The 57,671-nt window shown below is 61.6% G+C and carries 44 protein-coding genes (1 of these 44 running past the window's edge); 28 read left to right on the forward strand and 16 right to left on the reverse strand.

Annotated elements, in window-relative coordinates:
• Positions 1–226: 226 nt before the first annotated feature.
• Positions 227–1,156, reverse strand: a complete 930-nt coding sequence (locus HX811_RS16290; RefSeq protein WP_032899060.1) for a LysR substrate-binding domain-containing protein — start codon at positions 1,154–1,156, stop codon at positions 227–229.
• A 280-nt stretch (positions 1,157–1,436) separates the two neighbouring features.
• Here HX811_RS16290 and HX811_RS16295 point away from each other — a divergent pair, with 280 nt between their 5' ends.
• The gene (locus HX811_RS16295; protein ID WP_177046545.1) at positions 1,437–2,669 is read left to right on the forward strand and encodes an MFS transporter; all 1,233 of its coding nucleotides are present in this window, start codon (positions 1,437–1,439) and stop codon (positions 2,667–2,669) included.
• On the opposite strand, the gene HX811_RS16300 is transcribed toward HX811_RS16295, so the two are convergent.
• Entirely contained in the window at positions 2,607–3,521 is a 915-nt protein-coding gene (locus HX811_RS16300; protein WP_177046546.1) for a LysR family transcriptional regulator, read from the reverse strand. The genes HX811_RS16295 and HX811_RS16300 overlap by 63 nt on opposite strands.
• Before the next feature lie 114 nt (positions 3,522–3,635).
• Between HX811_RS16300 and HX811_RS16305 the strand changes: the two genes are divergently transcribed.
• The 8 genes from HX811_RS16305 to HX811_RS16340 all read left to right on the forward strand — a co-directional run bounded on the left by HX811_RS16305 (position 3,636) and on the right by HX811_RS16340 (position 13,582).
• The gene (locus tag HX811_RS16305) at positions 3,636–4,517 is read left to right on the forward strand and encodes a hypothetical protein (RefSeq protein ID WP_177046547.1); all 882 of its coding nucleotides are present in this window, start codon (positions 3,636–3,638) and stop codon (positions 4,515–4,517) included.
• Between the two features lie 50 nt (positions 4,518–4,567).
• Positions 4,568–5,794: a Xaa-Pro peptidase family protein gene (locus HX811_RS16310; RefSeq protein ID WP_003218567.1), complete on the forward strand. Its 1,227-nt coding sequence runs from the start codon at positions 4,568–4,570 to the stop codon at positions 5,792–5,794.
• A gap of 389 nt (positions 5,795–6,183) precedes the next feature.
• The gene (locus HX811_RS16315) at positions 6,184–7,809 is read left to right on the forward strand and encodes an ABC transporter substrate-binding protein (RefSeq protein ID WP_087693500.1); all 1,626 of its coding nucleotides are present in this window, start codon (positions 6,184–6,186) and stop codon (positions 7,807–7,809) included.
• Positions 7,810–7,877: 68 nt separating this feature from the next.
• On the forward strand, positions 7,878–8,831 hold the full coding sequence (locus HX811_RS16320) for an ABC transporter permease (protein ID WP_102369228.1): 954 nt from the start codon (positions 7,878–7,880) through the stop codon (positions 8,829–8,831).
• Positions 8,828–9,664 (forward strand): ABC transporter permease, encoded by an 837-nt coding sequence (locus HX811_RS16325; protein WP_003218574.1) that lies wholly within the window; start codon positions 8,828–8,830, stop codon positions 9,662–9,664. The genes HX811_RS16320 and HX811_RS16325 overlap by 4 nt, the downstream gene beginning before the upstream one ends.
• A gap of 2 nt (positions 9,665–9,666) precedes the next feature.
• Positions 9,667–11,304, forward strand: a complete 1,638-nt coding sequence (locus HX811_RS16330) for an ABC transporter ATP-binding protein (protein ID WP_177021273.1) — start codon at positions 9,667–9,669, stop codon at positions 11,302–11,304.
• An 84-nt stretch (positions 11,305–11,388) separates the two neighbouring features.
• Positions 11,389–12,558, forward strand: a complete 1,170-nt coding sequence (locus HX811_RS16335; RefSeq protein ID WP_003218578.1) for a hypothetical protein — start codon at positions 11,389–11,391, stop codon at positions 12,556–12,558.
• 148 nt (positions 12,559–12,706) lie between these two features.
• Positions 12,707–13,582: a LysR substrate-binding domain-containing protein gene (locus HX811_RS16340; protein WP_177046548.1), complete on the forward strand. Its 876-nt coding sequence runs from the start codon at positions 12,707–12,709 to the stop codon at positions 13,580–13,582.
• On the opposite strand, the gene HX811_RS16345 is transcribed toward HX811_RS16340, so the two are convergent.
• The 4 genes from HX811_RS16345 to fae form a co-directional block, all read right to left on the reverse strand.
• Positions 13,529–14,902 carry an MFS transporter gene (locus tag HX811_RS16345; RefSeq protein WP_177046549.1) on the reverse strand — a complete coding sequence of 458 codons (1,374 nt, stop codon included), beginning with the start codon at positions 14,900–14,902 and terminating at the stop codon, positions 13,529–13,531. The genes HX811_RS16340 and HX811_RS16345 overlap by 54 nt on opposite strands.
• A 174-nt stretch (positions 14,903–15,076) precedes the next feature.
• Positions 15,077–16,510, reverse strand: a complete 1,434-nt coding sequence (locus HX811_RS16350; protein WP_177021277.1) for an NAD-dependent succinate-semialdehyde dehydrogenase — start codon at positions 16,508–16,510, stop codon at positions 15,077–15,079.
• Positions 16,507–17,541: an aldo/keto reductase gene (locus HX811_RS16355; protein WP_102606526.1), complete on the reverse strand. Its 1,035-nt coding sequence runs from the start codon at positions 17,539–17,541 to the stop codon at positions 16,507–16,509. Before HX811_RS16355 ends, HX811_RS16350 begins: the two co-directional genes overlap by 4 nt.
• Positions 17,542–17,551: 10 nt before the next feature.
• A complete protein-coding gene (gene fae / locus HX811_RS16360) occupies positions 17,552–18,064 on the reverse strand; it encodes a formaldehyde-activating enzyme (protein WP_003212394.1) in 513 nt (170 codons plus the stop codon).
• Positions 18,065–18,397: 333 nt separating this feature from the next.
• Here fae and HX811_RS16365 point away from each other — a divergent pair, with 333 nt between their 5' ends.
• Together HX811_RS16365 and HX811_RS16370 are read left to right on the forward strand one after the other, a co-directional pair.
• A complete protein-coding gene (locus HX811_RS16365; RefSeq protein ID WP_008432895.1) occupies positions 18,398–19,648 on the forward strand; it encodes a ribonucleotide-diphosphate reductase subunit beta in 1,251 nt (416 codons plus the stop codon).
• A 52-nt stretch (positions 19,649–19,700) separates the two neighbouring features.
• Positions 19,701–20,189 carry a DUF1289 domain-containing protein gene (locus tag HX811_RS16370; protein ID WP_177046550.1) on the forward strand — a complete coding sequence of 163 codons (489 nt, stop codon included), beginning with the start codon at positions 19,701–19,703 and terminating at the stop codon, positions 20,187–20,189.
• Positions 20,190–20,311: 122 nt separating this feature from the next.
• Here the strand turns inward: HX811_RS16370 and mdeB are convergent, their stop codons facing one another.
• Positions 20,312–22,990 carry an alpha-ketoglutarate dehydrogenase gene (mdeB, locus tag HX811_RS16375; RefSeq protein WP_177046551.1) on the reverse strand — a complete coding sequence of 893 codons (2,679 nt, stop codon included), beginning with the start codon at positions 22,988–22,990 and terminating at the stop codon, positions 20,312–20,314.
• 191 nt (positions 22,991–23,181) lie between these two features.
• On the opposite strand from mdeB, the gene HX811_RS16380 reads away from it, so the two are divergent.
• From HX811_RS16380 to HX811_RS16390, 3 genes are all read left to right on the forward strand, one after another.
• Complete coding sequence (locus HX811_RS16380; RefSeq protein WP_134326771.1) at positions 23,182–24,108, forward strand: class I SAM-dependent methyltransferase; 927 nt, start codon at positions 23,182–23,184, stop codon at positions 24,106–24,108.
• 148 nt (positions 24,109–24,256) lie between these two features.
• Entirely contained in the window at positions 24,257–24,973 is a 717-nt protein-coding gene (gene pcsA / locus HX811_RS16385; protein WP_003208507.1) for a phosphatidylcholine synthase, read from the forward strand.
• Positions 24,974–25,168: 195 nt separating this feature from the next.
• The gene (locus tag HX811_RS16390) at positions 25,169–25,948 is read left to right on the forward strand and encodes a TSUP family transporter (protein WP_177046553.1); all 780 of its coding nucleotides are present in this window, start codon (positions 25,169–25,171) and stop codon (positions 25,946–25,948) included.
• On the opposite strand, the gene nudC is transcribed toward HX811_RS16390, so the two are convergent.
• From nudC to HX811_RS16410, 4 genes are all read right to left on the reverse strand, one after another.
• The gene (gene nudC, locus HX811_RS16395; protein WP_008430294.1) at positions 25,916–26,749 is read right to left on the reverse strand and encodes an NAD(+) diphosphatase; all 834 of its coding nucleotides are present in this window, start codon (positions 26,747–26,749) and stop codon (positions 25,916–25,918) included. The two genes, HX811_RS16390 and nudC, sit on opposite strands and share 33 nt — an antisense overlap.
• Before the next feature lie 6 nt (positions 26,750–26,755).
• A complete protein-coding gene (locus HX811_RS16400) occupies positions 26,756–27,568 on the reverse strand; it encodes a crotonase/enoyl-CoA hydratase family protein (RefSeq protein ID WP_177046555.1) in 813 nt (270 codons plus the stop codon).
• Between the two features lie 256 nt (positions 27,569–27,824).
• The gene (locus HX811_RS16405) at positions 27,825–29,123 is read right to left on the reverse strand and encodes an ATP-binding protein (protein WP_177046557.1); all 1,299 of its coding nucleotides are present in this window, start codon (positions 29,121–29,123) and stop codon (positions 27,825–27,827) included.
• Positions 29,124–29,126: 3 nt separating this feature from the next.
• Complete coding sequence (locus tag HX811_RS16410; RefSeq protein WP_008430287.1) at positions 29,127–29,828, reverse strand: response regulator transcription factor; 702 nt, start codon at positions 29,826–29,828, stop codon at positions 29,127–29,129.
• Positions 29,829–30,133: 305 nt separating this feature from the next.
• On the opposite strand from HX811_RS16410, the gene HX811_RS16415 reads away from it, so the two are divergent.
• The 6 genes from HX811_RS16415 to HX811_RS16440 all read left to right on the forward strand — a co-directional run bounded on the left by HX811_RS16415 (position 30,134) and on the right by HX811_RS16440 (position 40,631).
• Positions 30,134–31,291, forward strand: coding sequence for an efflux RND transporter periplasmic adaptor subunit (locus HX811_RS16415; protein ID WP_023658897.1), 1,158 nt, complete (start codon positions 30,134–30,136; stop codon positions 31,289–31,291).
• 12 nt (positions 31,292–31,303) lie between these two features.
• Complete coding sequence (locus HX811_RS16420) at positions 31,304–34,396, forward strand: efflux RND transporter permease subunit (protein ID WP_177046559.1); 3,093 nt, start codon at positions 31,304–31,306, stop codon at positions 34,394–34,396.
• 43 nt (positions 34,397–34,439) lie between these two features.
• Positions 34,440–35,081, forward strand: a complete 642-nt coding sequence (locus HX811_RS16425) for a DUF1345 domain-containing protein (protein WP_177046560.1) — start codon at positions 34,440–34,442, stop codon at positions 35,079–35,081.
• An 82-nt stretch (positions 35,082–35,163) separates the two neighbouring features.
• A complete protein-coding gene (locus HX811_RS16430; RefSeq protein ID WP_177046562.1) occupies positions 35,164–36,003 on the forward strand; it encodes an AraC family transcriptional regulator in 840 nt (279 codons plus the stop codon).
• Between the two features lie 54 nt (positions 36,004–36,057).
• Positions 36,058–36,657 (forward strand): LysE family translocator, encoded by a 600-nt coding sequence (locus tag HX811_RS16435; RefSeq protein ID WP_177046564.1) that lies wholly within the window; start codon positions 36,058–36,060, stop codon positions 36,655–36,657.
• Between the two features lie 125 nt (positions 36,658–36,782).
• Entirely contained in the window at positions 36,783–40,631 is a 3,849-nt protein-coding gene (locus HX811_RS16440) for an Ig-like domain-containing protein (protein ID WP_177046566.1), read from the forward strand.
• Between the two features lie 104 nt (positions 40,632–40,735).
• On the opposite strand, the gene HX811_RS16445 is transcribed toward HX811_RS16440, so the two are convergent.
• From HX811_RS16445 to HX811_RS16455, 3 genes are all read right to left on the reverse strand, one after another.
• Positions 40,736–43,003, reverse strand: coding sequence for an autotransporter outer membrane beta-barrel domain-containing protein (locus HX811_RS16445; protein WP_177046569.1), 2,268 nt, complete (start codon positions 43,001–43,003; stop codon positions 40,736–40,738).
• 230 nt (positions 43,004–43,233) lie between these two features.
• The gene (locus HX811_RS16450; RefSeq protein ID WP_177046570.1) at positions 43,234–45,267 is read right to left on the reverse strand and encodes a hypothetical protein; all 2,034 of its coding nucleotides are present in this window, start codon (positions 45,265–45,267) and stop codon (positions 43,234–43,236) included.
• A 142-nt stretch (positions 45,268–45,409) separates the two neighbouring features.
• The gene (locus tag HX811_RS16455; RefSeq protein WP_177046572.1) at positions 45,410–47,398 is read right to left on the reverse strand and encodes a hypothetical protein; all 1,989 of its coding nucleotides are present in this window, start codon (positions 47,396–47,398) and stop codon (positions 45,410–45,412) included.
• 276 nt (positions 47,399–47,674) lie between these two features.
• Between HX811_RS16455 and HX811_RS16460 the strand changes: the two genes are divergently transcribed.
• From HX811_RS16460 to HX811_RS16480, 5 genes are all read left to right on the forward strand, one after another.
• Positions 47,675–48,733 carry a LacI family DNA-binding transcriptional regulator gene (locus HX811_RS16460; RefSeq protein WP_177046574.1) on the forward strand — a complete coding sequence of 353 codons (1,059 nt, stop codon included), beginning with the start codon at positions 47,675–47,677 and terminating at the stop codon, positions 48,731–48,733.
• A gap of 88 nt (positions 48,734–48,821) precedes the next feature.
• Positions 48,822–49,604, forward strand: a complete 783-nt coding sequence (locus HX811_RS16465) for a sugar phosphate isomerase/epimerase (protein ID WP_177046576.1) — start codon at positions 48,822–48,824, stop codon at positions 49,602–49,604.
• Positions 49,597–50,541: a sugar kinase gene (locus HX811_RS16470; RefSeq protein WP_177046578.1), complete on the forward strand. Its 945-nt coding sequence runs from the start codon at positions 49,597–49,599 to the stop codon at positions 50,539–50,541. The genes HX811_RS16465 and HX811_RS16470 overlap by 8 nt, the downstream gene beginning before the upstream one ends.
• Positions 50,542–50,595: 54 nt before the next feature.
• Entirely contained in the window at positions 50,596–51,891 is a 1,296-nt protein-coding gene (locus HX811_RS16475; protein WP_177029106.1) for an MFS transporter, read from the forward strand.
• Entirely contained in the window at positions 51,891–52,868 is a 978-nt protein-coding gene (locus HX811_RS16480; RefSeq protein WP_177046581.1) for a D-glycerate dehydrogenase, read from the forward strand. The genes HX811_RS16475 and HX811_RS16480 overlap by 1 nt, the downstream gene beginning before the upstream one ends.
• A 133-nt stretch (positions 52,869–53,001) precedes the next feature.
• Here HX811_RS16480 and HX811_RS16485 read toward each other — a convergent pair whose 3' ends face one another.
• Positions 53,002–54,627, reverse strand: coding sequence for a methyl-accepting chemotaxis protein (locus HX811_RS16485; protein ID WP_177046583.1), 1,626 nt, complete (start codon positions 54,625–54,627; stop codon positions 53,002–53,004).
• A gap of 235 nt (positions 54,628–54,862) precedes the next feature.
• On the opposite strand from HX811_RS16485, the gene HX811_RS16490 reads away from it, so the two are divergent.
• Genes HX811_RS16490 through HX811_RS16500 form a run of 3 tightly spaced genes read left to right on the forward strand, consistent with a single transcriptional unit; the run spans position 54,863 to position 57,318 of the window.
• The gene (locus HX811_RS16490; protein ID WP_008431217.1) at positions 54,863–56,290 is read left to right on the forward strand and encodes a nucleobase:cation symporter-2 family protein; all 1,428 of its coding nucleotides are present in this window, start codon (positions 54,863–54,865) and stop codon (positions 56,288–56,290) included.
• A gap of 13 nt (positions 56,291–56,303) precedes the next feature.
• Positions 56,304–56,765 carry an LEA type 2 family protein gene (locus HX811_RS16495; RefSeq protein ID WP_003214086.1) on the forward strand — a complete coding sequence of 154 codons (462 nt, stop codon included), beginning with the start codon at positions 56,304–56,306 and terminating at the stop codon, positions 56,763–56,765.
• Positions 56,766–56,769: 4 nt separating this feature from the next.
• Positions 56,770–57,318 (forward strand): GNAT family N-acetyltransferase, encoded by a 549-nt coding sequence (locus HX811_RS16500; RefSeq protein ID WP_177046585.1) that lies wholly within the window; start codon positions 56,770–56,772, stop codon positions 57,316–57,318.
• A gap of 206 nt (positions 57,319–57,524) precedes the next feature.
• Here the strand turns inward: HX811_RS16500 and HX811_RS16505 are convergent, their stop codons facing one another.
• On the reverse strand, positions 57,525–57,671 hold the end of the coding sequence (locus HX811_RS16505; RefSeq protein WP_177046587.1) for a carbon-nitrogen hydrolase family protein. It continues 780 nt past the right edge of the window; the window shows 147 of its 927 coding nt (coding positions 781–927); its start codon lies off the right edge, out of view; it ends in the stop codon at positions 57,525–57,527.

The following is a 57,671-nucleotide window of genomic DNA, read 5'->3' on the forward strand; positions in this document are numbered from 1 at the left end:
CATTCTGGATGAACGCGGCGCTCTCAGGTTTTTCGCGAGCAAGCCCGCTCCCACAGAAAAGCAGGAGTGCGGGCATGCCGAGCCTAGGCGAGGCACCGAGTGGTGGGGCAAAGACCTTTTGGTTACTTTTGGCTGGGCCGGCATTCCGGGCGTTTGCCAAAAGTGACCCGCTGTAAGAGCGGAACCATAAGTCGCCGTTACCTAAATAACGGATATGTACACCGAATCAAACAGCCGCCAAAGAAGGCTCCAACTGCCGCTGAGCCAACCAAATCTCCTCCTGCAACCACTGCGCAAACACCTGCAACTGCGGCGTATCCGTCTGCTCCGGTCGGGTCACCAGCCAATACGACTGATGCCCCTCCACATGCACATTCAGCACCTGCGTCAACTGCCCACTGGCCAACTCCGAAGCGACCATATGCCAATCCGCAATGGTAATCCCCAACCCATCGATCGCCGCCCGAATCGCCAAATCCAGCAAGTCAAACTCATACCCCCCCTCGATATCAACCCCACTGATCCGCGCCGCATCCAGCCAATGCTTCCACGTCAGATACCGCTGATCCTCCCGCGCCAGCACATGCAGCAACGTCATGCGATTCAGATCAATCCCGTCACTCCACTCCCGGGCATACAACGACGGCGCACACACCGCGATATGCCGCTCCTGAATCAACAACGAGCTGTCCAACCCATCCCATTCCCCATCGCCAAACCGAATCGCACAATCCAGCGTACTGGTCTCCGCCAGGCTGTCCTGCAACCGGGTGGTAATGCTCAGCTCCAACTCCGGATGCTGCTCGCGCAAGCGCCCCAACCGCGGCATCAACCAACGATTGGTAAACGTCGGCGGCGCATTGATGTGCAACCGATTGGCATGGGACTTCTGCTGGATACTGCGCACCGTCAACTCGATCTTGTCGAACGACTGATGCAACGCCCGCAGCAACACCCGCCCGGCACTGGTCAATTCCAGGTGATGGTGACGACGCTCCAGCAGGGCCTCGCCCAACTGTTCTTCAAGCTGGCGCACCTGGCGGCTGACCGCACTCTGCGTCACGTTCAACAACTCGGCGGCCCGGGTAAAACTGCCGGTACTGCCGGCGACTTCGAAAGCTTTGAGGGCGTTGAGACCGGGCATTTTGCGTTTCATGGACGACACTCGGGAGCACAGGGGAAATAACCTGCACAACATACCTTTTTGTATTGGGTCAGCGGTAGCACCCCAGCCTGACAAACAATTAATCGCCACAAACGCTGAAAGTGTCGTTTATCGCTACAGACCGTCGCTCACGAATAAATAGCCTGCGTATAACGCATGCACACTAAGACAATTAAGCATTGGTCGTCGCCAGACTATAAACGCTAGTCTGCCGATGTATTTCCTATAACTTCGCCCCTCTCTTTCGCGATTAACTTATCGAGTCATCGCCATGTCCAACGCACCCGTTTCATCCCGGCGAAGTATTGGCTTGCTGGCACTGGTGTTTACCGCCTGCAACGCCACCACCCACGGTTTCAGTGTGTTCCTGTATTCGGCGCTGTTGCCGCAGATTCGCCTGGCCTTTGAGCTCAGTTACAGCCAGGCCGCATTGATCGCCGCGCTGTTGCAGCTGTTCTACATGGGCGCCTCGATTGCCAGCGGCCTGGCGGCGGCGTGGATCAGCCCGCGCAATATGGTGCGCCTGACCATCGTCCTCAGCCCCGTCCTGCTGGCCCTGGCCGTCGCCACGCCGTGGGTGCTGCCGTTTGCCCTGTGCCTGGCACTGGTGTCGGCGTGCGCGGTGTCGAACTGGAACGCGATTTCGGCCCTCGCTCAAGAGGTGATCCCGACTACACATCGCAGCCGGGTGCTGGGGCTGGCGTCCTCGGGCTCAGCCTTTGCGCTGTGCTTGAACGGGCTGTTGATCGCGCTGTTGCAGGGGTTGTCGTTGCGCCAGTTCTGGCTGATCTGCGCCGGGTTGACGCTGGTTGTCACGCTGTTGACCCTGTGGGCACTGGCCCCGATCAAGCAACCGGCACCACGCGAGACCATGGCGCCGGCGCTGAACCAAGTGCTGCGCCAATGGCTGAAGTTGTGCGTGGCACAACCGGTGGCAATGCAGATCGTCTTGCTCAGCGCATTTATCGGCGCCATCAGCGGGCCGTTTCTGAATTTCCTGTCGGCGTTCGTCAGCGAGCAGCTACAGGCCAGCGCTTCCGTCACCGGCTCGATGTGGACGCTGATCGGGATCGGCGGTGTGATCGGCGGCTTGCTGCTGGGCACGCTGGCAGACCGTTGGGGTGCGTTACGGGTGATGGCCCTGAGTATCGGCGCGTTTGGTCTGAGCATGCTCGGCTTGCTCGGGCACCCGAGCCTGGTACTGAGCTGGCTGGCGGCCGGGCTGTTCGCGCTGTTCTATTTCCCGTGTTGGGGCTTGATGGCCGCCTACGTCGGTGCCCGGCTCAGCCCGGTGCACAGCCTGCAAGTGGTGAGCCTGAGCATGGTCAGCTACGGCCTGGCGAGTGCCACCGGCAATGCCTTGTGCGGCTGGCTGCTGCAAGTCACCGGCGAATTTGCGGTGGTGCACGGCTGGATCGCGGCCTGGGTGTTGGCCAGCCTGTTATTGCTCAAGCGCATGGCCCAGCGACACACCCGCGAAGCGCTGGCCGCCCAGATGCCCTGAGTGGCCCATTTGCCGACGCAGAATCTCCACCAGGGCATCCACTTCCGGCACCTGGCAACCGGCTGAACGCCAGAACATCAGGCGCGCCGGGGCAATCGGCGGGAAGCCCTGGCGCTCGTCCAGAATCTGCCAGTCGGGTGGCACCAGGCGCCGCGCCATCACGCCCACCGACAAGCCCTGCTCGATCGCAATCGCAATGCCGCGCGGGCTTTGGCTGGTGTAAACCACCTGCCACGAGCGCCCGGACTGGGCCAGCGCCTGCACGGCGTTCGCACGGAACGCGCAGCCCTCGGCGTACACCGCCAACGGCACCGACTGACGCCCCACGCAACTCCAGCTGGGCGCCGCGACCCACACCAACGGCTCGTCGCACAGGTATTCCCCGCTGTGCAAACCTGCGTGTTCCACCCCCAGCACCAGGTCCAGTTCGCCCCGTTGCAGGCGCCCCACCAGGGCCGTCGACATCTCGCAGCACACATCGGGCCGTACCTGGGCGAACTGCGCCTGGAAGTCCTTGAGCATCCCGCCCAGGCAATACTCGGCGTAGTCCTCGGGCATGCCGAGGTGGATACACACCTGTTGATTGGGCAATTGCGCGGCGCTGACGGCCTCGCTGTGCAGCTTGAGGATCTGCCGGGCGTAGATCAAAAAGGTTTCGCCACCGGGGGTCAGGCCCACCGAGCGGCTGGTACGGCGGATCAGTGGCGTGCCGACGATGTCTTCCAGGCGTTGCAGGCTCTGGCTGACGGTGGATTGGGTCTTGTGCAGGCGCTCGGCGGCCGCCGAAAACCCCTGGCACTCGATAATTGCCACAAACACTTTAAGCAGGGTGCCATCCAGTTCGCCCGACATAACTATCGCCCTCGCCGATGGATTCGATCACAACTTGTAATTTCCACTTTGCACCTCGTTCAGCAACTATCGGGTCAGCCAAAAAACACCAACTGATAGTTCCGGGAGTCTTGCATGAGCCTTCAACTTGCTGACGCTGAAGTGGGCGATATCAGCGACATTATTAATACCGAGCTGTATCCCATACATGATTCGGGCCATGTTCAATTACAGGCCCTGATCGAACACGCCCGGGCCGAACTGGCCGAAGACGGCTGCTGCCTGCTGAAGAACTTCCTGCGCCCCGCAGCGCTTGAGCAGGCGCGCCTGGAAGGTTTGGCGCTGTCGGGCAAGACGTTTTATTCGGTGCGCAAGGTCAACGCCTACTTCACCGAGGACGACACCTCCCTGCCCCACGATGACCCGCGCCGCACGTTCATGGAGCGCACCAGCGGCTTTGTGACCCGCGACATGATCGCCCCGGACGCGATCATCCACCGGCTGTACGTGTCGCCGATGATGAAATGCTTTATCGGTGCCTGCCTGAATGAGCCGGAAATCTTCGAGTACGCCGACCCGTTCGCCGGGCTGGTGATCAACGTGATGCCGGACGGCACCGAGCAGCCCTGGCACTTCGATACCAACGAATTCATCGTCAGCATGATGACCCAGAAGCCCGAGGCCGGCGGCCTGTTCGAGTACGCGCCGATGATTCGCTCGCGCACCCAGGAGAACCTCGGCGCCGTCGGCAAGGTGGTGCGTGGCGAAGACCGTTCGCGGGTGCAGGAACTGGAGCTGAATCCCGGCGATTTGCAGATATTCAAAGGGCGTTTTTCGGTGCACCGGGTGACCCGCGTGGAAGGCGCCACCGAGCGCAACACGGCGATCTTCGCCTACTCCGAAAAGCCCGGAATCATTGGCCGTGCCCAGCGCACCAAGCAGCTTTACGGACGCCTGTCCGAAGCCCATCTGCAAGCCGAACGCAACCTGGTCCGCAGCGACCAGTTGCTCGACTGATTCATACCTAAAAAACCTTGAAACCGTATTTGCCCTGCGAGGAACACCCCATGAGTCTGTCCGGCCCCAACCGCAACCCCGCTGACTGCGAACCTACCCATGACGAGATCCAGCAGATCCAGCTGGACCGTCTGCAACGGGTACGCAACGAGCTGAAAAAACGCGACTACGCCGCCTGCGTACTGTTCGACCCTACCCACATGCGCTACGCCACCGGCTCACGCAACATGCAGGTGTACTCGGCGCGCAACCCGGCCCGCTATGCGTTTATCCCGGCAGAAGGCCCGGTGGTGGTGTTCGAGTTCGGCGGCTGCCTGCACCTGGCCGAAACCCTCAACACCGTCGATGAAGTGCGCCCGGCCAAAGCCATCTCCTATTACTTCTGCGAAAGTTTCCTGGGCAATGTCACCGCCGACTGGGCCGCGGAAATCGATGAGCTGGTGCGCAAATGCGGCGGCGGCAAACGCATCGCCATTGAAAGCGCCACCTCCGCTGCGGCCTTCGAACTGCAAAAGCTCGGCTATCAGATATTTGATGCCCAGGAACCGCTGGAACGTGCGCGCTGCATCAAGGTGCCGAACGAACTCAAGATGATCCGCGCCAGCCTGCGTGCCACTGAAGCCGGGGTGCGCCTGATGGAAAGCAAACTCACCCCCGGCATCAGCGAGAACGAGCTGTGGTCGCACCTGCACCAGCACGTGATCGCCACCGACGGTGATTACGTCGAGACCCGCCTGCTGTCCTCCGGCCCACGCACCAACCCGTGGTTCCAGGAGTGCAGCACCCGGCCCATCGAAGCCGGCGACCTGGTAGCGCTGGACACTGACGTGGTCGGGCGTTTCGGCTACTACGCCGACTTCTCGCGGACCTTCCTGTGCGGTGAACAAGCCGCCACCGCCAAGCAGCAGGAGCTGTACAAACTGGCCTACGAGCAAGTGCAGACCAACATGGAAATGCTCAAGGCCGGGCGCAGTTTCAAGGAGTACGCGGAACTGGCCTGGAAGATTCCCGAGCATTACAAAAACAACCGTTACTTCGCCCTGGTGCACGGGGTTGGCATGACCGGTGAATACCCCTACGTGGTGCATCGCGAAGACATTGATGCCCTGGGCTACGACGGCGTGTTCGAAGCCGGCATGACCATCTGCGTGGAAAGCTATATCGGCCACGACGACGGCGGCGAAGGGGTCAAGCTCGAAGAGCAGATCTACATCCACGAACACGGCATCGAGTTGCTCTCCGACTACCCGTTCGACCCGCGCTTGTTGAGGTACTGATCGTTCCCACGCTCTGCGTGGGAATGCATCCCGTGACGCTCTGCGTCACCGTTTCGCAGAGGGGACGCGGAACGTCCGGGGCGGCATTCCCACGCAGAGCGTGGGAACGATCGGTCGGTGGGGAGCGACATGTAACATGCGTTTATAGAACGTTCCAACGCAGAATTTGTCGTTTGTCGATCTTTGCGCAAATGACAAAACTGCGGGCATCTCTAATAAAAACAACATGAGAGCTGCCCTATGTCCTGTCCCATTGCCACCCTCCCGACTTCGTTGCGCCTTGTTCTTCTGCCGGCTTCACAGCGGTCACGGTCACGCCTTCGCGGCGCTTGCCATTGACCCTTGCGGTTCAACAAAAAAACGCATATTCGCAAGTACCGGAGAGGCTTATGAAAGAGTTGACTACCCTGGACGGCGCCGCGCCGCATCCAGCCGTAAATGATCTGTGTGCCCAAGTGCAAAGCGGCGAAATCAACCGTCGCCAATTCCTGCGCACGGCCGCGCTGCTGGGCATCACCGTCGCCAGTGCCAGCACCTTTCTCGGTTCCGCACTGCTGGGCAATGACGCCCAGGCCGCCGAGCCACGCCAGGGCGGCAGCCTGCGGTTTGCCTGCGCGATCCAGGAAATCCAGGACCCGATGCTGATCACCTGGATCGAAGCCTCGAACCTGCTGCGCAACTCGGTGGAATACCTGACCTGGGTCGACGCCGACAACATCACCCACCCTTACCTCGCCGAGAGCTGGAGCCCGTCGGAAGACCTCGCCACGTGGACCTTCAACCTGCGCCAGAACGTGAAGTGGAGCAACGGCGACACCTTCAACGTCGACGACGTGCAGCACAATATCGAACGCTGGATCGCCGCCGATTCCAAGTCGGTGAACCGCACCGCGTTCCAGGACATCAAGGCCTTCGAAAAAGTCAGCGAGTTCCAGTTCCGCCTGGTGCTCAAGCGGCCGATCCTGGCGATCCCGGAGATGCTCAACGCCTTCACCTGCGCCATCGTGCACCGCAGCTTCAAGGCCGGTGACGACTGGGCGAAAAACCCGCTGGGCACCGGGCCGTTCAAGCTGGTTTCATTCGCCGTGAACAAGCAGGCGACCTTCGCCAAGCGCGCCGATTACTGGGGCAAACCAGCCAACCTTGACGAGTTGCGCTACATCGACATGGGCACCGACGTGTCCACCCACCTCGCCGCCCTGCAAGCCGGGCAAGTCGACGTGCTGTACCGCGTGACGGTGGCTGAACTGGACCTGGCCAAGCGCTTGCCCGGGGCCCAGTTGCTGACCTGCAAGTCGGCGCAAACCGTGGTGATGCGCATGGCCTGCGACCAGAAACCGTTCACCGACCTGCGCATCCGCAAGGCGGTGGTGCTGTGCGCCGATAACGCGCAGATGCTGAAGATCGCCTATCGCGGCATGGGCACCCTTGGCGAAGACCATCATGTGGCGCCTTCCCACCCCGAATATTTCCCGCTGCCCAAGCGCAACCGCGACGTGGCGGCGGCCAAGAAGCTGCTGGCCGAAGCCGGCTTCCCCAACGGCATCGACATTGACCTGATCGTCGGCAACACCCAGGGCCGCTATGAACAGGACTGCGCGCAGATCCTGCAACAGAACTGCCTGGAAGCCGGGATCCGCATCAACCTCAAGGTGATCCCCGCTGCACAGTACTGGCCGATCTGGGACAAGGCCGCCTTCAGCCTGACCTACTGGGCCCACCGCCCGCTGGGCGTAATGTCCCTGGAACTGGCCTACCGTGGCGGTGGTGCCTGGAACGAAAGCCATTACAGCGACCCGGCGTTTGATGCCGCGCTGGACAAGGCCATGGGCATCATCGACCCGAAACAGCGCGCCGTGGCGATGGAAGATGTCGAACGCATCCTGCAGGACGCCTGCGTGATCGTGCAGCCGTTCTGGGGCGACAAGTTCACCGCCGTGAGCAAAAAGGTCCAGGGCTTCCAGGTGCACCCTTCCGACTTCTACCCGATGGACAGTGTGTGGATGAGCGCTTGATTTAGCGCACGCCCTCCTCCCTGCCCGCACACGGGCAGGCATCCCTTGAACAGTCGGAGCATGCACCCATGGCTCATTTTCTGATGCGCAAGTTATTGGCGCTGGTGGCGACCCTGCTGTCGGTGTCATTGATCGTGTTCCTGGCCCTGGAACTGAATATCGAAGACGTGGCGATCAACGTCCTCGGCCCCTACTCCGCCGCCGACCAGCGCGCCGCGTGGCTGGTGGAACATGGCTATAACCAACCCTTTGTGTGGCGCTACCTGGTGTGGCTCAAGGACTTTGTCAGCGGCGACTGGGGCACCTCGGTGTACTTTCGCGAATCAGTGATCAAGCTGCTGCTGCCGAACCTTGCGCAAACCCTGACCCTGGCCGGCCTGGCCTTGCTGGTGATGGTGCCGGTGGCGTTGACCCTCGGCGTTCTGGCCGGGATTCGCCAGGGCTCGGCGCTGGACCGCCTGGTGTCGTTCCTGTCCATCGTCACCACCTCGATTCCCGACTTCGCCAGCGCGGTTTTCGTCTCCGCGATCTTTGTGTTCTGGCTTAACTGGCTGCCCGGTGTGAGCAGCATGAGCGAAGGCTTCAGCGTCGTGCAATTGGTGCTGCCACTGATGGTGCTGTGCCTGTTCGGCATCGGTTACCTGGCGCGCATCACCCGGGCCTCGATGGTGGAAGTGATGCAGGCGCCGTACATCCGCACGGCGCGGCTCAAGGGGGCGTCGACCTCACGCATTGTGCTGCGGCATGCCCTGCGCAATGTGCTGATCGCGCCGGTCACGGTGATCATGCTGTACATCCCGTGGCTGCTGTCGAACGTGATCGTGGTGGAGGTGTTCTTCGCCTACAAGGGCTTCGGCTCGCTGCTGTACACCGCCTCGCTGAACCATGACGTGTACCTGATCGAAGCCTGCGCGATGGTCAGTGCCGTGGTGGTGGGCATCACCAAGATCTTCTCGGACCTGGCCTACACCTGGCTCAACCCGCGCATCACCCTGCGCAGCCTCGGCGGAGGTGCCCAATGAACCTGCTGCACTCGTTCAAACATCCCTTGGCATTGCTCGGCCTGCTGCTGGTGGGCGGCTGGGTGGTGATCGCGCTGTTCGCACCGTGGATCGCGCCCCATGATCCGCTGGAAAGCTTCACGCCCTTGCTCACGCCGATGACCGTCGGCGACAACGGCCAGAGCTTCCTGCTGGGCACCGACATGATTGGCCGCGACATTCTCTCGCGGCTGATCTGGGGCACCCGCACCGTGCTGTTCTGGTCGATCCTCGCCACGCTCACCGCGTTTGCCGTGGGCATCGCCATGGGCCTGTGCGCCGGCTACTTCAACGGCTGGGTCGACAGCGTGCTGTCGTATGTGGCCGACACGGTGCTGTCGTTCCCGGTGCTGGTGTTGTACATCGTGATCATCATCGCCCTCGGTGCTTCGGCGCTGAATATCCTGATTGCGGTGACCTTCACCAGCGCGCCGGCGATCTTCCGGATCATGCGCGCCCTGACCATCGATATTCGCTCGCGAGACTACGTGCTCAGCGCCATCACCCAGGGCGAGGGCTCGCTGCGGATCATGCTGGTGGAAATCCTGCCCAACTGCGGCGGGCCGCTGATTGTCGATTTTTGCCTGCGCATCGGCTACACCGCGATCATGATCGGCGCCCTCGGCTTCCTGGGCCTCGGGCTGCCGCCGCCCACACCGGACTGGGGCGGCATGATCAATGACGGCCGCGCCATGGCCATCGCCTTCCCGCACCTGGTGATCTTCCCGTGCATCGCCATCTCCACCCTGATGCTGGGCCTGAGCCTGTTGGCGGACGGCCTGGATGAACACGCCCAGAAAGGCGCAAGGAGTTGAGCATGAACCACACGCAAGTACTGCGGGTGCAGAACCTGTCCATCGAATTGCCCGCCGGCGCCGACCGCAGCCACGCGGTGCAAGGCATCAGCCTGGAAGTGCGCAAGGGCGAAATCCTCTGCGTGATCGGCGAGTCCGGCTCCGGCAAGTCCGTGCTGTCGGCGGCGATCATGGGCGACTACGCCAAGGGTTTGCGGCATACCGAAGGCGTGATCGACTTCCTCGGCGATGACATTTGCACCCTCGACGAGGAGCGTTTGCGCCAGCTGCGGGGCAACCGTATCGCGATGATTTTCCAGGAGCCCATGGCGGCGCTGAACCCGGCGATTCGCATCGGCAAGCAAGTGGAAGAGATCTTCGATATTCACGCACCGCAGATGCCTGGCGCTGAACGCCGCGAGCGCATGCTGGCGCTGCTGGAGTCGACGCAACTGCCGGACCCGCCACGCATCGCCAACAGCTTTCCCCACCAGTTATCCGGTGGCCAATGCCAGCGGGTGGTGATTGCCATGGCCTTGGCAATGAATCCGGATTTGCTGATCGCCGACGAACCCACCACGGCGCTGGACGTGACCACCCAGGCGCAAGTGCTGAAGCTGGTGCGCGAGCTGCGCGGTCGCGGGCAACACGGCATTCTGTTTATCACCCATGACTTCGGCGTGGTGGCGCAGATTGCCGACCGTATCGCGGTGATGGAAGGCGGCCGGCTGGTGGAAATCGGCGAGCGCGACCAGGTGCTGAATGCCCCGGCCCACGCCTACACCCGCAAGCTGATTGCGGCCGTGCCGGCGCTGCACCCGGAGCTACACAAGCCGAGTGCCGACGGCGAGCTGGCATTGCGCATCGAGCACCTGACCAAGACCTACACCGTCGGCGGCAGCTCGGTGGCGGCCTTGCGCAATGTCTCGCTGCAACTGCCACGGGGCAAGACCCTGGCGATTGTCGGCGAATCCGGCTCGGGCAAAAGCACGTTGGTGAAAGCCGCGATCCGCCTGGTGGACAGCGACAGCGGCCACGTATGGGTCGGTGACACCGACTTCCTGGCCCTGCGCGGCTCGGCGCTGGCGGCGAATCGTCGGCGCATCCAGATGATTTTCCAGGACCCGTATGGCTCGCTCAATCCTCGGCACCGGGTGGGCGACATCATCGCCCGCGCCGCGCAATTGCGCGGGTTGTCGGCCAAGGATGCGTGGGCTGAAGCCGGTGATTTGCTGGAACAGGTGGGCCTCAAGCGCGACGCCCTCAAGCGCAAGCCCCGGCAGTTCTCCGGCGGCCAGCGCCAGCGCATCGGCATCGCCCGCGCCCTGGCGATGCGCCCGGAAGTGTTGATCGCCGATGAGAGCGTGTCGGCCCTGGATGTCTCGGTGCAGAAACAGGTGCTGGAACTGCTGGCCGAACTGCAGCAGCGCCTGAACCTGAGCATCCTGTTCATCACCCACGACCTGCGGGTGGCGGCGCAGATCAGCGACTACATCGCGGTGATGCGCCAGGGCGAAGTCGTCGAGTACGGCACTGCCGAGCAAGTGCTGCTGCGCCCCCGGAACACCTACACCCAGACCTTGCTGGCCGCCGCCCCCGGCGCCTCGGAGCTGCCCGCCGCCGGCCCGCCGTTGCGGCTGATTCGCCCGCAAGCGCACTGAGTCAACCCTTTACCCCGCGTCGCAGCGTTCGTTGCGGCAAGGGGCTGCTGTTGCCAAAAAATAACTAATAACGAGAGTAAAACCATGCGACCAACCTTCCGTTACATCGCTCTGGTCCCTGTGCTTGGCGCCCTTGCGGCACCGGCCATGGCCATTCAAGTCACCGACAACCTCGACCTCGGCGGCGCCGTGCGCGCCCGTTGGGACTACGACCCGGATCGCGACATCCAGAAGTTCGGCCTCGACACCGCGTACCTCAGCGCCAAGTACAACTCCGACACCTGGATCGGCGAGGCGCAGTACCGTTTCTACGGGCGCTCCTACCCGTACCAGTACACCAAGAACTACGGCGATATCCAGTTCGCCAAGTTCGCCTGGGTGGGCTACAAGTTCAACCCCGACCAGCAGGTGCAAGTGGGCCTTAACACCGTGCCGTTTGGCTTGCAGCCATACTTCGGCAGCACCTTCTACGAAACCCTGGGCAACGTGATCGGCCTGGAAGATGTGCAGCAGGTCGGCGCCAAGTACATCCAGCAAAGCGGCGACTGGAACATCCAGGCCGGTTACTACCTGCGCCCGGCGTGGCAAGGCAAAGGCACGAGCAAGGGCGTGACCTACTCCAGCGTGATCTCCGAGGCCGACAGCTACGTGGGCGACGGCAGCAACAACCAGGAACGCAATACCGTGGTGGTGCGGGTGGCCAAGGCCATGGACCTGGGCGGGTGGAAATCGGAAGTCGGGCTGTCCGGCCTGACCTCCACCCTGGAGAACAAGGACACCAACGACGATGGCCGACGCAATGCGGTGGCGATCCACTACCTGGGCAAGAACGGCCCGTGGGGCGTGCAATTGCAGGCGGCACGCCAGCAGATGTCGCCGCGCAACCCGGGCACCGACAGCGTGGTGACCCTGGGCGGGTATGACGGCACGTTCAACGTGGCCAGCCGCGGCAATCTGTATGTGGCGGATTTGAGCTACGACGTGGGTGGCAAGTACCTGTTTGACCAGGTCAGCGGTGTGAAGCTGTATGCCAACTACAGCGCGTTTGACAAGTCCGAGGATCAGTTCAAGACCTCGCAGCGGGTGATCCTGGGGACGTCGTTTTCGGTGAGTAAACTGTGGGTGGCCACGGAGTGGTTGATCGGCAAGAACGATCCGTATATTGGTGGGAGCAGCTATACCGAGAGCTTGGGAGCTGGGGGGAGTAACCAGTGGGAGAATCAGTTGTATATGAACATTGGCTACTACTTCTGACTTAAGATTTGTAGTGCTTTGACTGGCCTCATCGCAGGCAAGCCAGCTCCCACATTTGATCGGCGCCGCGGTCAAAATGTGGGAGCTGGCTTGCCTGCGATAGCGTCAGTACTGACACCATAAAAACAACAGGTGTGGAATCCATTTCATGCGCCAACTGCCCTCCCTCAACATGCTCCGGGTCTTCGAAGAAGTCGCCCGCCACCGCAGCTTCAGCCAGGCCGCCGTGGGCCTCAACGTCACCCAGGGCGCCGTCAGCCGCCAGATCAAACAACTGGAAGACTACCTCGGCGTCGCCCTCTTCATCCGCACGCCCCAGGGCCTGTCCCTGACCGAAGCCGGCTTCGCCCTCTCCCCGCACCTGAGCGACGCCTTCGACCATATCGAGCGCGCCCTGCACGCCGTGCGCGTGCCCAACCTGCGCCAGCGCCTGCGCATCGTCGCCCCGCCCACCTGGGCCACCCGCTGGCTGTCCGCCCACCTGCGCAGGTTTTGCGAGCGTTACCCGGACATCAACCTCAGCGTCACCCACCAGAACACCCATGCGAGCCTGGCGGAAATCGACTGCCAGGTCCGCTTCGGCCTGGAAGCGGCCACGCAGTGCAGCAGTGAACTGTTGGTGATGGAACGCCACATCGCCGTCGCCAGCCCGGAACTGTTCAGCGACGGTCAGCCGCCCGACCTGCGGCGCTTTCCGCTGCTGCACATCCTGCACGACGGCAAGCGTTTGCAGGTCTGGGAGAACTGGCTGGCGGCCATGGGCCGGGAAGATATCGATGCAGGCCAGGGCCTGGAATTCAGCACCCTGGACCAGGTGATCCACACCGCCCTGGCCGGCGGTGGGCTAGCGGTGATCGACCGGCAGATGATCGAGCGCGAACTGGCGAATGGCAGCCTGGTGCCGATCACCCCGGTGGAGGTGATCGGCCCGTATGGCTATTGGCTGGATGTGGCAAGTGACAAGCAGGGTTTATCCAAGGTTCGGTTGTTTACGCAGTGGTTGAACCGGGTGAGCAATCCCTGACACCGCAGGCTCGGCCTTGCACGCCTGGCTCAAGGTCAGCGCCTTGGTTTCCGGCGCCCAGGCCCAGGAGATGATCGCGCCCAGCACCAGGATAGCGGCGAGGATGCCCATGGTCGGGCTCAGGCCGATCCCCGCTACGCTCACCGGCAACAGGAAGGTACTCACCGCCGAACCCAGGCGGCTGACGGCTGTGGCAAGGCCGATGCCGCTGGCCCGCACTTCGGTCGGGAAGCTCTCCGCCGGGAATACGCCCACCAGGTTGCTCACCGCCGACAGCACCAGGGTGAAGACGCCGAACGTCAGCACCATCAACCACGCCATGCTGCCCGGCAATACCGCCAGCAGGAACAGCGCCGCCGCCAGGATGATGAACGAGTTGATCAGAAAGCCCCGCCGGGAGAATTTCACGGTGCACCAGATGCCGATCAAGGCGCCGATGATCAGCAGCAGGTTGAGCATCAGCTCGGTGCCAAAACCTTCGGCCAGGCCCATCTTCTGCAGGATCGACGGCAGGAAGGTGTAGATGGCGAAGTACGGCATCACGATGCACACGAAGAACAGGCAGTTGAACGCGGTGCGCTTGCGGTATTCACGGCTGAACAGCACGCCATAGCCGGAACGGGTTTGCCTCGACGGCTCTTCATCGAGTACCACGTGTTCGCCTAGGTGTTTCTTGACGATGGCTCGGGCCTCGGCAATCCGGCCCTGGTTGATCAGCCAGCGCGGCGATTCGGGCGTGCCGATGCGCGCGATCAGGATCAGCCCGGCAGGAATTGCCGACGATGCGAGCATCCAGCGCCAGGCATCCTCGCCGAGGCTGAGCATGGCGGTGCCGACGAAAGTCGCGGCCACGTAACCAACCGTCCACACCACGCTGAAGGAGCCCAGCAGTACCCCGCGATGTTTCCTGGGCGAGAACTCGGCAAGCATCGCGTGGCCGACGCTGAAGTCGCCGCCCAGGCCGATACCGATCAACACCCGGCAGAGGAACAGGCCCATGGCGGTTTCGGCATAGAACTGCATCACCGAGGCAACGGTGATCAGGACGAAGCTGACCAGGAAGATTTTCTGCCGGCCGAGGGTGTCGGAGATCCAGCCAAAGAACAGGCTGCCCATAAACAGGCCGATCAGGGCCGAGGCGCCGATCAGGCCTTGCCAGAAGGCGTCCAGTTGCATCTGTGGGCTGAGCAAGGTGAAGGCGATGCCGATCAGGCCGAGGATATAGCCGTCGGTGAAGTGGGCGCCGAAGGTCAGGCCGGCGATTTTAAGGTGGAAGCGACCGATGGGCAGGTCGTCGATTTTGATGGGTTGAGTGGACATGGTGTTCTCCATATTTTTGTTTTTGACGGAGTAACAGCGGGCAAGCCCATTTCCCTGTGGGAGCGGGCTTGCTCGCGAAGGCGGTGTGTCAGTCAATACATGTGGTGGCAGGCCCACCGCTTTCGCGAGCAAGCCCGCTCCCACATTGGATCGGTGTTGTTTGGGTAAATGGGGTCAGAGACCGCCCATCAACAGGTATTTGATCTCCAGGTAATCCTCCAGGCCGTACCTGGAACCTTCACGGCCCAGGCCCGACTCCTTGATCCCGCCAAACGGTGCGACTTCGGTGGAGATGATCCCTTCATTGATCCCGACCATGCCCGCTTCCAGGCCTTCGGCCATGCGCCATACGCGGCCGATGTCGCGGCTGTAGAAGTAGGCGGACAAGCCGAACGGCGTGTCATTCGCCCGTTGCAGCACTTCGGCTTCATCTGTAAAGCGGAAGCAGGCCGCCACCGGGCCGAAGGTTTCTTCCTGGGCAATCAGCATCTCGCCGTGGGCTTCGGTGAGGATGGTCGGTTCGAAGAACGTCCCGCCCAAGGCATGGCGACGGCCGCCGCACAGCAGCTTGGCGCCTTTCTCCAGGGCGTCGCCGACGTGGGCTTCAACCTTGGCCAACGCGGCCGCATTGATCAGCGGGCCTTGTTCGGTTTCGCCCTCGAGGGCGCTGCCGACGCGCATCGCAGAGACCGCTTCGGCCAGCTTGCGGGTGAACGCATCGTACACACCGTCCTGGATGAAGAAGCGGTTGACGCAGACGCAGGTCTGCCCGGTATTGCGAAACTTGGAAGCCATGGCGCCTTTGACGGCGGCGTCCAGGTCGGCATCGTCGAACACGATAAAGGGCGCGTTGCCGCCCAGTTCCAGGGAGACCTTTTTCAGGGTGTCGGCGGCCTGGCGCATCAGCAGCTTACCGGTGCGGGTGGAGCCGGTGAAGGACAGCTTGCGCACAATGCTGGAGGCTTGAAGTGCGCCACCGATGGCCACGGCATCGCCGGACACGATGTTGAACACGCCCGCCGGAATCCCGGCCTGTTCTGCCAACACCGCCAGGGCAAAGGCCGACAGCGGGGTTTCTTCCGACGGTTTGAGAATCATCGTGCACCCCGCCGCCAGCGCCGGGCCAACCTTGCGGGTGACCATGGCCAGGGGGAAATTCCATGGGGTGATCGCTGCGACCACGCCGATGGCTTCCTTGGTCACGATGATGCGGGCGTCGGCCTTGTGGCTCGGGATCACGTCGCCATAGGCACGCTTGGCTTCTTCGGCAAACCATTCGAGGAAGCTCGCGGCGTAGACCACTTCGCCCATGGCTTCGGCCAGCGGCTTGCCCTGTTCCAGGCTGAGCAGGTGGGCCAGGTCCTTCTGGTTGCTCAGCATCAACTCGCTCCAGCGCTTGAGGCGCTGGCTGCGCTCCTTGGCGGTGAGCTTGCGCCAGGCCGGCAACGCGCGGTTGGCGGCGGCAATGGCCAGGTTGGTTTCTTCAGCACCGGCGCGTTGTACTTCGGCGATCTGCGCACCATTGGCCGGGTTGCGCACCGGGTAGACCGGCCCACCGCTGGACCATTGGCCATCAATGAAATTGCCTGTGCGAATCAGCGGGTTCATGCCACGGCCTCTATCAGGTTAAAGCGGTCCAGGCCCGGACGGGCGCTGCGCAAGATGCGTTTGCCGGCGGTGTAGTCGTTGATCACATCGCACGGCGTGTAGTTGCGCTCCAGCTCGTGCAGTTCTTCCGCATCCAGTTGGGTGTCGAGGGCTGCAAGCGCACTATCAAATTGAGCGGTGGTGTCGGCGCCCACCAGCATCACGTCCACACCCGGATGATTGGCCACCCAGGCCTGGGCAATCTGTGCGTTGGACACGCCACGGGCACGGGCCACACGTTGCACCGAGTGGGCGATGTCGAACGACGCCTGGTCGCTGTACATCTGCTGGGTGAAGAAGTCGGTCTGGTTGCGGGTCGACTGCACTTCACCGGTGAGCAAGCCACGGGCCAGCGGGCTGAACACCGACACGCCCAGGCCCTGGTCGCGGCAGAACGGGATCATCTCGCGCTCTTCCTCGCGGTAGGCGCAGTTCAGTTGCAGCTGCATGTTGATCGGCTTGACCCAGCCATTGCGCTCGCAGGCCATGAGGATTTTTGCCAGTTGCCCGGTGAGCATGGTCGACACGCCGATGTAGCGCGCCTTGCCGGAACGCACGATGTCGTTGAGGGCGCCCATGGTTTCTTCCACCGGGGTGTTCACGTCGAAGTAATGCAGCATGAACACGTCGACGTAATCCATGCCAAGGCGGCTCAGGGAGGCGTCGATGCTGTCCATGATGTGCTTGCGCGAATGGCCGCTGGCATTGATGCCGCTGCGGGTGCCGTAGCCGACCTTGGTGGTGACCACGATGTCTTCACGGCGCGCAACGCGCTTGAGGATGCGCCCGACCACTTCTTCGCCGACACCTGCGGAGTAGAAGTCCGCCAGGTCGATGAAGTTGACACCGTTGGCCAGGGCATGGGCAACGATGGGTTCGCTTTGTTTCTCGTCGAAAATCCACGGCTTCCAGTCCGGGGTGCCCATGTTCATGGTACCCAGGCACAGGCGCGAGACTTGCAGGCCGGAGTTGCCCAAACGGATGTATTGCATGGGAATGTCCTCAGGCTTTTGGCGTGTAGAAAGGGTTGCTGATGTGGTTGACCACATCCGCCAGTTGCGCGGTGTGCGGCAAGCCTGTGAGGGCGGCGCGGATCGCGGTGCGGCAGGCGTTGTAGTTGTTCAGGTAGACCGCATCCAGGTCATCGCAGGCCGGGTTGACCCAGTTGGCGGTGACAATCGCCCACTCGTCCTCGGCTTCCGGCGGCAGGGTGCCGTCGAGCAGGGCTTCGAGCACTGCCTTGGCGATCCCGGCCTGGGACGCGCCCCAGGTGGCATTGCCGTGCAGGTCGCTGCCGATGGCGGCCTTGTTGACGTAGAGGGTCATGGGTTTGACCGGGATGTTCGGCTGGGCAATCACCATGAACGGGCAATGGCCCTGGCTTGGCGACGCCAAACTGTTGGCAAACGCCTGGCCGGCCGGACCGTTGCGCGGGCCGATGAGGATGTTGATGTGGGCAGCATTGACGCCTGGGCCTTCGAAGCCTTCGCCGATGTACAGATCAAGTGCTTTCATTTCGCAAACGCTCTTTTTTGTTATGGGGAGCTGGTTGGCGAATTTTTAGCACTGGCCCGGGGAGCGGCCGTAACCATTAAAAGTCATGGGGCTGTGAGTTTTAGTCATGGCCCTGCGACCATCGGCCTGGTCTTGTGCGTTGACCATCGTTGTTACACCCCATATAGTGTGCCCACAAACACAGACAACCACTACATAGTGTGCAAGAACGCTGAACACCGACCACACTATGCGCAGTATTTCAATGCCTTGAAGCCTGCAAAACGCACATTTTTGAACACGCTGGGTGAATCGAAGCCCACGCCGTCAGACGGACCACGAAGGAGCAATTCAATGCTGAGTTGGGATGAAGCAGATCAACCAGACACCGGTGACGTAGTCATCCGGGGCGCCAACGCCGGCCACGCCACCGAAGCCAACATGGACCGCCTCGACGGTGCCGGCGCTGCCGCCGCCCTTGAAGCCCGCAACGTGACCGCCAGCGACTCCGCCGCGATCATCCGCGCCAAGGCCGCCCTCGACAAACTCGACGTCGCCGAAGGCCTCGCCGAACTGGAAGGCTCCGCCGCCCGCGTCGCCGTTGACGAAAAGCGCATGATCAACTGCCGCGCCGACCTCAACCAACTCGTACCCTTCAAGTACGACTGGGCCTGGCAGAAGTACCTCGACGGCTGCGCCAACCACTGGATGCCGCAAGAGGTCAACATGACCGCCGACATCGCCTTGTGGAAAAACCCCGAAGGCCTGACCGACGACGAGCGTCGCATCGTGATGCGCAACCTCGGCTTCTTCTCCACTGCGGATTCGTTGGTCGCGAACAACCTGGTACTGGCCGTCTACCGCCTGATCACCAACCCGGAGTGCCGCCAGTACATCCTGCGCCAGGCCTTCGAAGAAGCGATCCACACCCACGCCTACCAGTACTGCATCGAATCGCTGGCCATGGATGAAGGCGAGATCTTCAACATGTACCACGAGATTCCATCGGTCGCGAAGAAAGCGGCTTGGGGCTTGAAGTACACCCGTTCGATCTCCGATCCGAAGTTCGAAACCGGTACCGTTGAGACTGACAAAGAGCTGCTGCGCAACCTGGTGGCCTACTACTGCGTACTGGAAGGCATCTTCTTCTACTGCGGCTTTACCCAGATTTTGTCCATGGGCCGTCGCAACAAAATGACCGGCGTGGCCGAGCAGTTCCAGTACATCCTCCGGGATGAGTCGATGCACCTGAACTTCGGCATCGATGTGATCAACCAGATCAAAATCGAAAACCCGCACCTGTGGGATGCCGAGATGAAGGAAGAAGCGACCCAGATGATCCTGCAAGGGACTCAGCTGGAGATTGAATACGCTCGCGACACCATGCCACGCGGTGTGTTGGGCATGAATGCGGCGATGATGGAGGATTACCTCAAGTTCATCGCTAACCGTCGTCTGTCGCAGATTGGGTTGAAGGAAGAGTATCCAGGGACGACTAACCCATTCCCGTGGATGAGCGAGATCATGGACTTGAAGAAAGAGAAGAACTTCTTCGAGACCCGTGTGATCGAGTACCAGACTGGCGGCGCGCTGAGCTGGGATTGATTTAAAGCGGCCCCTTCGGGGGCCGTGTTGTTTCACCTGTCGATGTTTTTTTATGCCCAATCAAACCATCAAGACCCCCTGCGTCGGCCTGTGCTCCACCGTCTACGGAGACCTGGTGTGCCGGGGTTGCAAGCGTTATCACCATGAGGTGATTCAGTGGAACGGCTACAACGCCGAGGAGAAACAGGCGGTGTGGCTGCGCCTGGAACAACTGCTGGTGCAGGTGATGACCAGCAAGCTGCAGGTGCTGGACCCGCAGCGCCTGCGCCAGCAACTGGAAGACCGCAAGATCCGCTTTGTGCCCCACCAGTCGCCGTATTGCTGGGCGTATCAGTTGATTGCCCGGGGCGCGCGGGTGATTTCGAAGCTGGATGCGTATGGGTTGGCGCTGTTGCCGGAGTTTCGCGAGCGCCATCTGGCAGATTTGCGGGATGCGATTGACCGGGAGTTTTTCCTGTTGTCCGAGGCGCATTACGAGCGGTATATCGCGCCGGGGTTTCTGCGGGAATCGTTTGGGGCGCCGTTGATAGCCACGCTCTAAGCCACACCACAAAAAAATGTGGGAGCTGGCTTGCCTGCGATGGCGGTGTATCAGTCACAAAAGATGCAAGCTGACCCGCCGCTATCGCAGGCAAGCCAGCTCCCACATTTGAGCGTCTTCGCTCAGGAGGTCCAGGACGGCTCGCGATCGGTCTGCACCCCATAACGCTTTATCGCCTGCTGGCAAACCTGCCGGTCCAGACTCCCCTGCTCTACTAACGCCGTCAGCGCCGCCAGCACAATGTGATACCGGTCCACCTCGAAGAAATCCCGCAACGCCGCCCGGGTATCGCTGCGACCAAAGCCATCCGTCCCCAGCACGGTGTAAGCCGAATCCACGTATGACCCAATCATCTGCGGCACCGCCCTTACATAGTCAGATACCGCCACCACCGGCGCGCCCTTGGGCAAACACTCCGCCAGGTGGCTGCGCCGCGCCGGCTGTTGCGGATGCAGGCGGTTCCAGCGTTCCACGTCACGGGCGTCCCGGGCCAGTTCGCTGAAGCTGGTGACACTGAACACTTCAGCGTCAACCTGCCAATCCTCCGCCAACAATCGGGCCGCTGCCTGGGCTTCGCGCACCAGCGTGCCGGAGCCGAGCAACCGGACCTTGCCGCCAGGCTGCCCGCTCAGCCGGTACATGCCTTTGATGATCGCCGCTTCGACGCCTTCCGGCAGGCTCGGCTGCGGGTAGTTTTCGTTCATCAGGGTCACGTAGTAGAACTCGTCCACATCGTGCTCCAGCATCTGGCGCATGCCATGGTCGAGGATCACCGCAAACTCGCCGGCAAACGCCGGGTCGTAGGCACGGCAATTGGGCACGGTGGCGGCCATCAGGTGGCTGCTGCCGTCCTGGTGCTGCAAGCCTTCGCCACCCAGGGTGGTGCGCCCGGCAGTGGCGCCCAGCAGGAAACCTCGGGCACGTTGGTCGGCCGCAGCCCAGATCAGGTCCCCCACGCGCTGGAAACCGAACATCGAGTAGTAGATGTAAAACGGCAGCATCCGCAGGCCATGCACCGAATAACTGGTGGCGGCCGCGACCCAGGAACTGATGGCGCTGGCTTCGCTGATGCCTTCTTCAAGGATCTGCCCGTCGGTGGCTTCGCGGTAGCTGAGGATCGAGCCGATGTCTTCGGGCTCGTAGCGCTGGCCGACGCTGGAATAGATGCCGATCTGCTTGAACAGGTTGGCCATGCCGAAGGTGCGCGCCTCATCGGCGACGATGGGCACGATGCGCGGGCCGAGGGCCTTGTCCTTGAGCAGATTGGTGAGCATGCGCACAAAGGCCATGGTGGTGGACATTTCCTTGCCCTCCGCCTGGGTGGCAAACGCGCCGTAGCCCGACACCGGCGGGACACTTACGGTGGGTGCCTGCTGGCCACGGCTCGGCACATACCCACCGAGGGTGGCGCGGCGTTGGTGCAAGTAGCGCATTTCGAGGCTGTCTTCAGCGGGCTTGTAGAAGCTCAGGGATTCGGCCTGTTCATCCGACAGCGGCAACTGGAAGCGATTGCGGAAGGCGATCAAGGCCTCGCGGTCGAGCTTCTTCTGCTGGTGGGTGGTCATCTTGCCCTGCCCGGCCTCGCCCATGCCAAAGCCCTTTTTGGTCTGGGCCAGGATTACCGTGGGTTTGCCGGCGACCCGGCGCGCCGCGTGATAGGCCGCGTGGATCTTGACCATGTCATGGCCGCCGCGCTTGAGGCGGTCGATCTGCTCGTCGCTCATGCCTTCAACCAGTTTGGACAGCGCCTCGCTTTGGCCGAAAAAATGTTCGCGGTTGTAGGCGCCGTCCTTGGCGGCGAAGGTCTGGAATTGTCCGTCCACCGTCTGCGACAGGGTGCGTACCAGCGAGCCGTCGGCGTCCTTGGCCAGCAAGGCGTCCCAGTCCGAGCCCCAGACCAGCTTGATCACGTTCCAGCCGGCACCGGCGAATAACGCCTCCAGCTCGTCGATAATTCGCCCGTTGCCACGCACCGGGCCGTCGAGCCGCTGCAGGTTGCAGTTGACCACCCAGGTCAGGTTGTCCAGGCCTTCACGGGCGGCCAGGGTCAGCGCCGACATGCTTTCCGGTTCGTCCATCTCGCCGTCGCCGAATACGCCCCATACGTGGCGGTCGGTGGTGTCCTGCAAGCCCCGATGCTGCAGGTAGCGCATAAACCGCGCCTGGAAAATCGAGCTGATGGGGCCAATGCCCATGGACCCGGTGGGAAATTGCCAGAAGTCCGGCATCAACCACGGATGGGGATAGCTGGACAGGCCTCGGGCGCCCGCCTTGCCGGCACCGATTTCCTGGCGATAGTGGGCCAGGTCGGCCTCGGTCAGGCGCCCTTCAAGGAAGGCGCGAGCATAGATGCCAGGAGCGGAATGCGGCTGGTAGAACACCAGGTCGCCGCCAAAACTGTCGTTTCGGGCCCGGAAAAAGTGGTTGAAGCCCACCTCGAACAAATCCGCCGCGCTGGCGTAGCTGGCGATATGCCCGCCCAGTTCGCCATAGGCCTGGTTGGCGCGCACTACCATGGCCAGGGCGTTCCAGCGCACCACTGAGGCCAGGCGTTCTTCGGTGGCCAGGTCGCCGGGAAACGGCGGTTGCTGCTCCACGGCGATGCTATTGATGTAGGGCGTGCCGTGCCGGGGTTTCCAGGCGATGTGCGGTGCGCCGCCGGCATCCGCCAGCATGTCGAGGATTTCCCGTGCGCGCGCCGCACCGGCATTGGCCACCAGGGAGGCCAGGGCATCGCGCCATTCGGCCAGTTCTTCCTGGTCCATCGCTGTCTGACTCACTGCACTCGCGAAACCGTTCATGGGCACCTCCGGGCTTTTTTTCCAGTTTATGTCGGTACCAAGGGATTTTTTGACTGTTGTGCGCCGCCTCTCGGGGCCTTTTGAGCATAAATCACTGCCAATCAGCAAATTCAGAGCACGTTGTGCTTCAACTCCCGAACACCCCGCAATTGTGTTTAAAATGCCGCCCGCTCAATGACCGACGTTGCCCGATGAACCCAGACGCACTCGCCACCCTGCACACCCATTTGCTGAACGCCCTGCAAACCGTCCCCGCCGAGACCCGGCGCCTGTTTCACGGGCGTGGCCGCTGCTGGCCGGGCCTGGAGCAACTGACGGTGGACTGGCTGCAAGGCGTGGTGCTGGTCTCGCTGTTCAAGGAGCCAGAAGCCACGGAGCTTGAGGCCTTGAAGCAGGTGCTGATGCAGATCGACTGGCGGTCATTCGGCGCCCATACCGTGGCGCTGCAACACCGCTACCTGCCGCAAAGCACCACCGAATGGCTGCTGGGCGAGGTGGTCGACGAACTGACCATCACCGAAGGCGGCCTGCGCTACCTGATCGACCTGGGCAAAAAGCAGAACAGTGGGCTGTTCCTCGACATGCGTTACGGCCGCAACTGGGTACGCGAACAGGCTCATGGCCTGCGGGTGCTGAACCTGTTCGCCTACACCTGTGGTTTCTCCGTGGCGGCCATCGAAGGCGGCGCCGAGCATGTGGTGAACCTGGACATGGCCCGAGGCGCCCTGAGCCGTGGTCGTGACAATCACCGCCTGAACGGCCACGACCTGAGCAAGGTGACGTTCCTCGGCCACGACCTGTTCAAGTCGTGGGCCAAGGTCACCAACAGCGGCCCGTACGACCTGGTGATCATCGACCCGCCCTCGTTCCAGAAAGGCAGTTTCCTTTTGACCAAGGACTACCAGCGGGTGCTGCGTCGCCTGCCGGATTTGCTCACGGCCCAGGGTACGGTGCTGGCGTGCATGAACGACCCGGCGTTCGGCGAAGACTTCCTGATCGACGGCGTAACCCGCGAAGCGCCTGGCCTGCGCTTTGACCAGCGGCTGGAAAACCCGCCGGAATTCCCCGATATCGACCCGCAAAGCGGGTTAAAGGCGCTGGTGTTTCGTCAAGGCTGATGCCGAAACGTCCTGCGCTTGCTACGCTTAACCTACGCCGGGTGGTGAACCTTATCCCCCCCTTCCCGGTCGATACCTGCACACTCTGGCCAGATTCGACGGTGCTACCCCGTCGGCTGCCCTGTTTCACCTTTTGGAGAACGCCCCTGTGATATCGACCCTGCATGTAGCCCGTCTCAAGGCCTGGGGCGCCCATGGTTTTACCGCCACCGGCGTGGTGCTGGCCTTCCTGGCCACCCTGGCACTGCTCGACAACCAGCCCAAGGCTTGCCTGCTGTGGCTGGGCCTGGCCTTGATCGTCGATGGGGTCGACGGCTCTCTCGCGCGACGGGTAAATGTGCAAACAGTGCTGCCAAGCTTCGATGGCTCGGTATTGGACCTGGTGATTGATTACCTGACGTACGTGTTTATTCCGGCGTTGTTTATCTATCGCTATATCGCCCTGCCGGATTTCACCCCGTTGTTTACGGTGTCGGTGATTCTGGTGTCGTCGCTGTTCTGCTTCTGCAACGTCAACATGAAGAGCAAGGACAACTACTTCGTCGGCTTCCCCGCCGCATGGAACGTGGTGGCGCTGTGCGTCTATATCATCCAGCCGGAAGCCTGGGTCACCTTGCTCACCGTGATCGGCCTGGCGTTGCTGACCGTGACGCCGATGAAGTTCCTGCACCCGTTCCGGGTCAAGCGCTTCATGCCGATCAATATTGCCGTGACCACCATCTGGTTGCTGTGCAGCCTGCTGCTGGTGATCGACTTCCCGTACACCAATCGCCTGACCCTGGGCCTGTGGTTGCTGATGTCGGCGTACTTCCTGGGGATCTGCATCTGGCGTACCGCACTGGAGTGGGTCGAAACGCATAAATAGCCAAGCGGGCACGGTTTAAATGTGGGAGCGGGCTTGCTCGCGAATGCGGTGGATCAGCCACTCTATCCGGTGACTGACACTGCGCATTCGCGAGCAAGCCCGCTCCCACATTTGGATCGCCTCGACCCAGGGTTATGGGTAAGATACCGGCCTTTCGCGCAGCCCTTGCTGCGCCCTGCCGACTAAGTCTTGCCCATGCCCTTCGAACTCAGCGTTGACCTCACCACCCTGGCGATCCTCGCCGTGGTTGCCTTTATCGCCGGTTTCATCGACGCCATCGCCGGCGGTGGCGGCCTGCTCACCACGCCCGCCCTGCTGACCGCCGGCATGCCGCCCCACCTGGTGCTGGGCACCAACAAGCTCAGTTCCACCTTCGGCTCGGCCACCGCCAGCTTTACCTTCTACCGGCGCAAGCTGTTTCATCCGCGCCAGTGGGTGCATGCCATCGTCGGCACGCTGATCGGCGCACTCACCGGCGCCGTCGTCGCCCATTACCTGCCCGCCGAAACCCTGAACAAGATGCTCCCGGTGATTGTGTTCGGCTGCGGTTTGTATTTGCTGTTCGGCGGCACGCCCAAGGCGGCGCTGGATAACGACGCACCGATCAAGAAGAAATGGCAATCCACCCAAGGCTTCGGCCTGGGTTTCTACGACGGCGTGGCCGGTCCCGGCACCGGGGCGTTCTGGACCGTGAGTACCATGCTGTTGCACCCCATCGACCTGGTGAAGGCCAGCGGCGTGGCGCGCAGCATGAACTTCGTCAGCAACGCGGCGGCGCTGACGGTGTTCATTTTCAATGGCTCGGTAGACTGGATTGTCGGCCTGTGCATGGGCGTGTCGGTGATGTGCGGCGCTTTTTTTGGCGCACGCAGCGCCATCAGCGGCGGCGCCAAGTTCATTCGCCCGGTGTTCATCACCGTGGTGCTCGGCCTGACGGTGCGCCTAGCCTGGCAGCACTGGTTCAGCGTGACCTAGGCGACGGGCCAGGTAGAGGTCGATCAGGTAGCGCGCAATCGAGCGCGACGCCGGCAACGGCGGCAGTTCATGGATGTTGAACCACTGCGCGTCTTCGATCTCGTCAGCCTGGGGCACAATGTCGCCGCCGGCGTACTCGGCGTGAAAGCCCAGCATCATCGAGTGCGGGAACGGCCAGCACTGGCTGCCCATGTACTGGATGTTCTTGACCTCCACCTGCACTTCTTCACGCACCTCGCGAATCAGGCAGTCCTCGGCCGACTCGCCCGGCTCGGCAAACCCCGCCAGGGTACTGTAGACCCCCGTGACAAAGCGCGGCGAGCGGGCCAGCAGGATCTCGTCGCCACGGGTCACCAGCACGATCATGCTCGGCGAGATACGCGGGTAGCTGCGCAGGTCACAGGCCTGGCAGAACATCGCCCGCTCCCGCGGCACCTGCACCATCGCCTGGCCGCAACTGCCGCAAAAACGATGCTCCCGGGCCCAGGTGCCGATTTGCGCGGCGTAGCCCAGGACTTTGTACAGCGTGTGATCGCCCTGCAGCATGAATGCCCGCAGGCCCTGCCAGCCGCAGCCCGGCACGTCGGCGGGGCTGTTGAGTTCCAGCAGGTACACCGGCTCGCCGTCCAGGTGGCCGATGCCATGCTCGGCGAACACCGAGAGGTCCTGGCGCTTGAGCCACTCCCGGGGAAACAGCGGGCCGTTCTGGTCGTGTAAAAAGCCTTCACGGCTGCGGGCCACGGCCCAGCCGCCCGGGGCGTCGTTGTCCAGCAGCGTTGTGGTAATCCAGCCTGGGGTCATGTTCAGTCAATCCACGAAGTCGGGTTTCTGCTTGCTCATATGGGCCGCGATGGCCACGCGCAGGTCGTTGGATTGCAACATAGCTGAGTTCCAGGTGGCAACGTATTCCAAACCGTCATTGATCGTGTGGTCACGCATGTAGCTGATCATCGCCTTGGTGCCGGTGACCGCGATCGGCGATTTCGCGGCGATTTCCCGGGCGATGTCCAGCACGCCGGCCAGCAGGCTCTGGTGATCGCTGTACACCCGATTTACCAGGCCGATGCTGCGCGCCTCTTCGGCGCCGAACTGGCGGCCGGTGTAGGCCAGTTCACGGAGCATGCCGTCGCCGATGATGCGCGGCAGGCGTTGCAGGGTGCCGACGTCGGCGGCCATGCCGATGTCGATTTCCTTGATGGAGAATTGCGCATCTTCGGCGGCGTAGCGCATGTCACAGGCGCTGATCAGGTCGATCGCGCCGCCGATGCAGTAGCCGTGGATCGCCGCGAGTACCGGCTTGCGGCAGTTGTCGACGGCGTTGAAGGACGCTTGCAGTTCGAGGATCTTGCGCCGCAGCAGGCGCGCGTTGCGGCCCACGTCCTTGCCGAATTCGTTGGCGACCGAGGCCAGCAGCATCAGGTCGATGCCGGAGGAGAAATGCTTGCCGGCGCCGCTGATGACTACGGCACGCACCGCGTCGGTGTCTTCGACCCATTGGAAGATGTCGATGATCTCGGTCCAGAACGCCGCGTTCATCGCGTTGATCTTTTCCGGGCGATTGAGCTGCACATGGGCGACGTTGCCGCTGAGTTCGACGACAAAGGCTTGGTATTCGGACATGGCAGTGATCCTTGACTGGCGGCTGGAATAGGGGCCGAACTATAACAAGGCACCGCGTGAGGTGGTAAGGCTGTGCAAACGCCAAATTCGGGACTGAGCTGGGCCTGTGTGGCGAGGGAGCTTGCTCCCGCTGGGTTGCGCAGCAGCCCCAACCAGGGCAACGCATTTCTTCAGGCAGAATTCGATGGCTGGGTTTGGGGCCGCTTCGCGGCCCAGCGGGAGCAAGCTCCCTCGCCACGTGTTTAGCGCGATGGCATCATGATGTGGGCAGCCAGAGGCGCAAGCGTGCGCCCCCCAATGGCGAAGCCTGGGCCGTCAATGTTCCGCCCTGCGCCTCCAGCGCCCGCCGGCTGATGGCCAATCCCAGGCCAAAACCGCCAGTGGCTCGATCCCGGCTGCGATCCAGCCGGTAGAACGGCTCGAAAATCCGCTCCCGCTGGTCAACCGGAATGCCAATGCCGTCATCATCCACGCAAATCTCGCACCCCCTGGGACACACCTTCACCCCCACCTGAATTCGCCGCTCGCAATACCGCATGGCGTTGCGCAGCAGGTTTTGCAGGGCCCGGGCGGTCAGGCGCGGGTCCAGGGTGAAGCGTTCCACGGCGCAGTCCAGCACCACGTCCATCACGATATCGGGGTTTTCCAGTTCGTCGTCGACGCTGCCCAGGATGCTGTCGATGAACTCATCCAGCACCACTTCCACCCGCTCGGGTGTTTGCGCCGGGTTTTGCAAACGGCTGTAGGAGAGCAGCTCCAGCACCAGCTCATCCAGCTCACGAATGTGCGCCACCAACCCTTGCAGCCGCTCACGGCTGGCCGCCGGGAGGTCGTCGGACAGCGCCAGGGCCAGGCCGAAGTCCAGGCGCGTCAGCGGCGTACGCAGTTCATGGGAGACGGCATTGAGCAAGTCGCGTTGCTGGTTGAGCAGCTGTTCGATGTCGTTGGCCATGGTGTCGAACACCGCCGCCAGGCTGCCGATGTTGGAGCTGGGCGGGATTTTTGTGCGGGCCGCAAGGTTGCCCTGGCCGAGTTGCGCGGCGGTGCTTTTCAGGCGCTCCAGGTCGCGCCAGTGGGGCCGCAGCCAGAACAGCAGGCATGCCAGCAGCGCCGCGCCGATCAGCACGTTCATGCTCCAGTACAGCAGGTTCATGTCCAGCGGGTCCGGCGGTACCGAGACCTTGACCACCAACTGGTCGTCCAGGGCCGAGCTGACGTCGTCCGCCCAGCCCCACTCGCCCAGGCGAATCACCATCTGGTCTTTTTCCAGCAGGCGCTGTTCTTCAGGGGTGTAGCTGGCGTCCTGGATACGCAGCAGTTGCACCTTCAGCGGCGCGAAATCCGCCGACAGTCGCACGGTGACATTGGCCCACTGCTCCATCGGCACCCGTCGATACTCCTTGACGATCAGGCTCTGCATGCCTCGGGACTGCTCGATGTTGTAGTTCATGTAACGGTGTTCAAACAGCTGGATCACCGCCCGGGGCACCAGGTAAATCGCGGCGGCGAAGGTGACGATGGTGATCAGGTACAGCCGAATCAGGACGCGAAACATGGCTCAGCATTCCCACTCGGAACGGCTGAACAGGTAGCCCTTGCCCCACACGGTCTTGATCTTGCGCGCCTCGCCCGCGTGGTCGTCGAACTTGCGCCGCAGCTTGGAAATCGCCACGTCCACCGAACGGTCGGTGCCGTTGAACTCGATGCCGCGCAGGCGTTGCAGGATCTGGTCGCGGCTGAGCACTTCGCCGGCGTGCCGGGCCAGCACCACCAGCAGGTTGTATTCACCGCTGGACAGCTCAACCGGCTGGCCGCGCCAGGTCACGGTGCGTTCCGACAGGTCGATGCACAGGTTGCCCATCAGGATCTGGTCGTTGGCCACCTGGGGTTCGGTGAGGCTGCTGCGGCGCAGCAAGGTTCGCACCCGCGCCAGCAATACCCGCGGCTCGCAGGGTTTGGTGACGTAGTCGTCGGCGCCCATTTCCAGGCCCAACACCTGATCGTGGCTGTCGTCGCGGGCGGTGAGCATCAGGATCGGCAGCGTGGCCGAGTCGGCCCGCAGCAACCGGCAGACCTGCAGGCCGTCGAGGCCCGGCAGCATCAGGTCGAGGATCACCAGGTCCGGCGGGTTGAGTCGCGCACGCTCGCGCACGTGGTCACCCCGGCTGAGCACGCTGACGTGATAGCCATTGCGTTCCAGGTAACTGGCGATCAATTCGGAGAGCGCGGCGTCGTCTTCCACCAGAAGAATGTTGGGCATGGTATTTCCAAATAATACAATTTCTGAGTAGTACGCAAATCCAATGTGGGAGCGGGCTTGCTCGCGAAAGCGGTGTTTCAGTTAACGCACACGGCGACTGACACACCGCCTTCGCGAGCAAGCCCGCTCCCACATTTGATCTTCGGTGTCAGGAAGATCGTGTAAGGTTCGGCGGTTATGAAGGATATACGCCCGCGTGCATCTGTGGGTCGCACCTTACATTTCTTCACACACCACCTACAGAGCTTCACAGCACTGTGGCGGGGGCGCCCGTAGGATGCGCCAGTCAATATTGGGATATGAGCATGTCGAAGAATCTGTTTGCGCCGTTTTGCCTGTTGGCCCTGACACTGGCGTTGAGCGCGTGTGGCAAGTCGGCGGACGACGCCGCCGAGGCGCCGCTGGCCAAGGTGCGGATCGAAACCCTGGAAGCCAAGCCCCTGTCCATCACCAGCGAGTTGAGCGGACGGATTGCCGCGCCACGCATCGCCGAAGTGCGCGCCCGGGTGGCCGGCGTGGTGTTGCAACGGGTGTTCAAGGAAGGCCATGACGTCAAACAGGGCGATGTGCTGTTCCGGATTGACCCGGCGCCGTTCAAGGCCGACCTCGACAGCGCCCAGGCCAGCCTGCGCAAGGCCGAGGCCAATGCATTCCAGGCGCGCCTGCAAGAGCAGCGCTACAGCCAACTGGTGGAAGGCAACGCCATCAGCGGCCAGGAATACGACAACGCCCGCGCCGCCGCCCGGCAAACCGCCGCCGATGTGGCCGCCAACCAGGCCGCCGTGCAGCGCGCCAAATTGAACCTGGGTTATGCCACCGTGACTGCGCCGATTTCCGGTCGCATTGGCCGTGCGCTGGTGACCGAAGGCGCCCTGGTGGGCCAGAACGAAGCCACACCGATGGCGCTGATCCAGCAACTGGACCCGATCCACGCCGACCTGACCCAATCCACCCGCGAGCTGAACGACCTGCGCCGGGCCTTTCGCGCCGGGCACTTGAAGCAAGTCGGCCAGGACCAGGCCAAGGCCACGCTGATCCAGGATGACGGTAGCCTGTATCCGCTGCCGGGCAAGTTGCTGTTCGCCGAGATCAGCGTCGACCCGGGCACCGGGCAGATCATCTTGCGCAGCGAGTTCCCCAACCCGGACCTCGACCTGCTGCCCGGCAGCTTTATCCGCGTGCGCCTGGAGCAAGCCGTCGACCAGCAAGGCATCAGCGTGCCGCAACGGGCGATCACCCGCGACAGCGCCGGGATCCCGATGGTGTTGCTGCTGGACGCCGAGCAAACCGTGAGCCAGCAGCCGGTAGAACTGGGTTCGGTGGTCAATGACCGCTGGGTGGTGACCCGCGGCCTGAAGGCCGGTGACCGTATCGTCGTCGAAGGCCTGCAACACGCCCGCCCTGGCGAGAAAGTCCAGGTCGACGACAGCCCCGCGCCCATCGCCCAGGCATCCGGCCAATAAGGATCGTTAAACATGCCGCAGTTCTTTATTGACCGCCCGATCTTCGCCTGGGTGGTCGCCCTGTTTATCCTGCTGGCCGGCGCCCTCGCCATCCCGCAGTTGCCAGTCGCGCAGTACCCCAACGTCGCGCCGCCAAAAGTCGAGATCTATGCGGTGTACCCGGGTGCCTCCGCGCAAACCCTGGACGAAAGCGTGGTCAGCCTGATCGAGCAGGAGCTTAACGGCGCCGATCACCTGCTGTATTTCGAATCCCAGAGCAGCCTCGGTTCGGCCACCATCACCGCCACCTTTCAGCCGGGCACCGACCCGGAGATGGCCCAGGTTGACGTGCAAAACCGTCTCAAGGCGGTGGAGCCGCGCCTGCCCCAAGCCGTGACGCAGCAAGGTTTGCAGGTGGAGAAAGTCTCCGCCGGCTTCCTGCTGCTGGTCACCCTGACTTCCAGCGACGGCAAGCTTGATGACGTGGCGCTCAGCGATTACCTGGCGCGCAACGTGATGAACGAACTCAAGCGCCTGGACGGTGTGGGCAAGGCCCAGCTGTACGGCGCCGAACGCGCAATGCGCATCTGGATCGACCCGCAGAAGCTGATCGGCTTCAACCTGACCCCGGCCGACGTCAACGCGGCGATTGCGGCGCAGAACGCCCAGGTGTCGGCCGGCAGCATCGGCGATTTGCCGGGCACCAAGACCCAGGAAATCACCGCGTCGATCCTGGTGAAAGGCCAACTGTCGACCCCGGCCGAATTTGCCGACATCGTGCTCAAGGCCAACCCGGACGGTTCCACCGTGCGCGTCGGTGACGTGGCGCGGGTGGAAATCGGCAGCCAGGAATACCAGTTCTCCACCCGCCTGAACGGCAAGCCGTCCACCGCCGTCAGCGTGCAGCTGTCGCCCGGTGCCAACGCCTTGAGCACCGCAACTTTAGTGCGGGCGAAGATGGACGAACTGGCGCGCTACTTCCCGGCCAACGTCGAATACAAGATCCCTTACGACACTTCGCCATTCGTGAAGGTCTCGATCACCAAGGTGGTGTACACCCTGGGCGAGGCGATGTTGCTGGTGTTTGCGGTGATGTTCCTGTTCCTGCAGAACATCCGCTACACATTGATCCCGACGCTGGTAGTGCCCATCGCGCTGATGGGCACCTTTGCGACGATGCTGTTGCTGGGCTTCTCGATCAACGTGCTGACCATGTTCGGCATGGTGCTGGCCATCGGCATTTTGGTGGACGATGCGATTGTGGTGGTAGAGAACGTCGAGCGGATCATGGTCACCGAGGGCCTGTCGCCCAAGGAGGCCACCCGCAAGGCCATGGGCCAGATTACCGGGGCGATTGTCGGCATCACGCTGGTGCTGGTGGCGGTGTTCCTGCCGATGGCATTCATGCCGGGTTCGGTAGGCGTGATCTATCAGCAGTTCTCATTGTCGATGGCCACCTCGATCCTGTTCTCGGCATTCCTCGCCCTGACCTTGACTCCAGCCCTGTGCGCGACCTTGCTCAAGCCGATTGCCAAGGGCGAGCACCATGAGAAAGGCGGGCTCTTCGGCTGGTTCAACCGGCGCTTCGAGCAGTTCACCGACCGCTATGAAGGCTGGGTGGCCTACGCCCTCAAGCGCAGCGGGCGTTACCTGTTGATCTATCTGGTGCTGGTGGTGGGGCTTGGGGTGCTGTTCGCCCGCCTGCCCTCCTCCTTCCTGCCGGTGGAAGACCAGGGCTACACCATCACCGATATCCAGCTGCCGCCGGGTGCCAGCAAAAACCGCACGGTGCAGGTCGCCGAGCAGATCGAGGCACACAACGCCGGCGAGCCGGGCGTGGGCGATACCACGATGATCATGGGTTTCAGCTTCTCCGGTTCGGGGCAGAACGCCGCGCTGGCGTTTACCACGCTCAAGGACTGGTCGGAGCGCAGCAGCAAGGATTCCGCCGCGGCCATTGCGGACCGTGCCAACGCGGCTTTCAGTGAGCTGAAGGACGCGATTGCCTATGCAATCCTGCCACCGCCGGTGGATGGCCTGGGCACCTCCAGTGGTTTCGAGTTCCGCCTGCAGGACCGTGGTGGCGTCGGCCATGCCGCGTTGATGGAGGCCCGTACCGAACTGCTGGCCGCTGCCGAGAAAAGCCCGATCCTGGCCAACGTGCGTGAAAGCGCCCTGGCCGAAGCTCCGCAAGTACAGCTGGAGGTGGACCGCAAGCAAGCCAATGCCCTGGGCATTTCCTTTGCCGATATCGGCAATGTGCTGTCTTCGGCCATCGGTTCGGCCTATATCAACGACTTCCCCAACCAGGGCCGCATGCAGCGGGTGGTGGTGCAGGCCGAAGGTGATCAGCGCAGCCAGGTGGCCGACCTGATGAAGATCCATGTGCGCAACAATGCCGGGAAGATGGTGCCGCTGTCGGCCTTCGTCGAGGCGCGCTGGATTCAGGGCCCCGCCCAGTTGACCCGCTACAACGGCTACCCGGCCATCGCGATTTCCGGTGAATCGGCACCGGGCCACAGTACCGGCGAGGCGATGGAGGAAATCCAGCGCCTGGTCAGCCAACTGCCCGCCGGCCTGGGCCAGGAATGGACCGGCCTGTCGTTGCAGGAGCGCTTGTCCGGCTCCCAGGCCCCGCTGCTGCTCGGTTTGTCGCTGCTGATCGTGTTCCTGTGCCTGGCGGCGCTGTATGAGAGCTGGTCGATTCCGACCTCGGTGCTGCTGGTGGTGCCCCTCGGCGTGCTCGGCGCGGTATTGGCCGTAAGCTTGCGCGGGATGCCCAACGATGTGTTCTTCAAGGTCGGCCTGATTACCATCATTGGGCTGTCGGCGAAGAACGCGATCCTGATCATCGAGTTCGCCAAGGATTTGTATGATCAGGGTGAAGACCTGATCGACGCCACGCTGAAAGCCGCACGCCTGCGCCTGCGGCCGATCATCATGACCTCCCTGGCGTTCATCCTCGGCGTGGTGCCGTTGGCGATTGCCACGGGCGCCAGCTCGGCCAGCCAGCAGGCCATCGGTACCGGGGTGATCGGCGGGATGATTACCGCGACGCTGGCGGTGGTGTTTGTGCCGGTGTTCTTCGTCGTGGTCATGAAGCTGGTGCGCAAGCGCCACACGTAATAAATGCGCTATGGTGCTTACACATCCCTGATTTGTGAGCGCCATGCCCTTCCTCGCACGCACCCACCCTCGCCTGTCCTCCGCCGCCGTCCTGGGCCTGGCGGTGGGGCTCCTGGCTCCCGCCGACACGATCATCAGCAAAATCCTCATCGGCTGGAACGCCGGGGTCTGGACCTACCTGGTGCTGATGCTGTGGCTCACCAGCCATTCCCGCGCCGATGACGTAAAGCGTATTGCCGAGATCGAAGACGAGAACGCCAGCCTGGTGCTGTTCATGGTGTGCATCGCGGCGATTGCCAGCCTGGCGACCATTACCTTTGAACTGGTGGGCAGCAAAGACCTGAGCAGTGCCGAGCGCCTGTTGCACTACGGCTTTACCGGCCTGACGGTGATCGGCTCATGGTTGCTGATCGGGGTGATTTTCAGCGTGCATTACGCGCGCCTGTATTACACCTGGGACGGCCCCGAGCCGGCGCTGCGCTTTGCCGAGGATTTGCGCACACCCAATTACTGGGACTTTCTGTACTTCTCGTTCACCATCGGTGTGGCGGTGCAAACCGCGGACGTCGGCGTGGCCACCCGCGGCCTGCGCAAGGTGGTGCTGGGGCAATCGTTGATCGGGTTTCTGTTCAACACGGCGATCCTGGGGTTCTCGATCAATATTGCCGCCGGATTGTTTGGATGAAGCTGCACAAACCTTCTAGACGCTAAGCCCCTGCAGGAGCGAGCTTGTTCGCTCTTGGAGTGTTCCACCCCATAGGTATTTTATGGCCGCCCACAACTGGATCGACCTGGCTCAGGACGCCGACACCGGCATCGAGACCCTGCGCGCGCATTTCGAGGGCCACGCCTACGACCCGCACTGGCACGACAGCTACCTGGTGGGCGTCACGGAGCAAGGTGTGCAGCAGTTCAACTGCCGGCGCACCCGCCATAACAGCGTGCCCGGCCAGGTGTTCCTGGTGGAGCCCGGCGAGCTGCACGACGGCGACGCGCCCACGGCGGACGGTTTTACCTACCACATGCTTTACCTCGACCCGCAGTGGTTGGCGCGGGAGGTCAGCGCAGTGTTCGAAGAAGCGTCGCTCGACAGCCAGCTGGGGTTTGCCAGCACCCTGGCCAGCGACCCGCGCCTGGCCCTGGCCACCAGCCGGGCCTTCCAGACCTTGCACGGGGGTGAGCTGCGCATCGTGCGGCAACAGGCGATGGACCAACTGCTCGAACGCCTCACTGCGCAACTGCACTGGCGCACCCGCTACCATGAAGACCCTCGCCTGCCACGGGTGGCGCACAAGGCCCGGGAATACCTGCATGCGCACCTGCAGCAAGACGTGGGCATGGATGAACTGGCGCTGGCCTGCGGCGTCGATCGCTTCCGCCTGACCCGCGCCTTCAAGAGCGCCTTCGGCTTGCCGCCCCATGCCTACCTGGTGCAACTGCGCCTGGCCCGCGCCCGGCATTGGCTGGCCAACGGCAAGCAACCCGCCGACGTGGCGATTGCCCTGGGTTTTGCCGACCAGAGTCACCTGGGGCGCTGGTTCGTGAGGGCGTATGGCCTGACGCCGGCGGCGTATCGCAAGCGCTGCTCAAATCTTCCAGACAGATAACAACACCCTTGTGAAGATTGACTCCATTGGCCTGCCTATAGGAGTCGTATCCCGGTGTTCCCTTCCCTGCTGCCTTTTTTGCTATTCGCCTTCGTAGCCTCCATCACCCCTGGCCCGACCAATATTCTTGTGCTGAGCAACAGCGCGCGTTATGGGCTGAAAGCGGCGCTGCCGATTATCCTCGGTGCTTGTGGCGGTGCGGCGGGGATTGTGCTGCTGGTAGGCTCCGGCGTTGGCCAGTCGCTGGCGCACTGGCCCCGGGTACAGGCAGCGATGCAATGGCTGGGGGTCGCCTGGCTCAGCTACCTTTCCTGGCAGATCTTCAGCGGCCCCGCCGAGTCAATCGACCCGGCTGCCGTGCAAAAACCCCTGGGCATGGCCGGCGCCGCCAGCCTGCAACTGGTCAACCCCAAGACCTGGATGATGGCCCTGGCGGTGGTGAGTGTGTTTGCCGGCAATGGCGATGAGCGCCAGAGCCATGTGCTGTACCTGTCGCTGGCGTTCTTTGTGATCGCCTTGCCGTGCCTCGGCGCGTGGGCATTGCTGGGGGTTGGAAGCAGCCGGGTGTTTCGTTCGCCCAAGGCCATGCAACGGTTCAACCGCTGCATGGCGGTCTTGTTGCTGGTCTCAAGCTGGCTGAGCGTCTGGGTGTAGACACAACCGTTCGTCGGCACTGTCAGTTTTCACAGCTATCCGCTATCGAGCCTGCGGGTGTTTGATTTCCCTTGCCTATATGCACAGCCAGTGCTGTGCGTGACTTCCAGCAAGGAGTGGTCAGCATGCCCAACCAACCGATCGACCCCGATGACAATGCCTCGGTCATTGAAGACCCAGCTGTACCTGTTTCCGACAGCCCCCTGGCCCTCCTTGAGCCCGCGCCTCTGCCGGTGATCACAGCTGAAGACCTGGCCCCGCCCTATTCGGCGTTCCCGCCGGTCTCGCTTGACCGGTATCCCGATGAACCTTACGCCTATGGCCTGGGCATTCGGCATGTTCAGCCCTATGCGTATTTCGTCCTGGAAAAATGGCACACCTGGGCCATCTTCGACGCCTTTGAGTTGTACCTCAATAACGATCTTCTGGCCGATGGTCTCGTCCTGGACGACAATGATCGTTACGGCCTGTACATCATCGCCGAACGCATGCCTGAAGGTGAAGTGCAAGTACGCGCGCGGGTACTGCGCGCAGGCAGTGGCCAGGAAAGCACCTCGCCGACGCAAAGCATATTGATCAAGACCACCCGTCCTGGCGGGATTGAGAACAATGGTGACGACAAATGGCACAGTAAACTCAGCCTGAGTGTCGACGGCTTGCCCGAAAGCAGCACGATCAACATGGACACGATCAGTCGCGGGTTATACGCCGTAATTGCGCCCTATCCGAACGTACGCAAGAACGACACCATCGAGTTCTATTGGGACGGGATTGAGATCAGGCACCTGGTCACGGCCGCCGAGGCCGCCGGTATCCAGCCGATCAGGGTATTTATCAGCCAGGAAAATATTCTCAAGGGCGGCCTCAACGGTGCACTCACCCTGCGCTTCAGGGTGTTCGATGTGGTTCAGAATTACTCAGGGGAAAAATACCAGTACTCCAAGCCGTATGGACTGGTCGCCGAACTGGACCCCAGCTTGATGAGCGCGCCGTTTTTCCTGGTGGATGACGCGGAAAGCCGGCAAATCGATTACGACACGCAAAGTAATTCACTGTTCGAAATCCTGTTGCAGACCCCACGGGTGACACCGGCCCCGCTGCCCCCAAACCAGGTCACGATTACCCTGACGGCCACACTGGCGGACGGCACGATCGAAGAACTGGTGCTTGATCCTGTCGAAGTCAGGAACGGTCGGGAAGAGATCTTCCCGGTGGACCGCGATTTGATCGAGCGCGTCATCGGCGGCTCGTTCAGGGCTTCATTCGTCTGGCACACCGCCACCGGTAAGCACCTCGGACAGTCAGGCAGTGTTACCGTGACGGTGGTGGGCACACCGACCTCGATGCCGGCAGTGACCGTGACCCCGAGCGAGTTGGGCTTGATCAACCCGGACGATGATGCGTTTATCAGCATCCCGTCGTACCAGCCCCACGCCTACGATTCAATGGAAACCCTGGTCATCGAGCAGATTGTTCCAGGGGGCGGTGGAATGCGCTATTCCGACCCGCAACTGGCCGGGGACCAAGGTGGCACGCGCCGGGTAACCAGCGAGGTGCTGCAACGTTTCAAGGGATTAGGTGACGTCGCGGTGTACTACCTGGTCGATGACGGCGCAGACAGCCAGTTGCATGCCTACGGTGCGCTGATTGAACGCAAATCCCGGGTGCTGACAGTACGCATCGACGAACGCCTCGAAACCATGCCGGCCCCCACCCTGCAGGGCGCGATCGACGGCAACGTCGACCCGGTTGACGTAGTGGGCGACAGCGTGTTGCTGACGCTACCCTATACGGCAACTACGAGCCGCGACCATATCCAATGGAACATTGTGGGCACGGGCACAGGCGGTTCCGCCAGCGGTTCGGTGACGATCAACGGTGCGACACAGGGCCAGCCACTGGTACTGCAGGTCAGCCGTGCGGTGCTGGATAACAACTTCGATGGCCAACTGCGCATCACCTACAGCCTGGAACGCGAAACCCCGCTGCCCAAACTCACCTTGCGCTCGTTTACAACCCTCCTGACCGTGGGCCGTGGCGTGGAACTGGATGCCCCTGAAGTCGTGGAAGCCGAGCAGTACCCTGACCGGCTTGACCCGCTGGCGGCTCAATCGGGTGCAACGGTGCTGGTGAAATACCGGCGCATGCGCGAGAGCGAATCGTTTTCGGTGAAATGGGTGACGACCGATCTGCTGGGCAGCACCGTCGAAACGGGTTGGGGCAACCCCGACACCAATGAAGTGAGCGTGCCGATATCGGCCCGCACCATTGCCAAGGGGATTCGCAACGAGCGTAACCGCATCAGTGTGCAATACAGTTTTACCCGCAGCGGGTTTCTCCATGAGTCGGATACTCTGAACCTGGACCTGCTGCCGTTGAGTGGGTTACCCACACCAACCATCGACGGGGTCGGCAACAGCGTGATCCTGCCGACAAACGAGCTCGTCGCTCAAGCCCGCACCCGTGTGGCGGCCTGGCCTTTGGCCTTTGAAGAGCAGTTCATGTGGCTGCAATACACGGGTACCAATACCGACGGCAGTGCGTTCAACCTGGACACTTTTATCGCCACCCCTGTAGGAGAAAGCGCCACCCTGGGTGTCTCGCAACCCATACCATTGGCGGAGCTGCAAGGCCTCAGGAACGAGTCGCACCTGACCATTCGCTTCTGGGTCAGCCTGGCCGAAAGCACTGATAAAAACACCGCAGTATTGTTTGGTGTGCGCGAGCATATTATCCAGTCGATCCCCGCCACGTTGCAGCGCCCGGCCTTTGCCAATCTGCAAGGCGCCAACTTGACCATCGACCCACAGGACTGGCAGAACAACGCCTATGTGGCGGTGGCCTATAACGAAATGACCGCGGCCCACAGTATCGCCCTCGAATGGATTTACCCGAACGGCACCAAGGCGACCATCCCGGCGCAGAACGGCAACACCAGTAAGCGCGTCGACTTTCAGATCAGCCGGGACATCCTCGCCAACAGCGCGGGCAAATTGATCGATCTCCGCTATATGGCGACGATAGGGACGACTACCGTCCCGTCAGAGACACAGAAGCTGAGCGTTAACCGTGTTCCGTCTTCGGCGCTGCCTCGGCCGCTGATCAATGGCGTCCCTGCAGGCGGTGAGTTGAACCTCAATAACTTCAGCACCAATGCCACCTTGAGTGTTGCCCCTTGGCCTTTGGCCGCAACGGGCCAGAAGGTCTGGGTGCAACTGACCAGGGCGGGCAGCGCGCCGTTGAATGTGCTGACAAACTACAGTCTTCCGGCGGGAGAAGTATCGACCGGTTTGGTGAACAAGGCGGTACTGCGCACATGGCTGGACGGGCTGCCTAACAACAGCACCATCACCGTAACGTGCAAGGTCACGTTTGATGGCAGCAGCGTTGAATCCACCGCCATTACGTTCCCCACTGCGACTTACAGGGTTATTACTTCACTGAGGATTGATCAAAGCCAGCTTAATTTGAATGGTATTAAGGTGATCACTAACTGGCCAGCAACCGGGCTGGACTGGCCAGGCAATACAGCAACCCGCACAGCAAGCGGCGGCGTGAGTAACTATAGCTACGCTTCCAGCAACCCTAATATTGCTTTTGTGGACGCCAACACAGGCAAAGTAACCGGCCTCCGTAACGGTCAAGCGACTATTACTGTGAGAGACAGGAACAACGTCTCGCGAGCGTACGCAGTGGTTGTTTCCAATATTTTTCAACTACGCATTAACGAAACACCGCAATCTCCACAAGCTCAAATAAATTGGATGAGATCAATTGGAGGCAGCATAGTTTCCACTTGGACGCTACTGCAAACACGCTACACCCCTCCGGCTCGCTCAATTCCGTACGGATTGTGTTATTTCGATGCTAGCGGCAGGTGGTATTTCTTTGTTCACGCGTCAAACAGCGGTACACCAATTTACTCCACTACCGGACGGCCGAATTGGCCGGCATGGTGCATCACTCCGCTTTAGCAAATAACCGGGACCAAATAACCGGGACAGATTTATTCAACTCCCAAAAACCCACCCACAAAAAAAGGAAGCCTCGGCTTCCTTTTTTCTTTACCTCCTCTTTCTTAGAAATCGTAACGCACTCCCACATTAACCCCCCACGGCTGATCCACCTTCTTGCCCTGGGCATGTTCAATATCAGCGTGCAGCTTGACGTTCTTCGACACCGACATCGCCACGCCCGCTGCCACTTCAATACGCGAACCGAACACATCGTTGTTGAAGCGCTGGTCGTTCACCTTGACCTTGTTGCTGTGGTTGAACTCATGGGCCAACGCGGTACGCAGGTAGGGCTGCAGCACCCCGCCGCTCTCCAGCTGGATATTCTTGCCACCTGTCACGCCCAGCTTGCCCACCACGGAAGCGGTGCGATCACCCTTGGCCTGCAGGCCGTTGTCCAGCTCGTAACTTTGCGCCTGGATAATCGCTGCGCTCAGTTGCGAGTACGGTTCGACAAAGTAACCGTCGTCAAGCTTGATATGCCGACCGACTTCCGCCGATGCGCTCACGGCGTTCTGCGTGTAGTTGCCCTTGGCACGCTTGCTGTCGCTCATGGTCACGTTGACCTCGTTGTGCAAGCGGTTGAGCTTGACCACGCCGTCGAAGTACAGCCCGCTCTCGTCGTCGATCCAGGTGGCATACCCCCCCAGGTAGTAGCTGTTGACCTTGCCGCTGCCGGAAGTGTTGGCGCTGATGTCGGACGTGCTGTGACCCGCCATGACACCGGCCATCCACTGGCCATCTCCGCCCGACAATGGCGCATCGGCACCCAGGCTCAGGCCACGCTGGTTTTGCGTGTAGCCACCACCGTCCTTGTTCCCGGCTACCTCGTATTTGTTACCGTAGCCACGCATCCAGAACCCGTTGCTCTGGCCGTCGCTGAAGCGCAGTTCGCCCATGCGGGTACGCAGCAGGGACATCTCGCCGTACAGCACGGTGGGGGCCGTGTTGAACAACGCCATCACGGTTTTGGTGCTGTTGCTGGTGCCACGACGGTTAGGGTCGAGGTACCAGTCGGTGTCTTCCTTCTTCAGCCCGTAGGAATAGGCGCCCACATCCACGGTGTCGCCGTCCAGCGAGAAGTGCGCATCGCCGCCCTCAGTGTGCACCACGCGAATCGGCAGGGCACTCGCCAACTCGGAGCCGGTCGCCGCCAACAGCAGGCTGTGGTTGCCCGTGGCAACCCCGTTGACGTTGAGCAAGTCGGTCTGGCCGGTGCTGAAGTCGGTGTGCATCACATAGCTGCCGTCACCCGACAGGCTGTTGACGTCCAACTGGAAGAACTCATCGGCGCCGCCAAAGTGCACGGTGCCGCCGCCCATGATCAGGTCGCCGACTGAACTGTCATCCACCAGCATCCAGTGGGACGCAGAATTAACGCTCAACTCGGCGACGTTCTGCAGTTTGCCGGTGAGCCAGGAGCCATTGTTGAGCTGCAACCTGGCGGTGCTGCCGTCTTCGACCACGACGTCACCGACCAGGAAGCTGCGGTCGACGTTCATGTTGGCAGTGGCGCCGTTCATGACTTCCAGCAGCACACCGTTTGCGCCGGTCAGCGTGGATCCGTTGAGTACATGAATATCAGCAAGGGTGGATTCCCCGGGCCTGAACGAGCCGACCTGAATCGCCGAACCGGTCTTGCCCTCGACGCTCGAGCGGTCGAGGATCAGGCTGCTGGCGACAGTCGGGTCGTTATCCACGCCCATCTTCACGCCAATGTTTCCACCAACGATGCTGGTATTGAACGCACGGGCCTGGCCACTGAACAGGTCGATACCCACGCCATTATCAGCGGTCGCCTCGACACGCGAATCAGTCAGGTCCAGCACGCTGTAGGCACTGGCCAAGGCACCGCGGGTGCTGCCGGTGATGTGGCTGTTGACGACCGTGACGCTGGAACCATTGGTGTCGCCCAGGGAACGGGCCGCAGTCAGCCCGGTTCCGTTGTTGTGGGTAACGTTGCTGTTGGTGATCAGCACGTTGCTGCCCGTGACACGCACCGCGGCGACTGCCGAATCCCGCGCGACGACGTCCGAACCATCTATGCGGATGTCGGAGTTCATTGCGGTAATGTCCCGGGTGCTGCTGCCGGCATTGACAATCAGGGTTGCGGAATTGGCAGTGATTTGCAGGGTGGGCACTCCCAGAACCGTCAGGCGGGAACCTGCACGCAATTCAAAACTGTCAGGGCGCGGGCCAGGCCGCACCGTTTCATCCGGGCCGGTCACGACACGCGCCTCGGACAGCTGCGCCATGAACATCAACAGTGTGACGGCCTTGGCCTTGAAGGCAAGGCTTAAGGGAGTTGGTTTGAAATTGAATGGAGCTGACATCTTTACGGACCTCTGGGTTGGCGTTCCTTTACGGAAAAAACTGGCCGGTTCCGAAAAGCGTGTGGACCCTGCCAATCAAGCGGCGCCCAAGGTACCCAGAGCTGTTCCCAACATCTGTAGGACTAATCCCAAGGTGCTGTACTGAAAGTGAATGCAGTTTGTAGTCGACCCAAAGGCAAAAATGCCAAAGAGGAGCAAGGCTCCTCTTTGGCAACAGGCTTCAAACAGTATTAAGGAAGCGGGACGTCAGTGCCGTCGCAGTATTGGCCATTTGTTCCACCTACCCGAACCCCGCGAACAAGAGGATGGGCTTCATCGGAAGGTAATAGTCCTTCAGGCAGGCTGATGGTGTACCAGATCCGCGCGGAGCCGGCCAGCCTTGCAGCCGAGTTGGGCTGGATGGGTTTGTAGATGGTCGCATAGGGCCCCAGCAACATTTCGAACCCCGAATTGATCATGGCTTGCGTGAGCGGTATGGAGTTCACCTGACCCACTGCTGCCGTGACCTCTGTCATTCCTGCATCGTCGCTGTAGCCCTGCCAGTGCAGCGTAACTACCATCCTCAGTTCAAAGTGCTCCGAAGACGGAATAAACACCACAACGTTCCCGGGAGGATTTTCAGGCCTGAACGAACCGCAGTTGATCGACCCCGCTGTCGACAGATGTCGTACCTGCGGCGCGGCAAGCTCTTTGAAGTTGGCGTTCACCGTCACCGTCGTGTCAGGGGAAAACTGACGGTTGGTGCTGGCTCCTTGGGCAATGGTGTAGAACACCGTCTTGCGGCCATTGCCGTGACGCTCAATGAAGCTCCACGGGATTGAGAGCGGAATCACCTGGCCAGCCGAGGCGCCGGTCACCGGTCGGGTAACAACGAGTTCGCCCGAATAGTAAAGGCGGATCGTAAAGTCGCTGGCATCCGGTGTGGGTGCCGTACTCCATAACGTTACCCGGGCAATCGCAGGCCGGTTTGCGTGGTCGCGCTCCAGCACGTCGTCGGGGCCCTCGGTACCGATTGCGTCTACCCCTTTCACGACTACGGGCAGCAGGTCATCGTTGATCGGGTCCGGGCCAATGGGAGTGGGGCCGACAACAAACAGGTCCAGGTTGACGGTGGTGGTCGGTATCGCCGGGTAGTCGACAGATCGCCGCCGCACCACATAGGAAACCGTCAACGGCAATAGCCCTCGAGTGGCGCCATAGAGGTCTTCCAATACCCTGTACGGAACGTGAACTTCCGCCGGGAACCGGCTGCTGCCCAGCGGCTGGGCAGGCAAGGTCACGGTGGTGATGCTCGTCCTCAGTGTGACGAGGATTTCATCTCCATCGGCGCTGCGCAGAAAGTTCGTATATTCAGGAATACGCACGATCATGCCGCCGTCCAGCCCTACATCCTCCCGATCAATCAATTCGTCGCTGGGGGGAGAGGTTCGGTTAACCAGCGGTGCCAGCAGGTTCTCGGGGGCCGGAAACAGACCCACGTCCAGGCTGTAGGAAGCAGAAAGCCGCGCCGGGTTTCCTGCTGCGTCGAACAACTCATACCGCAAACTGCGCAGGCCATCCGGGCTGGCGTCAACCACGGACAATGGCAATGGGAAGCTCAGGTCCGCAGGCAGATTCCAACGTGGCGAAGGATCAGGCGGGCTGGGGGCATAGGGCTGATCGGAACCATTATAGTAAAGATACGCCCAATCACCCGCAGCGCGACCTTGCGCCACATAATCCGGGATCGTAAACACTGCGGACTCATTGGGCTTGCCTTCAAAGTAGTCACGGTCGGCAGGTGTGGGCAGGTCGGCAGGTGGTATGGGCGCCGGCGGCGCACCGGCGAAGCTGGCATACGGTGGTGTCAGGTCAACGATAACGATCTGCGGAACTGATCGGGTCTCGTTGTCAGGACCCGCAACGTAAACCTCGTACATGATCTCGTACCGCCCTGCGGGCCGCCGACCTTGAGCGATGTTCACCGGTATCTCAGGCCCTGGGTTAACAACGGTAAACGAATAAATGGGATCGCCCCACTCGCTGTCATCGAAATTTTTCCACCAGACAGTGACTGTATCGGGAGCAGCCGGATTGGTACTGAAGTCAGGCCATCGTGGAATGAAGAAATTCATATTCTCACGCAGGCTGAATTCCCGTGAGATCAATCCAGGAAAGCCAGGCACCCCACCTTCAAGACGACCATCAGGCAAATTGAAGACACCCGGATCGGCACTTCGATTCTTTGCATAGTTACGGATAAAGTCGATCGTTTCCTTTTTCATTACTTGCCTCCAGATATTAAGACGAACTACACCACACACACTTCCCTATCATTGACATAGCCGTTCGCGTCGCGAGACAAAGCGCCTGCACGCCTCTCACACGCCGACTATTCCCTGCACAACGACAAATACACCCAGCTTTTTAATCTTTGACCAAAGTTGCCTTCCCATCACTAGTGCAACTAATAACATCACCCGGTTTGCAAAACCCACCCGCTGGAAAGGTCAGGTCAACACGGACATGTCCGGTCCCCTTGACGTCTGGCCGGGAGTCACCCACCTTGCCCAGGTTGCGCCACACTTCGAAACTGGCGACAGCTGAACCGAAGTCGCGCATAGGCTCCAGGGTCCGGTCGAACGGTTCCACCACAACGTTAATGCCGTTATCAATATGGGGTTGCAGCACCTGGATGGTTGCGTCGTATTCAGTGCCGGCAATAGGATCAACCCAGTTATTACGCGCATAGCCTTGCCAGTGAAAACGCACTTCATCGTTAAGTTGCAAGCCGATATTGCCCGGGATCAACCAATGCACGCCATATAAAGCCGAAGGCGAAGAACAACAGGTCACATACTCGTTAGTCAGGGTGTGCTGAACTTGCGGAGGGGTAAAATCAATCAGCGCCGTCACATCGACATTCACAAAAGTTGGCGGTGACTGTTGTTCGTTGACCCCATTACTGGTGAGGTAATGGACCGGCAGACGTGGATTGACCGTCCCCTCGATCAGAGCCCAGGGGATATCGGTAAACCACACCAGTTGCCCTCCCACCTCCCCCAACTGCACGCGATGGCTGGCCACCGGGCCAACACCGTTCCAGAACAGACTGAGCAATTGACCCGCAACCGGGTCTGCAAACAAAGGAACATATGCCTGGGCATCCAGCCCACGATCCAGATGATTGAGCTGATTGGGAGTCCTGGAGCCGCGCCCTATCACCGTGACACTGGCCAGGGTCGGGTTAAGCAATGCGGGCGCATTGAAATGGTCCTGGCCGGCAATCGTCAGGTCGACATTGAACCGTTCCGATAAGGAACGAAATGGAGGCAGGGCTCCGCGAATGATTTCGTAGCGCACCACCGCCGCTTCGGGAACCAGTACAGGCGCAGGCCCCCTGAGGGTCAGCCATGGAATTTCCACATCACAAGGGAACCCCAGTACTGGCTGCGGGACTGTCGGACGGGCATTCCAGTAGGCGATTACCTGGTCCCCCGGCGCCCAATCGTCGTAGGCGGGGTCAATGCGCATGAACACGCCACGACGTGCATCATCGCGCTTGATAAGGCTGTCGTCGTATGCCGGTGGCCGAATTTGCGGACGCGGCAAGTTGCTCGGTAACGGCGTCAGTGCCAGCTGAAACAGCAGTCCGGCACTCTGACTGCTGAAATTGCCTGCCTCGTCAAAAATGCGGTAGAAAATATAGGCGTCACCGTTGTTCAACCTGCGAAAAATATCGGGGTCCACGTAAGCAACCAGCGGGTCTGAGGCTAACGCGATCACGTACTCGGCGTCCGCCGCGCTTAGCGGCGGGTTATCCCGGTTGGACAGGTAGAATTCAATCCGGTCCTTGTCCGAGCGCACGGTGTAGAACGGAATATTGAACGCCACCGGCACGTTATCGAGCAGGTATTGCTCATCGACGTTCGGGGTCGGGGCAACTGCAAAATCCACAGTATCCAGAGGGTTCAGTAACTCAGGCGAGTCCAGATCGATGGTGAGCGTTCTCCTGGGATTCAGCACACCGACGCCGCCAAAGGAGTCCTCAACCGAGTAGTAGAGTTGCGCGGTGCCGGAGCCCTCATCAGTCAATCGTGACAGGGGCACCTCCAGTGAGATAACCGCAGGCAGAGGGGGTGGCGGGCCAAACACCTGCCGCGAATCAACCACCTCATCGACACCCGCCCACACCCAGTGGAGGCGCACGGTGTGCGGCTCATCCAGCGGCTCGGGTCGCGGGTTCCACATCGGGATGTTGACCTGCAGCGGGCCCTGCAGGCGCGAGCGCGGGATCAGGCCCCGTGGGTCACCACTGTCGACGCCGGGTATGTCCATCGGGTCCAGCAACACAGTGCCCCCGTCGTCCGCGCCCAAGGGTTTGATCAGGTAAGTGGATTCAGAGACGTCAGACATGGGTTCAATCCTCAACACGGTGGACAGTGGCCTGCCGGCAGACGGCGTGTGTATACCAAGTGGCGTTGAGAGAATTAAGCGCCCGATTCCTTCGTCCGGATACTGTCAGAATTAACAGGTAGGCCCCTCCATTCGTCGCTTTTGCTCGGCCTTGCTGCCAGGGCGGTTACTGAGCAGCGCTTGACGAAATTTCCTACTTGGTGTTTCCTGAAACCGGTTTCAGGGATTGGTTTCGCCTTGGAACCCAGATAAATCCAATAAGAAAGGCCCGCCGCCGTGACTACTTTTTCCGCCGCCCAACGCAGCCGCGTGACCATGCTTGACGTCGCCGAGCGCGCCGGTGTGTCCAAGGCCAGCGTGTCGCGCTTTATCGGCGACGACCGTGCCCTGCTCTCCGATGCCATCGCCCTGCGCATCGAGCAGGCCATCGATGAGCTGGGCTATCGCCCCAACCAGATGGCCCGCGGCCTGAAACGCGGGCGCACCCGCCTGATCGGCATGCTGGTAGCCGATATCCGCAACCCCTATTCGATTGCCGTGATGCATGGCGTGGAAACCGCCTGCCGCCAGCACGGCTACAGCCTGGTGGTGTGCAACACCGACCGCGATGACGAGCAGGAGCGCCAGCACCTGGCGGCCCTGCGTGCCTACAATATCGAAGGGCTGATCGTGAATACCCTGGGCCATCACCTGGACCAATTGCTGGAACTGCAACGGGAAATGCCCCTGGTGCTGGTGGACCGCAAGGTCGAACCGCTGCACAGCGACCTGGTAGGGCTGGACAACCCGGTGGCGGTGCGCATGGCCGTGGAGCATCTGGAACAGCAAGGCTATCGCGACCTGCTGTTGGTGACTGAAGCCACCGACGGCACCAGCTCGCGGCTTGAGCGCCTGGACAGTTTCAAGGCGGAAATTGCCAACCGTCCGACATTGACCGGCGCCGTACTGGAGTTGGACGGCAAACTGGAACAGCGTCTGCGAAAGTTTCTGGCCAAATCCGGCCCCAAGGCGTTGTTCTGCGCCAACGGAATCGCGGCACTGGCCTGTACCCGTGCATTGAAAAATCTGGGCTGCGACCTGTTTGATGACGTAGGCCTGATCGCCCTGGATGACCTCGACTGGTACCCGCTGGTGGGCAACGGCATCACCGCCCTCGCCCAGCCCACCGAGGCCATCGGCGCCAAGGCCTTCGACTGTTTGCTCAAGCGTTTGCGCGGCGATACCGAGCCGACGCGCACCCTGGATTTCTTGCCGCAACTGATTATCCGGGGCTCGACCCAATCCCTTGTGGGAGCTGGCTTGCCGGCGATAACGGTTTCTCCGGCGAAGCAGTAGGCGGCTGACCGCCGCCATCGCAGGCAAGCCAGCTCCCACACGTTTATTTTGCGAATAAAAATGAAACCGGTTTCAGAGGTACACAACAATGCATAAATACCCCGTCTCCATCAGCCTTTCCAGTTACGGCGCCGACCTGGTCCGCCAGCAAGGCCAGTTGAGTTTCGTCGAGGTGCTGGCTGCCGCCGGCGCGCAACGCATCGAATGGCGCGAAGAGCTGCTGACCACCGAACACCCCCATGAGCTGGCGCAAGCCGCAGCCGATCAAGGCCTGGAGTGCGTGTTCTCGTCGCCCCTGGAACTCTGGGTGGCCGGTCGCTCACAGCCCAATGCCGAACTGGCCGCCACCCTCGACCGCGCCCAGGCATTCGGCGCCCGCTGGCTGAAAGTCTCCCTGGGCTATTTCACCGACACCAACGACCTCGACAGCTTGAGCGCCCTGCTCAACCGGCACCCGGTCAAGCTGCTGGTGGAAAACGACCAGACCCTGCACGGCGGGCGCATCGAGCCGATGCAGCGCTTTTTCAACGAAATCGAGCGGTTGGCGGTGCCGGTGAAAATGACCTTCGATATCGGCAACTGGCAATGGCAGGACCAATCGGCGACCACCGCTGCACGCCTGCTCGGCCGCCATGTGGATTACCTGCACTGCAAGGCCGTGGCCCGCCGCGCCGACGGCAAGCTGGTGGCCCTGCCGCCGGGCGCCGCCGACCTGCATCTGTGGGAACAACTGCTCAAGCACATGACTCAAGGTATTACCCGGGCCGTGGAATTTCCGCTGCAAGGCAATGACCTGGTGCCGGTCACCGCCCAGCAGGTCGCCGCCCTCGCCGTCCTCGGCCAGCCCCGCGTGGAGAACGCCCATGTCTGAGATCGATATCCTGTCGTTTGGTGAAACCATGGCGATGTTTGTCGCCGAACAGACCGGCGACCTGGCCCAGGTTGCCCAGTTTCACAAGCGCATTGCCGGCGCCGACAGCAACGTCGCCATCGGCCTGTCACGCCTGGGCTTCAACGTCGCATGGCTGAGCCGCGTGGGTGCCGATTCCCTCGGGCGCTTCGTGGTGGACACCTTGCAGAACGAAGGCCTGGACTGCACCCATGTGGCGGTGGACCCGCAGCACCCCACGGGCTTTCAACTCAAATCCCGCGAGGAAGCCGGCGATGATCCGCAGGTGGAGTACTTCCGCCGTGGCTCGGCCGCCAGCCATCTGTCGGTCGAAGCGATCAAGCCTGAGCTGTTGCAAGCCCGGCACCTGCACGCCACCGGCATTCCGCCGGCGCTGTCGGACGCCACCCGCGACCTGTCGCGCCAGTTGATGACGCAAATGCGCGAGGCCGGGCGCAGCGTGTCCTTCGACCCGAACCTGCGCCCGTCCCTGTGGGCGAACGAGCAACGCATGATCAGCGAAATCAACGCCCTCGCCTGCCTGGCGGACTGGGTGTTGCCGGGCTTGAGCGAAGGCCGCTTGCTCACCGGCTTTGAAGACCCGGCCGACATCGCCGCGTTTTACCTCGACCAGGGCGTGGAAGCCGTGGCCATCAAGCTCGGGCCCCACGGCGCGTATTACCGCACCCAGCTGGACCAGGGGTTTGTCGCCGCCGTGCCAGTGGCCAAGGTGGTCGACACGGTCGGCGCCGGCGATGGATTTGCCGTGGGCATGATCAGCGCGCTCCTGGAAAACCTGAGCTTCAGCGAAGCCGTGCAGCGCGGCAACTGGATCGGCAGCCGCGCGGTGCAGAGCCGTGGCGACATGGAAGGCTTGCCGTTCAGGACCGATCTGCCTCACACGCAAAAAGCCGGCTAATCAGAGTTACCCGTTACCTGTTGCCACAACTACAACAAGCTCAGGAGCAACCTTATGGAACCGTTGAAACTCGCCACCCGCCGTTGGTGGTACATCATGCCCATCGTGTTTATCACCTACAGCCTGGCGTACCTGGATCGCGCCAACTACGGCTTTGCCGCCGCCTCCGGGATGGCCGAAGACCTGATGATCACCCCGGGCATGTCGTCATTGCTCGGTGCGCTGTTCTTCCTCGGCTACTTTTTCTTCCAGGTGCCCGGTGCGATCTACGCGCAGAAACGCAGCGTGAAGAAGCTGATTTTCGTCAGCCTGATCCTGTGGGGCGGCCTGGCCACCCTGACCGGCATGGTGTCCAACGCCTACATGCTGATCGTGATCCGCTTCATGCTCGGGGTGGTCGAAGCCGCTGTGATGCCGGCGATGCTGGTGTACCTGTGCCACTGGTTCACCCGCGCGGAACGCTCACGGGCCAACACCTTCCTGATCCTCGGCAACCCGGTGACCATGATGTGGATGTCGGTGGTCTCGGGCTACCTGGTACAGCATTTCAGCTGGCGCTGGATGTTTATCATCGAAGGTTTGCCGGCGGTGCTGTGGGCGTTTATCTGGTGGAAGCTGGCGGATGAAAAACCCGCAGACGCCAAATGGCTGAGCGCCCAGCATAAAAAAGACCTGGAAACCGCCCTCGCCGAAGAACAAGTGGGCATCAAGGCGGTAAAGAACTACGCCGAGGCCTTTCGCTCACCCAAGGTGATCATCCTGGCGCTGCAGTTTTTCTGCTGGAGCATCGGCGTGTATGGCTTCGTGCTGTGGCTGCCGTCGATCCTCAAGGCCGGCCTGAAAATGGACATGGTCGAGGCCGGCTGGCTCTCGGCGCTGCCGTACCTGGCGGCGGTGATCGGCATGCTGGCGGTGTCCTGGGGCTCGGACAAACTGCAAAAACGTAAACGTTTTGTGTGGCCACCGTTGCTGATCGCCTCCATCGCGTTTTATGCGTCCTACGTGCTCGGCGCCGAACACTTCTGGTGGTCGTACACCCTGCTGGTGATCGCCGGGGCCTGTATGTATGCGCCTTACGGGCCGTTTTTTGCGATCGTCCCGGAAATCCTCCCGGCCAATGTCGCCGGCGGCGCCATGGCGCTGATCAACAGCATGGGCGCCCTCGGTTCGTTCGGCGGTTCTTACCTGGTGGGCTACCTCAACAGCAGCACCGGTTCCCCCGGCGCTTCGTACCTGCTGATGAGCGGTGCGTTGCTGGTGTCGGTGGTGTTGACGATCTTTCTCAAGCCCGGCGCCAGCGACCGCGAGCGCGCCCCGCTGCACTCCCTTGAATTGAAGGTAAAGACCTGATGAAAAAGTCTGTCGTGCTCTACAAGAAACTCTCTGCACCGCTGATGGCCCGCCTGCATGAACAGGCCGAGGTCACGCTGATTGAATCGCTGGATGAAAGCGGCCTGGCCAAACTGCGTGAAGCCTTGCCGACCGCTCAGGGCTTGCTCGGTGCCAGCCTGCGCCTGGATGCCAAGCTGCTGGATCTGGCGCCAAGCCTTGAGGCCGTGGCCAGCGTGTCGGTCGGCGTCGACAACTACGATATCGACTACCTGACCGAGCGCGGCATCCTGCTCAGCAATACCCCCGACGTACTGACCGAAACCACCGCCGATACCGGCTTCGCCCTGATCCTGGCGACCGCCCGGCGCGTGGTGGAACTGGCCAATATGGTGCGTGCCGGCAACTGGAACCAGAACATCGGCCCGCTGCATTTCGGCAGCGACGTGCATGGCAAGACCCTGGGCATTATCGGCATGGGCCGGATAGGCGAAGCATTGGCCCAGCGTGGGCACTTCGGGTTTGGCATGCCGGTGATCTACCACAGCCACTCGCCAAAACCTGCGGTGGAGGCGCGGTTTGACGCGCAATACCGCAGCCTGCCGGACCTGCTCCGGGAAGCCGACTTTGTGTGCCTGACCTTGCCGCTGACGGCTGAAACCGAAGGTTTGATCGGTGCTGAAGAGTTCGCGCTGATGGGCCCGGAGACGATCTTTATCAACATCTCCCGAGGCAAGGTGGTGGACGAGGCGGCGCTGATCGAGGCGTTGCAACAGCGCACCATTCGTGCGGCGGGGCTGGATGTGTTTGTGCGCGAGCCACTGCAGCATGACTCGCCGTTGTTGCGTTTGAACAATGTGGTGGCGACACCGCATATCGGTTCAGCGACTCATGAGACGCGGGAGGCGATGGCCAAGTGTGCGGTGGACAATCTGCTGGCGGCGCTGGCGGGTGAGAAGCCGAAGAACCTGGTGAACCCAGCCGCCTGGAAACACTGACTACTGAAACACCACAGCACCCAATGTGGGAGCGGGCTTGCTCGCGAAAGCGGTGTGTCAGCCACCGAATGCATCAACTGATACACCGCTTTCGCGAGCAAGCCCGCTCCCACATTTTTGATCGCATTTCAGATTAAATGACGAACCTGGCCACCATCCCGTTCAAATCCACCGCCAGGCGCGACAGTTCGTGACTGGCGGCTGAAGTCTGGTTGGCACCCGCCGCCGACTGTGTCGCCAGGTCGCGGATGTTCACCAGGTTGCGATCCACTTCGCGAGACACTTGAGCCTGTTCTTCCGACGCACTGGCGATCACCAGGTTGCGCTCGTTGATCAGGCTGATGGACTGGGTGATCTGCTCCAGGGCCACACCGGCAGCCCGCGCCATTTCCAGGGTGCTTTGGGTGCGCTGGTTGCTCTGCTGCATGGACTGCACCGCTTCACCCGTACCGCTCTGGATACCGGCGACCATTTTCTCGATTTCCTGGGTCGACTGCGCCGTGCGATGGGCCAGGGCCCGCACTTCGTCCGCCACCACCGCAAAACCACGCCCGGCTTCACCGGCACGCGCCGCTTCAATCGCCGCGTTGAGGGCCAGCAGGTTGGTTTGCTCGGCAATCGCGCGAATCACATCCAGTACCTTGCCAATGTCACGGCCCTGGGTGGCCAGGCCTTCGATCAACACCGAGGTGTTTTGCACGTCCTGGGTCATGGTCTGGATCGCGCCGACGGTTTCCACCACCCGGTCGCGCCCTTCCCGCGCAGCCTGGTTGGATTGGCTGGACGCCTCGGAGGTGGACACCGCGTTGCGCGCCACTTCTTCCACGGCGGCCGTCATTTCGTTGACCGCGGTGGCGGCCTGGTCGATTTCGTTGTTTTGCTGTTGCAGGCCCTTGGAGGCTTCTTCGGTGACGGCGCTGAGCTCTTCAGCGGCGGAGGCCAACTGCGTGGCTGAGCCGGCGATGTGCTGGATGGTCTGGCGCAGGTTGTTCTGCATCGCGGCCAGGGCGCCGATCAGGCGGGCCGGTTCGTCCTTGCCGTCGTCTTCGATCGCTTTGCTCAGGTTACCGCCAGCGATGGTTTCAGCAACCTCCAGCGCTTTGCGCAAGGGCGTCACGATACTGCGCGTCAGCAGCCAGGCCAGCAGTACGGTCATCAACGCAGCAATCACGGAGACTGCGATGATGCCAGTGATTGCATCCTGATAACTTTGCCCGGCCTCGGTGTCGGCCTGCTTCGCGTCAGCAGCGTTGATGGCAATCAGTTTATTCAACTGCTCGCCCATCTGATCAGTGCCGTCCTTGATACGGCTATTGATCAAGGCACGCATCTCTTCGACCTTGTTCTGCTGCGAAAGGGCCACCATCTCGGCCTGGGCCTTCAGATAATTGTCGAGCGTGAGGGCGAACGTTTTGTACAGCGCCGCCTCTTCATTCCCGGCTGGCATCCCTGCATAAGCGGCCTGTGCCGTCTTGACCTTGTCCACCAGCACACCCATGCGGGTTTGAGCCTCATCCAGAGCCGCCGGCTCACGGTTTACCAGCACACGAAAAGAGAGAATCCGCAGGCGCAGGACGTTTTCGGTCATGGTCGCCAGATACCCGACGCTGGGCAGTTGGTTGGAGCTCATGTCGACCGATGCCTGACGAATCAGGGTCATGCGGTTCACCGCAAACACCCCAAGAATAACGACAAGCAACGCGATGAAGGCAAAACCGAGAAAAGCTCGAGGTGCGATATTCAGGTTACGAAGGGACATAGGGGGCGCTCTTAGAAGTAGTGGCTGCGAGCATCCCTGCCGCGACACGGTCAGTGGGCGTCAACGCGCCGCTCTGACCGGCTGGCGCCACTGTTGTAATAGGTATGTGGGCCTATAAACGGTATCGGCCGGCTTGAGGATTTAATGGGGGATGTTTCGAAATTTTTTTTCACACTTCTGACAACTGGCACTTTCTGGCATCCTGCGCCTCCTTTTTCTTACCCGGGCCCGTATTTTGTCTGACACTCAAACCCCTCGCCCCCGTTATAAATCCGACCTGATCTACGGCCTCGACGACCGTCCGCACTTCAGCGCGGCGATATTTGCCGCCCTGCAGCACGTGCTGGCCAGCTTTGTCGGGATCATCACCCCGACGCTGATCGTCGGCGGCGTGCTGGGCCTGGAAAGCGAAGTGCCGTACCTGGTCAGCATGGCGTTGTTTGTGTCCGGGCTCGGCACCTTTGTGCAGGCCCGCAAGTTCGGCCCGGTGGGTTCGGGCCTGCTGTGCCTGCAAGGCACCAGTTTTTCGTTTATCAGCGTGATCCTCAGTGCCGGCTTCATGGTCAAGGCCCGGGGCGGCGGCACCGATGAGATCCTGTCGACGATCTTCGGCATCTGCTTCTTCGCGGCGTTTATCGAAGTGGTGCTCAGCCAGTTCATCGGCAAGCTGCGCAAGCTGATCACCCCGGTGGTCACCGGCACCATCATTACCTTGATGGGTTTGTCGCTGATCAAGGTGGCCGTCACCGACATGGCCGGCGGTTATGGCGCCAGCGACCTGGGCGCCGCCGGCAACATGGGCCTGGCGGCCCTGGTGCTGCTGACCATCGTGGTGCTCAACCGCTTCAACAACCCGTTCCTGCGCCTGGGTTCGATCGTGATCGGCCTGACCCTGGGTTTTGTGGTGGCCTGGTGGATGGGCCGCGTCGACCTGGGCGCCCTGCCCCAGTTGCCGCTGATCAGCGTACCGGTGCCGTTCAAGTACGGTTTTTCGTTCGACTGGGTGGCGTTTATCCCGGTGGCGGTGATCTTCCTGATTTCGCCCCTGGAAGCCGCCGGTGACCTGACCGCCAACTCGATGATCTCGCAACAGCCGGTCAAGGGCCCGCTGTACATCAAGCGCATCAAGTCCGGCCTGCTGGCCGACGGCCTCAACTCGGTGATGGCGGCCACTTTCAACAGCCTGCCGATGGTGACCTTCGCCCAGAACAACGGGGTGATCCAGTTGACCGGCGTGGCCAGCCGTTATGTGGCGTACTTCATTGCCGGGCTGCTGGTGCTGCTGGGGCTGTTCCCGATGATCGGCGCGGTGTTGCAACTGATGCCCAAGCCGGTACTCGGTGGCGCCACGCTGATCATGTTCGGCACCGTGGCCGTGGCCGGGATCAAGATCCTCGCCGAAGCCGGGCTGCACCGGCGCAATGTGCTGATCGTGGCGATCTCCCTGGGCATGGGCCTGGGTGTGGCGGCAGTGCCGGAAGTACTGCGCGAGCTGCCCAAGGCACTGCACAACATCTTCGAGTCGCCGATCACCGTGGGGGCGTTCTGCGCTATCGTGCTGAACATCTTCCTGCCTGAGGAGTTCATAGAACTGGAAGAAGATGAATTTGATCCGGAAGCCTCCACCCTCAAAGTGATGCAGGACCCGGACGTCACGAAATAGGAGAACCCGTTTTATGCGCAAGCTCATGGTTTTGTCACTGCTGCTGCTCACCCTGAGCGCGTGCGCGCTGTTCCCCAACCGCGACCCGGTGAACATCAACGTGGTGGGCATCGAGCCGCTGCAGAGCCAGGACCTGGAAGTGCGGTTCGCGGTGAAACTGCGCATACAGAACCCCAATGAAACCGCCATCGACTACAGCGGCGTGGCCCTGGACCTGGAGGTCAATGGCCGGCCGCTGGCGTCCGGGGTGAGTGACCAGGGTGGCTCGATCCCACGCTTTTCGGAGACGGTGCTGACGGTGCCGGTGAGCGTTTCGGCGTTTTCCGTGTTGCGCCAGACCCTTGGCTTGAGCCAGACCCAGAGTTTGAATAACCTGCCGTACGTGTTGCGCGGGAAACTCGCAGGTGGCCTGTTCGGCACCATGCGTTTTGTGGATCGCGGGACCCTGGACTTTCCCAACACTGCCACTTGGTAACGACATGGATGCGCAACCTACGCTGTATACCGAACGGCTGATCCTGCGGCCGTTGACGCTGGAGGATGCCGAGGGTGTCCAGCAGCAATTTCCGCACTGGGAAGTGGTGCGTTACCTGAATGCCCTGGTGCCCTGGCCGTACCCGGCGGATGGTGCGCGCAGCTATCTGGAGCAGGTTGCATTGCCGGCGATGGCTCGGGGTGAGGAGTGGCATTGGTCGATCCGCCTGAAAAGCGCGCCCGAAGGGTTGATCGGCAATGTCAGCCTGATGGACGAGGTGGACAACAACCGCGGTTTTTGGCTGGCGCCGCAATGGCAGGGCCAGGGGTTGATGGCCGAGGCCAGTGCGGCGGTGACCGAGTATTGGTTTGAGGTGCTGGAGCGGCCTGTGATGCGCGTGCCCAAGGCGGCGCCGAACCTGGCCTCGCGGAGGATTTCCGAGCGGACGGGGATGCGGTTGGTCAGGACGGATGAGGGGCAGTTTGTCGCGGGGAGTTTGCCCAAGGATACCTGGGAGATTACCCGGGAGGAATGGCTGGGGCTTCGAGGATGAAGATCAAAAGCTAAAGCGGGCACGGTCAACTGTGGGAGCTGGCTTGCCTGCGATAGCATCAACTGGGTGTACCTGATGTACCGAGTTGTCCGCATCGCGGGCAAGCCAGCTCCCACAGAAAAGCAGAGCTGCACCAGCTTCAGGGCCGTTGAGCCGCTGTAACAGCGGGACCATGAACCGCCGTTACCGAAGAAACGGATATGGTCTCAATCAGCAATAAACCGCACCCCAGCCCTAACCCGCTCATCCACGGTCAATTCGAAAATATCCGGCCGGGCGTAATGACCGACCACATCATAGTCGTACCGCGCCCGCACCAAATCATCCGTGTCAATCTGCGCCACCAGCAACCC

Source organism: Pseudomonas sp. F8002 (assembly GCF_013385495.1).
Taxonomy (GTDB): domain Bacteria; phylum Pseudomonadota; class Gammaproteobacteria; order Pseudomonadales; family Pseudomonadaceae; genus Aquipseudomonas.

Excerpts from the sequence above, each read along its gene's own strand:
- HX811_RS16420 (WP_177046559.1), top strand. The coding sequence starts at position 31,304 with ATGCCGCAGTTCTTTATTGACCGCCCGATCTTCGCCTGGGTGGTCGCC.
- mdeB (WP_177046551.1), bottom strand. The coding sequence starts at position 22,990 with ATGAACGGTTTCGCGAGTGCAGTGAGTCAGACAGCGATGGACCAGGAA.
- HX811_RS16445 (WP_177046569.1), bottom strand. The coding sequence starts at position 43,003 with ATGTCAGCTCCATTCAATTTCAAACCAACTCCCTTAAGCCTTGCCTTC.
- HX811_RS16485 (WP_177046583.1), bottom strand. The coding sequence starts at position 54,627 with ATGTCCCTTCGTAACCTGAATATCGCACCTCGAGCTTTTCTCGGTTTT.
- HX811_RS16290 (WP_032899060.1), bottom strand. The coding sequence starts at position 1,156 with ATGAAACGCAAAATGCCCGGTCTCAACGCCCTCAAAGCTTTCGAAGTC.
- nudC (WP_008430294.1), bottom strand. The coding sequence starts at position 26,749 with ATGACCCCAGGCTGGATTACCACAACGCTGCTGGACAACGACGCCCCG.
- HX811_RS16440 (WP_177046566.1), top strand. The coding sequence starts at position 36,783 with ATGCCCAACCAACCGATCGACCCCGATGACAATGCCTCGGTCATTGAA.
- HX811_RS16415 (WP_023658897.1), top strand. The coding sequence starts at position 30,134 with ATGTCGAAGAATCTGTTTGCGCCGTTTTGCCTGTTGGCCCTGACACTG.
- HX811_RS16405 (WP_177046557.1), bottom strand. The coding sequence starts at position 29,123 with ATGTTTCGCGTCCTGATTCGGCTGTACCTGATCACCATCGTCACCTTC.
- HX811_RS16390 (WP_177046553.1), top strand. The coding sequence starts at position 25,169 with ATGCCCTTCGAACTCAGCGTTGACCTCACCACCCTGGCGATCCTCGCC.
- HX811_RS16315 (WP_087693500.1), top strand. The coding sequence starts at position 6,184 with ATGAAAGAGTTGACTACCCTGGACGGCGCCGCGCCGCATCCAGCCGTA.
- HX811_RS16305 (WP_177046547.1), top strand. The coding sequence starts at position 3,636 with ATGAGCCTTCAACTTGCTGACGCTGAAGTGGGCGATATCAGCGACATT.
- HX811_RS16295 (WP_177046545.1), top strand. The coding sequence starts at position 1,437 with ATGTCCAACGCACCCGTTTCATCCCGGCGAAGTATTGGCTTGCTGGCA.
- HX811_RS16320 (WP_102369228.1), top strand. The coding sequence starts at position 7,878 with ATGGCTCATTTTCTGATGCGCAAGTTATTGGCGCTGGTGGCGACCCTG.
- HX811_RS16465 (WP_177046576.1), top strand. The coding sequence starts at position 48,822 with ATGCATAAATACCCCGTCTCCATCAGCCTTTCCAGTTACGGCGCCGAC.
- HX811_RS16495 (WP_003214086.1), top strand. The coding sequence starts at position 56,304 with ATGCGCAAGCTCATGGTTTTGTCACTGCTGCTGCTCACCCTGAGCGCG.
- HX811_RS16380 (WP_134326771.1), top strand. The coding sequence starts at position 23,182 with ATGAACCCAGACGCACTCGCCACCCTGCACACCCATTTGCTGAACGCC.
- HX811_RS16330 (WP_177021273.1), top strand. The coding sequence starts at position 9,667 with ATGAACCACACGCAAGTACTGCGGGTGCAGAACCTGTCCATCGAATTG.
- HX811_RS16480 (WP_177046581.1), top strand. The coding sequence starts at position 51,891 with ATGAAAAAGTCTGTCGTGCTCTACAAGAAACTCTCTGCACCGCTGATG.
- HX811_RS16455 (WP_177046572.1), bottom strand. The coding sequence starts at position 47,398 with ATGTCTGACGTCTCTGAATCCACTTACCTGATCAAACCCTTGGGCGCG.
- HX811_RS16345 (WP_177046549.1), bottom strand. The coding sequence starts at position 14,902 with ATGTCCACTCAACCCATCAAAATCGACGACCTGCCCATCGGTCGCTTC.
- HX811_RS16335 (WP_003218578.1), top strand. The coding sequence starts at position 11,389 with ATGCGACCAACCTTCCGTTACATCGCTCTGGTCCCTGTGCTTGGCGCC.
- fae (WP_003212394.1), bottom strand. The coding sequence starts at position 18,064 with ATGAAAGCACTTGATCTGTACATCGGCGAAGGCTTCGAAGGCCCAGGC.
- HX811_RS16475 (WP_177029106.1), top strand. The coding sequence starts at position 50,596 with ATGGAACCGTTGAAACTCGCCACCCGCCGTTGGTGGTACATCATGCCC.
- HX811_RS16425 (WP_177046560.1), top strand. The coding sequence starts at position 34,440 with ATGCCCTTCCTCGCACGCACCCACCCTCGCCTGTCCTCCGCCGCCGTC.
- HX811_RS16410 (WP_008430287.1), bottom strand. The coding sequence starts at position 29,828 with ATGCCCAACATTCTTCTGGTGGAAGACGACGCCGCGCTCTCCGAATTG.
- HX811_RS16365 (WP_008432895.1), top strand. The coding sequence starts at position 18,398 with ATGCTGAGTTGGGATGAAGCAGATCAACCAGACACCGGTGACGTAGTC.
- HX811_RS16340 (WP_177046548.1), top strand. The coding sequence starts at position 12,707 with ATGCGCCAACTGCCCTCCCTCAACATGCTCCGGGTCTTCGAAGAAGTC.
- HX811_RS16500 (WP_177046585.1), top strand. The coding sequence starts at position 56,770 with ATGGATGCGCAACCTACGCTGTATACCGAACGGCTGATCCTGCGGCCG.
- HX811_RS16370 (WP_177046550.1), top strand. The coding sequence starts at position 19,701 with ATGCCCAATCAAACCATCAAGACCCCCTGCGTCGGCCTGTGCTCCACC.
- HX811_RS16350 (WP_177021277.1), bottom strand. The coding sequence starts at position 16,510 with ATGAACCCGCTGATTCGCACAGGCAATTTCATTGATGGCCAATGGTCC.
- HX811_RS16355 (WP_102606526.1), bottom strand. The coding sequence starts at position 17,541 with ATGCAATACATCCGTTTGGGCAACTCCGGCCTGCAAGTCTCGCGCCTG.
- HX811_RS16450 (WP_177046570.1), bottom strand. The coding sequence starts at position 45,267 with ATGAAAAAGGAAACGATCGACTTTATCCGTAACTATGCAAAGAATCGA.
- HX811_RS16400 (WP_177046555.1), bottom strand. The coding sequence starts at position 27,568 with ATGTCCGAATACCAAGCCTTTGTCGTCGAACTCAGCGGCAACGTCGCC.
- HX811_RS16310 (WP_003218567.1), top strand. The coding sequence starts at position 4,568 with ATGAGTCTGTCCGGCCCCAACCGCAACCCCGCTGACTGCGAACCTACC.
- HX811_RS16325 (WP_003218574.1), top strand. The coding sequence starts at position 8,828 with ATGAACCTGCTGCACTCGTTCAAACATCCCTTGGCATTGCTCGGCCTG.
- HX811_RS16430 (WP_177046562.1), top strand. The coding sequence starts at position 35,164 with ATGGCCGCCCACAACTGGATCGACCTGGCTCAGGACGCCGACACCGGC.
- HX811_RS16470 (WP_177046578.1), top strand. The coding sequence starts at position 49,597 with ATGTCTGAGATCGATATCCTGTCGTTTGGTGAAACCATGGCGATGTTT.
- HX811_RS16300 (WP_177046546.1), bottom strand. The coding sequence starts at position 3,521 with ATGTCGGGCGAACTGGATGGCACCCTGCTTAAAGTGTTTGTGGCAATT.